Below are 46,284 nucleotides of genomic sequence, written 5' to 3' on the forward strand. Positions count from 1 at the left end.
TAACAAAGCAAGGAAAGGCCAAAACCATAAACACACAGACAATAAAGCGCCGCGCAGGCAAAAAAACCCTCACCCAACAGCCACCTCAACAGCGCGAACGCGCTCCTGATGCACCGCATCCTTAATCCCGCCAGGCGAGTCAGCAAGCCGCTTAGCCACCGCCCCAGCATCAACCCCGCGCGCCGCAACAAGCGCAACCCGCAGCCGCTCAGCCTGCGGATACTCCCGCATCTCAAACCCAAGCCGCCCGCGTGCATCCGCCTCGCAAGCCTGCAAAGCTTCAGCAAACCGCGCCGGTTTCCGGATCGCATCGCTGCGCTCAAGCAGCCTCACCAACGCGGCCGCTCCCATCTCCATCACGCGATGAATATTCCCATGCTCCCGCGCGACCAGCAGCGCCAGATCGCGGCATTCATTCGGTACCCGCAGCCGCTCGCACAAAGGTTTCAGCAAATCCACACTGCGCCCCTCGTGCCCGATATGCCGGGGCAACACGTCGTCCGGCGTCGTCGCTTTACCCAGGTCATGGGTGAGCGCCGCGAACCGGACCGGCAACGCGTACCCCTGCTGCGCGGCATGGTCGACCACCATCATCACATGCACGCCCGTATCCACTTCGGGGTGATAGTCCGCCCGTTGCGGCACGCCGAACAACGCATCGATTTCCGGCAGGATTCGCGCCAACGCGCCGCATTCCCGCAGCACCTCGAACATCCGGGACGGCTTCTTCTCCATCAAACCGCGTGACACCTCCTGCCACACGCGCTCAGCCACCAGCGCGTCCACCTCGCCGTCGCTCACCATCGCACGCATCAGCGCCATCGTCTCCGGCGCCACCGCGAAATCGACAAAGCGCGCCGCGAACCGCGCAATCCGCAAAATCCGCACGGGGTCTTCAAGAAACGCACCGCTGACGTGACGAAACAGCCGCGCCTGCAAATCGCCCCGCCCGTTGAACGGGTCGATCACCGGGCCGGTCAGTTCGCCGTCCGGGCGCATTTCGCGCGCCATTGCATTGATCGTCAAGTCGCGGCGAGCCAGATCCTCTTCGAGCGTGACGTCCGGCGCGTAGAAAAACTGAAAGCCGTGATAGCCCGCCGCGGTCTTGCGCTCGGTGCGTGCGAGCGCATATTCCTCGTGCGTTTTCGGGTGCAGGAACACCGGGAAATCCTTGCCCACCGGACGGTAGCCCTGAGCCACCATCTGCTCGGGGGTCGCGCCGACCACCACGTAATCGCGGTCCTGCACCGGCACGCCCAGTAACTCGTCGCGAATCGCGCCGCCGACCGCGTAAATGTTCATGGACATTCGTCTTGATTGGGAACGGTGTGCGTTTCGCGCAGCGCGTCGTCGATCCAGGCCTTCACCGCCGGCAGCGCCGTCACGCGACGCACATAAGCCGCCGCGGCTTCGGACAAGCTGGGTTGCCACGTGTTGAAACGCATCACCACCGGCGCGTACATCGCGTCAGCAATGCTGAACTCGCCGAACAGGAACGGGCCGCCGTAGGTCTCAATGCAGTGGCTCCAGACCGCGTCAATACGCGCGATATCGGCAAGGGCGCCCGGTGTGCGGTTCTTGCCGGGAAACGACGCGCGAATGTTCATCCACATATTCGAGCGCAATTCGCCAAAGCCCGAATGCATCTCGGCGCTCACACTGCGCGCGTGACTACGCGCTGCCGGGTCGCGCGGCCACAACGCATGCTGCGGGAAGCGCTCGGCCAGCGTCTCGGCGATCGCCAGCGAATCCCAGGTGGCCGATCCGTCTTCGCCGATCAAACACGGCACCTTGCCCGGCCCCGTCGGCGCATAAGCGAGAATCGCGGACTTCGTGCCGGATTCATTCAGATGAATCAGCACCTCCTCAAACGGGATGCCGAAATGTTTGACCAGCAGCCACGGACGCATCGACCACGACGAATAGTTCTTGTCACCGATAAGCAGCTTCATGCTCTGTCTTTGTATAAGTGAGTGGATAAAAGAATTCAGCGTCCCGCGCTGGCGCGAAACGTGTCGAAGCGCGAACGCGTCGACGCACCGGTCAGATACACGGGCGCGATAGTTTCGATGCTGACGGGCTCGATGCCGAGTTCAGGCGCAAGCGGTCCGCTCAGCACGTTGTCGACTTTCATCGAATCGAGATTGTCGCGCGAAATCACCGGTTCCCCAGGCGCCATTTCGAACGTCAACGCCTGCAGGCGCGCCAACGCTTCTGGCAGGCGAATAATCCGCGCGTGCCGGCCAATCACGTCGCCGCAATATTCGACAAGGTCTTCGAGGGTATAGACGGTCGGCCCACCCAGTTCGTAAGTATGGCCGCTCGCGGCATCGAGATCGAGCACGTTGCAAATCGCTTTCGCCACGTCGCCGACATACACCGGTTGGAATTTCGCGTCCGGCATGGCAAGTGGAATCGCCGGGAACATGCGCTGCAGGAAAGCGAACTTGTTGAGAAGCTGGTCTTCGGGACCAAACACCACGGACGGCCGGAAAATTGTCCACGCCAGATTCGCCGCATGCACGGCCTTTTCGCCGTCGCCCTTGGAGCGCGAGTACATGCTCGGCCCGTTCAGGTCGGCGCCGAGTGCGCTGATGTGAATCAAACGATGCACGCCCTTGCCTTCGCAAGCCGCCACGATCCGGGTCGGCAATTCGACGTGCATGCGCGCGAACTCCGGGCCATAAGGCTTGCCGCGTTTGCCATGCAACGTGGCAACGAGATTGACGACGCAATCGGCGCCTTCGACGAAACGCGCGAGTTGCACCGGATCGAACACGTCGGCTTCGACTACGTCGATGGGCAGCAGGGTCAGATGGCGGGCGTTGTAGCGGCGCCGGGTGGCGATGCGCACGTCTTTGCCCATTTCAACGAGGGCGTTGACGAGATAGCTGCCGATAAAACCGGAACCGCCGATGACCGCAATGGCTTGGTGTCGCATTTTCGACTCCCAGGTGGAAGCCGCGGCAACGGCTGGCGTGGCGCACCGCCGCGTCAGAGCGACACGGCGGCGGCACGGCGCTTACGGTTACGGTGCGATATAACCCAGACGCGCCTTCAGCGATTGCGGACGGCCTTCGAACAATGCCGCGTAGTAGACCGTGTTGGACAACACATTCTTGACGTAGTCGCGCGTTTCCTGGAACGGAATCGCCTCGGCAAAGATCGCGCCTTCAACCGGACGCTGCAACGATTGCCGCCAGTTGCGCGGACGGCCGGGACCGGCGTTATAACCGGCGGTGGCCAGCACGGCGGACCCGTCGAACTGATTGTAGATCATGGACAGGTAGTTCGTGCCGAGCAGGATATTGGTGTTGATATCGTTCATCTGCTCGCGCGAAATCGGGCCGAGGCCGATCTTCTTCGCCACCAGTTGCGCGGTGCCCGGCATCAACTGCATCAGACCGCTCGCGCCGACTTCCGAGCGCGCGTTCATGATGAAGCGCGATTCCTGGCGAATCAGCCCGTACGCCCATTCGACGTCGAGCCCATTCGACTGCGCGTCGCGCTCCACAATGTCCTTGAACGGCGACAGATAGCGCAGCGAGAAATCGTGCTCGCTCTTTGTGCGGTCCGCCGTGTTCACGGTGCGGTCATACAACTCGATGCGGCGCGCGTACTCGGCCACGGCGATCAGTTGCCGGTCGCTCATGTTGCGCAGCGGCCAGTTCCATTCGCGATTGCCCTCGAGCCGCAGATTCAGCGCATAGAAACGCTGCGCCAGATCGAAGCCCGGCGTGTTGCCGGCCTGCTGGATTTCGGCGTCGGTCACGGTGGTTTTCGGCGGCACAGTGATCTTCTGGCCGAGTTCTTCCGAAGCCAGTTGGCCGTAGAAGTTGAAGCCTTGCGAGATCGACCCGAATTCCTGATTGGCCGTGGCCGTGTCGCCGGCTTGCTTGAGCGCACGGGCATGCCAGTACACCCATGACGGCTGGTTGCGCAGTCCCGCCGGCATCTGTTCGATCGACCAGCGCACCATTGTCCAGTCGCCCGCGAGCAGCGCCGTGCGGGTGCGCCATTCATATGCCGGGGTCGACAGAGGCGCATTCACTGAGAGCCGGTACCAGTCGACCGCGCTCGGCATCTGCTTGACCGCGGCCTGATAGGCAATCGTGCCCCAGCCGATGGCGCGCTCGGGCGAGCTCAACGACGGCGCCACCGAGGCGAACGTAGCTGCTGCCATGGCGGGGTCGTTGCGCGCCATGCGCGTGATCGCGAGCAGCGCCAGTTGATGCGACTGCGTATCCGGACCGACACCGCGTGCCAGCAACAATGGTGGCGTACTTGTGGCCTGACCGAACAGCACGGGGTCGGGCGGCTGGTTGCTGAGCGCATCGACGAGCTTGCTGCCGGTGCTGGTGTAGTTCTGCTCATACGCGAGACGGATCTGTTGCCACACGTCGTCGGAGCTGAATTGCTGGTTGACTGCCAGCGCGGTAACCAGATCGACGCAGCCGTCGCCATACCACTTCGGATCGACCAGCAGCGCACGCGCCGCGTCGGCAACATTCTCGCCACGTGCGGCGCGCGATTCGAGCGCGTAGCACTTCACCTGCGTATCGTCGTTCAGCACGAAGCGCGCGTATTGCTGATCGAAATTACGCCAGTCGTGACGCGCGCCGAGCACCGTGAGGTAGTCGTTGCGCAGGCGGTCGGCAATGGCCTGGCCGTCGTATTTCTGCAGGAACGACAGCACCGGCGCATCTGGCGCGTCGATGCGCGCATGGCCGCCGGAATCGAACAGCTGCGGCTTGATCTGGAAGTACTCCAGATACGAAGGTGCCGGATAACTCGGGATCATGCTCGCCAGTTGCGCCGCACGCGCCGCGTCATTCGTGCGGGCGGCTTCGCGAAGCTGGACGAAGATCTGGTCGTCGTTCGTGAGTTGAGAAAGTGCAATGGGCTTGACAGCGGAGGCCGTGCTGCACGCGACCAGTGCCGCTGCGGCAAGCGCCAGACCGGCCGCGCGATATACTCGATAGAGGCGTTTTGACATCGTTGTTTCTGGAGCGCGAATTGAACCCAAGCATAGCATGCAACCCTGCCGCAGAATCGAAAAAGGCGCTGCGTCGAATGCTATTGGAAGCAAGGCTACAAGCGGCTTCCGAGCCGGCCCGCAATGCCGCGCTCAGCCGTCGCATTCTCGACACGTTGAAGCGCTATGGGGTGAGCAACGCCGGGTTCTACTGGCCGCTGGCGGGCGAGTTCGACGCACGCGCCGCGATCGCGATCTGGCTCGCGGCAGACGCGCAACGCGAGGCGAGCTTACCGGTCGTCAAGGAACGTGGCGCGCCGCTCGAATTTCACGCATGGACGCCGGATACGCCAATGAAGATCGGCCATCACAAGATCGCCGAGCCCACTTCGGGGCGCGTCGTCGTGCCCGATCTGTTGTTCGTGCCGTGTGTCGGCTTTGACGCCGATGGCTTCCGGCTCGGTTACGGCGGCGGCTACTACGATCGCACGCTCGCCACCTGGCCGGGGTCGACGAAACCGGTCACGGTCGGCATTGCGTATGAAGCGTGCCGGACCGACGCGTTGCAGCGCGAGGCCCACGACATCCCACTCGATCTGATCGTGACGGAAGCCGCCTGCTATCCCCACCCGGCGGATTAAGCGGTTGACGAGCCCGGTGCGGCGCGCGTCCTTCACTGCGGCCTCCGCCCAGCGCCGAGGCCGGGCCCCGTTATAAAGACGCCGCCGCCCGCGCGGCCGTGTCGTACAGTCCGGACGCATTGCGCATCAGTTGTGCCGCCTCGCCGATCTGCTCGTTGGTCAGGCCGCTTTCCTTCAGCGTCGAAATCAGGCAGCTCTCGCGCACCTCGCGGTACTTCAGGCAGAGTTCGCGACCCGCATCGGTGGCCGAGAAGAACACTTCCTTGCCGGTCTTTTCGCTTTTTACATACCCTCTAGCTACGAGCTTCTTCAACGCATAGGTGGCGACATGGGTGTCTTCGATGTTCAGCACGAAGCAGATGTCGGCCAGTTTCTTGCGCCGTTCGCGATGGCTGACGTGATGCAGCAACGAGACTTCGATCGCGGTCATGTCCTTTTCGCCGGCGGCCGACATACAGCGCACCATCCACCGGTTGAACGCGTTGCCAGCCATGATGAGCGCGTACTCCAGCTCGGACAGCTCCGCGCTTGTGTCAGACACGAGATGTTCCGAGGAGACGATCTTGGTGGGGTGGCGCGACATGGTGAAATTTCTCGAAAAACACGATGGAAAGGTGTCGGGAGTGTACGACGAGCAGCCCATTCCCGGCAGCCTGGCGAAAACGCTTATTGAGAATTTGTCGATATTTTATTGATAATGTACGCTCCAGACATCGCGGACCCCGTGCCGACCAACACTCATGGGGTCCGATATGCTCGACAATTCCGACTCGACCAGGGCCACTAAGCGATGAGCCAACCCAGAATCTTTCCATTCGGTGATGCCGCGCTGGTCTGCGAGGCGCCGCCGCCTGCCACGCTGGAATGTCAGCGGCGCGTATGGGCCACCGCCGAGGCCGCGCGCGACTGGCCGCATGTGCTGGAGGTCGTCCCGGGCATGAACAATCTGACGCTCGTTTTCGATTCGCTCGAAGCCGATCGCGACTTGCTGGTGAACCATCTGCAAGCGGCCTGGGACGCGGCGAGCGACGTGCCCGCAACCGGCCGTGAAGTCGAAATTCCGGTGCAATATGGTGGCGAATTCGGGCCCGACCTTAAAGCGGTCGCCGATCACACCGGCCTGAGCGTGCGCGAGGTCGTGCAACGCCATGCGGCGGGCGAGTACGTGGTGTTTTTTCTCGGCTTCCAACCGGGCTTTGCCTATATGGGCGGGCTCGACGAAGCGCTGCACACGCCGCGCCGCTCGTCGCCGCGGCTTGAAGTGCCGGCCGGTTCGGTCGGCATTGGCGGTGAGCAAACCGGCATCTATCCGGCCACCTCCCCCGGCGGCTGGCAGTTGATCGGCCGCACCGAACTGCCGCTGTTCGATCCGGCCCGGCGCCCGCCCACGCTGCTGCAACCGGGTGACCGGGTGCGCTTTACCATTGCGGGGATACACGCATGATCGATGTGATCCGCGCGGGTCTCCTGACTACGATTCAGGACCTCGGCCGTCACGGCTACCGGCACCTCGGCGTCGCGATGGGGGGCGCGCTCGACCGTTTGTCGCTCGAAGTCGGCAATCGGCTGGTTGGCAACCGGCCCGACGCGGCCGGCCTGGAAATTACCTTCGGTCCGACCGTGCTGCGCTTTCTGCGTGCCACACGCGTGGCCATCACCGGCACAGAATTCGGCGCGACGCTCGACGGCAAGCCGGTCTACTCATGGTGGAGCCTGCCGGTGCAGGCCGGCCAGGAGCTGGTTCTGCAAACAGCCAAGCGCGGCATGCGCGGCTATGTCTGTATCGCGGGCGGCATCGACGTTTTGCCGATGCTCGGCTCGCGCAGCACCGATCTCGCCGGCCAATTCGGCGGACTCGGCGGCCGGGCGCTGCGGGATGGCGATCGCCTGCCGGTCGGCGCGCCGCCGCAACGCGGCCACCTCGGCTTTACCCCCGAAGCGCCGGAGTTCGGCGTGAAAGCGCCCGCCTGGTGCAAGTTCGTGCTGGTTCACGAGCCGCTGCGGCGCGGCCGTCATCCGTCAGGCGTGCCATGGGCCGTGCCGATCCGCGTGCTGCAAGGCCCCGAGTACGACAGCTTCACTGAAGAAGCACACGCATCGTTCTGGTCCGACGAATGGCTGGTTACCCCAAACAGCAACCGCATGGGCTACCGTCTCGCCGGCACGCAACTGAAGCGTACCCAAAAAAGCGATCTGCTCTCGCACGCAGTGCTGCCCGGCACGATTCAGGTGCCGCCGAACGGCCAGCCGATCGTGCTGATGAGCGACGCGCAGACCACCGGCGGCTATCCGAAAATCGGCGCAGTGATCCAGGCCGACCTATGGAAGCTCGCCCAGGTTCGCCTGAACGCCGCCATCCGTTTCATCCCGACGACGCCCTATGAGGCGCGCCAGGCGCTACTGGAAGAACGCACCTATTTGCGGCAGATCGACGCCGCGATTGCCATGCACGAAGAACGCTGCGCGCGCCAGCCGGCGGTCGCGACGCTGTAACACTAAGTAGAGTAGAGGAACACCATGGAAATCGATTTGAACGCCGACCTCGGCGAAGGCTGCGGCTCCGACGAGGCGCTGCTCGACCTCGTCAGCTCCGCCAATATCGCGTGCGGCTGGCATGCGGGCGGCGCCAACGCAATGCGCGACTGCGTGCGATGGGCGGTGCAAAAAGGCGTGTCGATCGGCGCGCATCCAAGCTTTAACGATCCGGAAAATTTTGGCCGCAAGGAAATGGATCTGCCGGCCCACGAGATCTACGCGGGCGTGCTGTACCAACTCGGCGCACTGTCGGCGATCGCGCAAGCCGAGGGCGGGCGCATCGCGCACGTCAAGCCGCACGGCGCGCTTTACAACCAGGCCGCGCGCGACGCGAAGATCGCCGACGCGATCGTCTCGGCGGTCCATGATTTCGATCCGTCGGTCGCGGTGTTCGCGCTCGCCAACAGCGGACTCGTGAGCGCCGCCCGCGAAGCGGGTCTGATCGCCGTCGAAGAAGTATTCGCCGACCGCGGCTATCGCGCCGACGGCTCGCTGGTGCCGCGCAAGGAGCCGGGCGCACTGCTCGACGACGAAGAGGTGGTGCTGGAGCGCACGCTCGCCATGGTGCGTGAGCGCCGCGTGCAGGCCGTGGACGGACACTGGGTGCCACTCAACGCGCAAACCATCTGCCTGCACGGCGACGGCCCGCATGCACTGGCGTTCGCACGACGCATCCGCAGCGCGCTGGAAAGCGCCGGCATTGAAGTACACGCGGCAGGCGCCGCGCGCGTCTGATCCACACATCGGTTCACGCGAGCCGGTCAGCGCGAGCCACCCCATTGCCATGCCCTGAACGCCCCGCTCCTCGCGGGGCGTTTGCCAGGTGCAGGATGGTTTGCAGTACCCGGCGTGGAACAACGGCGGTAGAACAACCGCTGTAGAACAACAATAAGCAGCAGGTGCAGGTGTAGTCGAAGCAACGCGGCCAGCAAGAGCCGTGGCAGCAAGACGGCGCGTGGATCATCAGGCGCCGGCCCACGTTAGCCGCCATAAGCGGCGAGGTTGAAACCCTGTTTGGAGATCCAGATGCAGACAACAGTCAGTCTATGGCCGCTCATTGGCGTGGCCGTCATCATCGTCGGCTTTTTATTACGGTTCAATCCGATGTTGATCGTGGCGGTTGCCGCGATCGTCACGGGTCTGGCCGCGCACTTCCCGCCTGAAAAAATCCTTGCCGAAATCGGTACCGGCTTCATCAAGACCCGCAACATTCCACTGATCATCCTGCTGCCGCTGGCGGTGATCGGCCTACTGGAGCGGCATGGCCTGCGCGAGCGCGCGCAGACATGGATCGGCGGCATCAAGGCCGCGACCGCGGGACGTTTGCTGATCGTCTATCTGCTGGTGCGCGAGCTGACCGCCGCGGTCGGACTGACCGGGCTCGGCGGCCATCCGCAGATGGTGCGTCCGCTGATCGCACCGATGGCTGAAGGCGCGACTGAAACGCGCTTCGGCAAAATCAGCGACGCGGTTCGCTTCAAGTTGCGCGCCTTCTCCGCGGCGACCGACAACGTCGGCCTGTTCTTCGGTGAAGACATCTTCGTCGCGTTCGGCGCCATCGTGCTGATGACGACCTTCCTGAAAGAAGCCGGCATCGTCGTCGAGCCGATTCACGTGGCCGTCTGGGGCATCCCGACCGCGATCTGCGCATTCTTCATTCACGGCTTCCGGCTGTATCTGCTTGACCGCAGGCTCGAGCGCGAACTGCGCGGCAATGCCGCAGCGAACACCGCCTCCGTTTCGCCGACGCAACCCGCCGCAGGAGACAAAGCATGACTCTCACGATTACCTATCTTTTCTGGCTGCTGGGCGTGGTGCTGCTTGTCATCGGCGGCATGATCGTCACGGACAAGGAGCACCCGCGCCGTTTCACCGCTGGCGGCTTCTGGATTCTTTACGCGCTGATTTTCCTGATCGGCGACAAGCTGCCGGCCTCGGTGGTCGGCGTGCTGGTGATCGTGATGGCGCTGGCTGCGGGCTTCGGCGGTGTGACCGCGGCCAAACCGAAGCTGCTGTCGCTCGAGGCCCGCAAGGCCAGCGCCGCGCGTCTGGGCAACAAGCTGTTCGTGCCCGCGTTGACGATTCCGGTGGTCACCGTGGTCATTACGCTGTCGGCCAGCCATCTGATCTTCGGCGGCATGCCGTTGATCGAGAAGGCTAACGTCACGCTGATCGGCTTCGGCATTGGCTGTGTGATCGCGCTTGCGATTGCCTGCGTGATGACGCGCGATACCGTCGGCCAGTCGATGAAAGAGGCCCGCCGTCTGGTCGATGCGTTGTCATGGGCCGCGGTGCTGCCGCAGATGCTCGGCATGCTGGGCCTCGTGTTCTCGGACGCGGGAGTCGGCAAGGCGGTCGCTCACGTGACCACGGCCTACATCAGCCTCGACTACCGGTTTATCGCCGTGGCCGTGTACTGCATCGGCATGGCGCTCTTCACGATGGTGATGGGCAACGGCTTCGCCGCGTTCCCGGTGATGACAGGCGGCGTCGGCGTGCCGATTCTGGTCGGCGTGTTTCACGGCAATCCGGCGGTGATGGTCGCGATCGGCATGTTCTCGGGCTACTGCGGCACCCTGATGACACCGATGGCCGCGAACTTCAACATGGTGCCGGCGGCGCTGCTGGAGTTGCCGGACAAGAACGCGGTGATCAAAGTGCAAGTGCCGACCGCCTTGACCTTGCTGGTCGTGAACATCTTCCTGCTGAATTTCCTGATGTTCCTGTAGGATTGTTGAACTGGTCGCGTGCGAGAAAGCGGTAGCGCACGCGACCGGAGAGTTGCATAAGCCGTCGAGAACGAATGCCGCCGAATTAGGATGCGTCCGATCGTCAGCGTGAATACCTGAACCTAAGCTGGTGGATGGTCTCCCATCCACACGCGCCGGCGCACGCAATGCGCGCCGCCGGCGCTCTCCAGCAGGTTCTCATGGAACAACCCTCCCACCTTGACACCGCGAGCGCCGGCGCGCCGCCTTCCGCTTATCTCGCCTCTCTGATCGAGGCCGCGCTCGAAGCACACCAGGCCGGCCACCTCGACGACGCCGAGCCTTTTTACCGCGAAGCCCTCGCACTCGACCCAACGCATGCCGGGGCGCTGCACTACTTCGGCGTGCTGCAGCATCAGCGCGGCAACCATAGTTTCGCCGCGGAACTGATGAGCAACGCACTCAGGCTCGATCGCACCGATGCCGCCTGCTGGAGCAACCGCGGCCTCGTGGCCGCCGCGCTCGGCCATCCGCAGGAAGCCATGATCTGGTACGACCAGGCGTTGCAGTTGCAGCCGGATTTCGCCGACGCGCGCAACAATTTCGGCGTCGCGCTGCAGGCACAAGGCGCGTTCGACGAAGCGATCGGGCAATATCGGCTGGCGCTGGCGGCGAATCCGCTATTCATCGACGCGCTTCTGAATCTCGGCAGCGCGTTGAGCAAGCTCGACCGCTATGACGAAGCACTGGCGTGCTATAAGGACGCGCTGGCACTCGACCCGCAATCGGCGGAAGCGCACTTCAACGCGGGCAATGCGCACACCGCGCAGGGCAATCACGAGGCCGCCATCGCCAGTTTTCAGCACGCGCTGCTGCTGCGCCCCAACTACGCGGAAGCGCATGTCAACCTCGGCAGCCTGGTCGGCAAACGTGGCGACTACGCCGGCGCAGAAGCCCAATATCGGCAAGCGGTCGCACTCAAGCCGAACCCGACCAATCTGGTTTGCCTCGGCGCATCGCTTGGCTCGCAAGGCCGTCTCGACGAGGAGGAAGACTTCTATCGCCATGCGCTGGCACTCGATCCCAACTACGCGGACGCGCATCAGAATCTCGCGTGGCTGCTGCTCAAGCGCGGCGACTATAAGCAAGGCTGGGCGGAGTTTGCAAAGCGCTGGCGCAAGCACGATTACGAGACGATCGCCGTGCCGGATATTGCCGAGTGGCATGGCGAGCCGCTCGACGGGCGCAGTCTGTTGCTGGTCGGCGAACAGGGTTTCGGCGACCACTTCCAGTTTCTGCGCTATGCGCGTGAGCTCGAACAACGCGGCGCCACGGTTGACATCTGCGTACGCGAGCCGTTGCTGCCGCTGGCTGGACGCGTTCCGGGCGTGCGTCGCGCGTTCAGCGGCAAGCCTGACGGCGAGTACGACTTCTGGGTACCGATGATGAGCGTGCCGTCGTGCGTCGGCACCGAACTGTCGAGCATTCCCGCCGCCGTGCCGTATATGTTCGCCGACAAGGCGCAGATCAAGACATGGCGCAAGCGGGTGGACGCAGCCGGCAAATCGAAACGCAAAGTGGGGCTGGTGTGGGCCGGCAGTCCGACGTTCGGCAACGACCGCTATCGGTCAGTGGCTCTGGCCGACCTGGCCGCACTGAGCGAGGTAAAGAACGTCGCCTGGTACGCACTGCAGAAAGGCCCGGCGCACGATCAGTTGGCTGATGCGCCCGAAGTTTTCCGGGCCCACGATTTCAGCGCCGATCTGCACAACTTCAACGACACCGCCGCGCTGATCATGAATCTCGACCTGGTGATTGCCGTGGACACCGGCGTGGCCCATCTGGCTGCCGCGCTGGGAAAACCCGTCTGGGTACTGCTGCCTGCTAATTCGGATTGGCGCTGGCTCGAAGAGCGCAGCGATTCGCCGTGGTATCCGTCCATGAAGCTATTCCGGCAGACGGCCTTAGGCGATTGGACGCAGGTGGTCGAACGCGTGTCTGAAGAACTCGGTAAGAGCAGTCGATAAAACCGGGGCTGCGCGGATTTCAGGCGTTCACCCCAGCGCCTTCTCAACCCGTTCACGCGCAGACAGAATCCCGCTGCGGCGCGCCCTAAGGACGACGACGCTGCTGCGCCAGCATATAGGCGCGCAACAACTTGTTGATGCGCGTCTGATAGCCCGCTCCCTGCTCTTTGAACCAGCTCAATACGTCCGAATCCAGGCGCATTGTCACAGCCTGTTTCGGCGGAACGTGCAACTCGGCGCGATCGAAGAAATCGTCGCCCAATTCAGGCACGTCGCTCGTGTCGATTTGCGCGTCGTCCGCCTTTGCAAGTCGCTTCCAGTCGGTTCCTGATGTTTTACCCATAATTTCGCCTCTGCTCGTTTCCAGCCATTGCCAGCATGCAAGTCAATTCCAGACGCTGTGCTTGTAGCGTTTGACCTCGTGCTTTGTCGCCTTGCGGGCCGAAATGATACGAATCACATCCGTACTGCGCTCGACGTACACCACCACGCCCACGATGGCGGTCATCCAACCTAGCGCGATCCAGCGATCCTCACCATAGTCATCCCGCTGGTCTATCGCGGTCAGTACAGGATGATCGAATACGTCGACGGCATCTCTAACGTCGATGCCATGCTTACGGATGTTGATTTGATTCTTGACTTCGTCCCACTCAAAACGCACACGCCACCCGTATTGACGTTTGTACATACATCATAGCACGCATAGATAGCTATGCCCGAGTGCACCGCGAGCAGTTTGCGGCGCACGTCAACATCGGACTGATGGTTCAGATTTCCGGTTCCTGTCTCGGCCGAACGGCCTACCCCGGTTAGGACTGTGGTTGGTCACGACACCTATCCGGCGCAAAACCAGAACAACGTTTTACCCCGCATCGACCACGAACCCGTGCTGCCGCAATAGCTGCAGCACACCCTTGCGGCCGCCCAGATGCAATGCGCCGATCGCCACGAACACCGGCTTGTTCGGCCCGGCGATCAGCAGCATCCGCGACACGAAGCGCCGGTTGCGCTCGTACACGATCTTGTTGTCGATCGAATCGGAGATGCGCTTGTCGCGCGCCAGCTTTTCGGACTTCGCCGCCTGCCAGGCCGCAATCGCATCGGCGTCCCCTACTCGCCACAGCCGATGCAACGTCTTCACATCGTCGACATTTTCCTCGGGCGTCTGCACCAGGTCCTGCGCCAGCATTTCGCGCTGTTGCGCGAGCGTGAGCCCAGTGAATGCGCGCATCTGCTGATGCAGCGTCTCAAGGCCGACGATCTTGCCGCGCGTCCTGATATACACGTTTTGCAACTGCGCTTCCGTGCCGTACTCGGTCTGCAAACCGGCGCTCAGCGAATCGTAGGTTTCGACCACCAGGGACGCGAGCCAGGGCCGCATCTTCTTGATTTCATCCAGCGCCGCGGGATTGCCACGCAGGCGCGCGGCCAGCTTGCGCCACAAAGGCTCGGGCAGCAGGCCCGGCAGACAGTCGCGGCGGCATATGCCGTACTTCGATACGTCATCTTGCGAGACCAGCAGTTCGTCGGGCGAGAGTTCGAGCGCCAGCGTCGACGAGGCCGCCAATGCGCCGAGAATCGGCGCGCGGAACGGTTGCTGGGGCGGATAGTCGGCGGGATCGCCGACGTGCAACGTGCCGAGCACGTAGATGGTGGTGGTGCCGCGCGTCGCGACATAGAACGGCATGCGCGCCGGCTGCAGGCGCACCGGACCGCTCGCCGTGGTGCCTGGCGTGGCGGGCGGCGGATTGAAACCCGGCAAGGTGGCGCGCGGCGGCGCCTGCAGATTGGGCACCGGCATCGCCGGCCGCCCGGCCTGAGCGGGCGTATTGGCGGCCGCCCCGGCGGCATGCGCGACCCCGACTGGCGCCGCGCTTAAAAGAAAGACACAACAAACGCCGAGGAGCACGGCACCGGTCAGTGCACGCGCTCCCCAGCGCCGCGCGAAAGCCACGTGGCGGCCGTCATCACGCGAGCGGCGCGTAAGACGACGCGCCGCCACTGCATCAGGCATCCACGTCCCCCACCTCCTCGGCACGGTGACATGACACCTGACGGCCATCCACTTCACGCAACTTCGGTTCTTCGCTGCGGCACCGGTCGATCACGTACGGGCAGCGCTGATGGAACGTGCAACCCGACGGCGGATTCAGCGGCGACGGCATTTCACCTTGCAGCTTGATCTTGATGGTGCGATCCGCCTCGAAGATCGAAGGCGTGGCCGACATCAGCGCACGCGTGTACGGATGACGCGGGTTCGAGAAAATCCGCTTCTTGTCGCCAAGCTCCGCCACGCCACCGAAGTACATCACCATCACATCGTCGGCGATGTGCTCCACCACCGACAGGTTGTGCGAGATGAACACGTAGCTGGTTTTGAACTGCTCCTGCAGATCCATGAACAGATTGAGAATCTGCGCCTGGATCGACACGTCGAGCGCGGACACCGGTTCATCGGCGACCACGATCTGCGGGTCGAGGATCATCGCCCGCGCAATCGCCACGCGCTGACGCTGACCGCCCGAGAACATATGCGGATAGCGCTTCGCATGCTCCGGACGCAGGCCGACCGTGCGCATCATCTGCGCGATCCGTTCGGCGCGTTCGTTCGAGCTGAGTTGCGTGTTGATCGCGAGCGGTTCGCCGAGCGTCTGCTCGACGGTCTTGCGCGGATTCAGCGAAGCAAACGGATTCTGAAACACCATCTGCACGCGCCGCCGCAGCGCGGCGATCTTCGCGTGATCCGCACCGGCCACGTCCTCACCGTCGATCAGTAAGCGGCCCGCGCTGGGCGCTTCGATCATGGTCAGTTGCCGCGCGAGCGTCGATTTGCCGCAGCCGGATTCACCGACCACAGCCAGCGTCTTGCCGCGTTCAAGCGCAAACGACACGCCGTTCAACGCCTTCACCGTGCCCGAGCTAAACATCCCGCGCTTCACCGTGTAGTAACGCGCAAGCTTGTCGGCAACCAGCACGTGATCGCCCGCATGGCCCGACTGGCGCCGCGGTTCGAGTACTGCGTTCATCGTGCGCCTCCATGGGTATGAACGTTGGCGTCGCCGCTCAGGTTCAGGGGTTTGATGCAGCGCACCCGCGCCACCTCAGCGTGATCCTGCATCGGCGCCAATGCGGGACGTGCCTTCATGCAGTCGTCGACCACGTACTTGCAGCGCGGCGCGAACAGACATCCTTTGGGACGGTCGTCACGCCCCGGCACCATGCCCGGCAGCGCGGCGAGCCGCACCGCGCCGATATTGTGCTCGGGAATCGCCGCCAGCAACGCCTCCGTGTACGGATGATGGGGCGCCGCAAAGATATCCGGCACACGGTTGGTTTCGATCACTTCGCCAGCGTACATGACCGAGACGCGCTGCGCGACCTCGGACACCACGGCCAGATCGTGCGAGATCAGCACCAGCGCCATGCCGCGCTCCTTCTGCAGCTTGATCAGCAACTCCATGATCTGCGCCTGGATCGTCACGTCGAGCGCGGTGGTCGGTTCGTCGGCGATCAGCAGCTTCGGGTTGCAGGCGATCGCCATGGCGATCATCACGCGCTGGTTCATGCCGCCCGACATCTGATGCGGGAACGACGTGATGCGGCTCTTCGCGTCCGGAATGCCGACCTGGTCGAGCAACTCCAACGCGCGTTTGTCCAACGCGCTGCCGCGCAGGCCTTCGTGCAGCTTGAGCACTTCCTTGATCTGATAGCCGACCGTGTAGCTCGGATTCAGACTGGTGAGCGCGTCCTGGAACACCATCGCGATGTCTTTGCCGATGATCTTGCGGCGCTCTCGCGCGGACGCCTTCAGCAGATTCTTGCCGTTGAAGGTGACTTCGTCTGCGGTGACTTTGCCCGGCGCGTCGATCAGGCCCATCAGCGCCATCATCGTCACGCTCTTGCCCGAACCCGATTCGCCGACCACGCCGACCACTTCGCCCGGCGCGACGTCGAGGTTGATCCGATCGACGGCGGGCAGTCCGTTGAAATTCACCGCGAGATTGCGGATGGTCAATAGATTGTCAGCATGCGCACGGCCGCCCGAAGCGTGCTGACCCGCCCCCTCGGGGGGCAGCGAATGAAGTGAGCGTGGGGGTTGTTCCATTCAGGCCATCCGTTTCAGTTTGGGATCGAGTGCGTCGCGCAGCCCGTCGCCGAGCAGATTGATCGCGAGCACCGAGATCAGGATGGAAAGACCCGGCATCGTGACGATCCACCAGGCGCTGTCGATATAGTCTCGCGCCGAGGCCAGCATCGCGCCCCACTCCGCCGACGGCGGTTGCACGCCGAGGCCGAGAAAACCGAGCGCGGCGGCATCGAGAATCGCCGACGAAAAGCCGAGCGTCGCCTGCACGATCAACGGTGCGGTGCAGTTCGGCAGCACTTGCGAAAACATCAAACGCAACGTACTCGCGCCAGCCACGCGCGACGCCGTCACATACTCTTTCTGCAGTTCGCCTTGCGCCGAAGCACGCGTTAAGCGCACATAACCCGGCAATGCAACGATCGCAATAGCCAGCATGGTGTTGACGAGGCCCGGACCGATAATCGCGACCACCGCGACGGCGAGCAGCAGCGAGGGCAACGCGAGCAGCACGTCCATGATGCGCATGATCGGCGTATCGGCCCACTTCTCGAAAAACGCCGCGATCAGGCCGAGCACGATGCCCGGAATCAGCGCAAGCACCACCGAGACGAAGCCGATCCAGAACGACAGGCGCGCGCCGTACATCAGGCGCGAGAGGATGTCGCGGCCCGCTTCGTCGGTACCGAGAATGAACTTCCAGTTGCCGCCGTCGAGCCATGCGGGCGGAATCTTGACGGAGTCGCGATACTGCTCGATCGGGCTATGCGGTGCAATCAACGGCGCGAAAATCGCAATGAAGATCAACGCCAGCACGATAATGCCGGCGCCAACCGCGCCACGGTTACGTGAGAAATTCGCCCAGAATTCACGGACGGCGATGACGCGACCACTCGGGGGAGTGACGGCCTGGGGGGCTGTATTTTGAATGTCTGCCATTTTGGATTTACCTCGTATGGCGGATGCGTGGGTTCAGCACGCCGTACAACAGATCGACGACGAGGTTCACAACAATAACAAGCGTGGCGATCATCAGAATACCGCCCTGCACCACCGGATAGTCGCGCCGGCCGATCGCGTCGATCAGCCACTTGCCGATACCCGGCCACGAAAACAGCGTTTCGGTCAGCACCGCGCCTGCCAGCAATGTGCCGACCTGCAGGCCGATCACGGTCACGACCGGAATCAGTGCGTTACGCAAGGCATGCACGATGATCACGCGCGCGGGCGACAAACCCTTCGCACGCGCCGTGCGGATGTAATCCTCGCGCAGCACTTCGAGCATCGACGAACGCGTCATCCGCGCAACGACCGCCAGCGGAATCGTGCCGAGCACGATGGCCGGCAAGATCAGATGGCTGAGCGCGGATTTGAACGCGCCTTCGTCGGTGGACATGAACGCGTCGATCAACATGAAGCCGGTCACGTGCGGAATGTCGTATTCGACCGCGATGCGGCCCGACACCGGCGTCCAGCCGAGGTCCACGGAAAAGAACATGATGAGGATCAAGCCCCACCAGAAGATCGGCATCGAGTAGCCGGTCAGCGCCGTGCCCATCACGCCGTGATCGACCACCGTGCCACGCCTCAGGGCCGCGAACACGCCCGCCGGCAAGCCGACGATCAGCGCGAACAGCATCGCGCAGAACCCCAGTTCAACGGTGGCGGGAAAACGTGCGAGGAATTCGCCCATCACGCTGGTATTGGTGATGATCGAGGTGCCGAGGTCGCCGTGCGCGGCGCGGCCAACATAGTGGATGTACTGCATGGGCAAAGACTCGTCGAGCCCGAGGCGATGCAGCGCGGCGGCATGCATGGCGGGATCGACGCCGCGCTCGCCCATCATCACTTCGATGGGGTCGCCCGGTATCAGGTGAATCAGCGCGAACGCGAGGATCGTGATGCCGATGAAGGTCGGTATCACCATGCCGATGCGGCGCAAAACAAAGCGGAACATGGTTCGTCCCTATGGTCTTGATGAAGAAAAAACGCAACCGGCGACGAGGGCTTGTGACCCCGGTCGCCGGACCATTTCGACCAGTTTTCTAACCGTGCGAAAAGCTACTGCGTAAGCTTGACTGTATTACCTTTACTTGACGCTGACGCCGTCGAAGCGCGCATAACCGAGCGGCTCGATACGCATGTCGACCACCTTCTTGCTGACAGGCTGGTACACGGTCGAGTGAGCGATCGGCGAGAACGGCAGTTGCTGCGCGAAAATCTGCTGCGCCTGCATGTAGGCCGTCGTGCGTGCGCCCTGATCGGACGTGACGCGCCCCTTCTGGATCAGATCGTCGAACGGCTTGTAGCACCACTTCGAGAAGTTGTTGCCGTTCACCGCCTCACAACCAAGCAGCGTGCCGAGCCAATTGTCCGGATCGCCGTTGTCGCCGGTCCAGCCGATCAGCATCGTGTCGTCTTCGCCTGCGTGAGCGCGCTTGATGTACTCGCCCCACTCATACGTGACGATCTTCGCCTTCACGCCGATCTTGGCCCAGTCGGCCTGGATCATTTCCGCCATCAGACGGGCGTTCGGGTTGTACGCGCGTTGCACCGGCATCGCCCACAGCGTGATGTCGAAGCCGTTCGGATAACCGGCCTTCGCCAGCAGCGCTTTGGCCTTGTCCGTATCGTACGAGGCGCTCTTCAGGTTCTTGTCGTACGACCATTGGGTCGGCGGCATCGGGTTCGTAGCGGCCTGGCCCGCGCCTTGATACACCGACTCGATGATCGCCTTCTTGTTGATCGCCATGTCGAGCGCCTGACGCACTTCGACCTTGTCGACCGGCTTGTGCGTCACGTTGTAGGCGAGGTAGCCCAGGTTGAAGCCCGGCTGCGACGGCATGTCGATGTTCGCTTCAGCCTTCAGCGGCGCGATGTCGGCCGGGCGCGGATAGCTCATCACCTGGCATTCGTCGCGCTTGATCTTCTGCACGCGCACACCGGCGTCCGGCGTAATCGAGAAGATCAGCTTGGAAATCTTCACCGCGTTCGGCTTCCAGTAATCCGGATTGCCGTCGAAACGGATCGTCGCGTCTTTCGTGTAGCTGCGGAAGATGAACGGGCCCGTGCCGACCGGGAACTGGTTGATGTCGGCGGCCTTGCCGGCCTTCAGCAACTGATCGCCATACTCAGCCGACAGGATCGACGCGTATTCCATCGCCAGATTCTGGATGAACGGCGCGTTGACTTCCTTCAGCGTGAACTTGACCGTGTACGGATCGACCTTTTCGACGCCGGTGATCAGCTTGTCGAGGCCCATGTCCGTGAAGTACGGGAACTGGACCGGGTACGCCTTACGGAACGGCTGGTTCGTGTCGAGCATGCGCTGGAACGTGAACACGACGTCGTCCGCGTTGAATTCGCGGGTCGGCTTGAAGAACGAGGTGGTCTGGAACTTCACGCCGTGGCGCAGATGGAACGTGTAGGTCTTGCCGTCCGCGGAGACATCCCACTTTTCCGCCAGACCCGGCTCGACTTTCGTGCCGCCGCGTTCGAACTCGACGAGGCGGTTATAAACGGTGAACGTGTTGGCCGTGAAGTCGACACCAGTCGTGTACTGGGCCGGATCGAAACCCGCGGGACTGCCTTCTGAGCAGTAAACCAGGGTTTTATTCGGAATCTCGGCGCGCGCAACACTTGCGCCCACCATCGATGCCGCTGCGGCTGCGACGAGCGTCGTAACACGCGCGGCGCGCAACAGATTGTTTTGCTTCATGTTTCCTCCAAGTTCGAGGCCGGCTGACGCCAGCGTAGCGCGATATTACTTGAGCTTGGCTCGCACCAACAAGCGGAGGAAAATACCCCCGTTGACGATCGGAAACAGTTAAGGCATAAGGGCGGCCGCACGCCGGCGCTGGCCGGAACGTGCGGCGCTGAAGGCGGGCTCGGCGAAAAGCGGCCCACGGGGCGTTGCCGGCGGCTATTTCAGGCCGACGCCCATGAATTGCGTCGGACCGAACGGGTCGATCTTGAAGCCCGTGACGTCTTTGCTGATCGGCTGGTAGACCGTGGAGTGGGCAATCGGCGTGAACGGCACCTGCTGCTTGAAGATCTCCTGCGCTTCCACATAGTCTTTGGTGCGCTCGGCGACGTCGGTGGTGCCACGAGCCTTCCTGATCAGGTCGTCGAAAGGTTTGTAGCACCATTTGGCAAAATTGCTTCCTTTCACCGCATCGCAGCCCAGCAACACACCCAGCCAGTTGTCAGGATCGCCGTAGTCCCCCGTCCAGCCGATCAGGATTGCCTCGTGTTCGCCCGCGTGGGCGCGGCGGATGTACTCACCCCATTCGTACGTGGCGATCGTGGTCTTGACGCCGATCTTCGCCCAGTCGGCCTGCAGCATTTCGGCCATCAGGCGGGCGTTCGGGTTGTACGGCCGCTGCACCGGCATGGCCCACAGGGTCAGGTCGAAGCCGTCCGGGTAGCCCGCCTCCTTCAGCAAGGCCTTGGCCTTGTCGATGTCGTAAGGTGCATCCTTCAGGTTCTTGTCATAGCCCCACTGGGTCGGCGGCATGGGATTCGTCGCGATTTGCCCCGCGCCCTGATATACCGACTCGATAATCGCTTTCTTGTTGACCGACATATCCAGCGCGCGTCGCACCAGCACGTTATCGAGCGGTTTCTTCGTCGTGTTGTACCCGAGGATGCCCAGATTGAAGCCGACCTCGCTCGGCATCGCCAGTGACGGGTCGGTCTTGATCTGTGCAATATCCGCAGGACGCGGATAGCTCATCACCTGACATTCGCCGCGCTTCAGTTTCTGGAGCCGTACCGCGGGGTCCACGGTGATCGAGAAAATGAGCTTGCCGACCTTCACAATGCCCAGTTTCCAGTAGTCAGGATTACCGTCGAAGCGGATCGTGTCGTCCTTGGTGTAACTGCGGAAAATGAACGGCCCGGTGCCGACCGGGTATTGGTTGATATCGGCGGCCTTACCGGCTTTCAGCAGTTGGTCCGTGTACTCCGCCGACAGAATCGATGCGAACGGCATCGCGATCTGCTGCAGGAACGGTGCATCGACCTCTTTCAGCGTGAAACGCACCGTGTACGGGTCCAGCTTCTCGACCTTGGCGATGTTCTTTGCCAGTCCGAGATCGGCGAAATAGGGGAACGGAACCGGATATGCCTTACGGAACGGCTGGTCGGGGTCCAGCATCCGCTGATAGGTGAAAACTACGTCGTCGGCATTGAATTCGCGGGTCGGCTTGAAGAACGAGGTGGTCTGAAACTTCACCCCGTGCCGCAGGTAGAAGGTGTATTGCAGGCCGTCCTGCGACACCTCCCATTTCTCAGCGAGGCCCGGCTCGATGTCGGTACTGCCGCGCGCGAACTCGACAAGGCGGTTATAGACCGTGTACGAGGCGGCGGTGAATTCGACGCTGGTGGTGTACTGCGCGGAATCGAAACCCGCCGGGCTGCCTTCGGAGCAGAACACGAGGGTTTTGTCGGGCAAGGTGGCCGCGTCGGCTGCGGCGGGCGCGAGGCCGGCCGCGAGAACCGCGCAGGCGCTCAGGACTGGCAAGCAGGTATGGCGAACTGCAAACAGCAATCTGGATACTGTCATCACGTTCTCCGCACGGCAGCCAAGTCAGCTGCGCCACGATCATAGACAGCGCAAAAATCGGGTTCAATGCGGGCTTACACGACAGAGGGAAATGCCTGACAATGTATTTTTGCTGCAGCGCAACAATTAACATCGGAACGGGTTCGGAGCGGAAGATTCCGTTCGAGGCAACTGAGCAAGGTAACGGCGCGAGAGAGGTGCGCCAGACAGGTGCGCGAGATAGCTTTGCGAGCTGGCCGGGCAAGACTATCCATTCGAAAAAAAACCGCGCGGCCAGATTCACCGCGCGGTTTTTTACAACAATGCTGAGGCCGCCAGCGGCCGCTCGACCCTTAAGCGCCCAGCCGTTCGCAGATGGTCTTGGTCGCCGCGGCGCCATTGAGCGTGTAGAAATGCAGGCCCGGCACTTTCGCGTCGATAAGACGCTGACACAGGTCCGTCACCACATCCAGCCCGAACGCGCGAATCGACTCGCGGTCGTCGCCGAAGCTTTCCAGACGACGTGCGATCCAGCGCGGCACTTCCGCGCCGCACATCTCCGAGAAACGCATCAGTTGCGAGTAGTTCGTGATCGGCATGATGCCCGGCACGATCGGCACGTCGACGCCGAGCTTCCTCGCGTCGTCGACGAAACGGAAGTACGCGTCCGGGTTGAAGAAATACTGCGTGATCGCCGAATTGGCGCCGGCCTTCACCTTGTGAGCGAAGTTTTCCAGATCGCGACGCGGCGAGCGCGACTGCGGGTGGTACTCCGGATAGCCGGCCACCTCGATCCAGAACCAGTCGCCAAACTCAGCGCGGATAAAGCTCACCAGTTCCGACGCATAACGCAATTCGCCGACTTCGCCCATGCCCGACGGCAGATCGCCGCGCAGAGCGACGATATGGCGGATGCCATGCGCGCGATACTCGTTGAGGATCGCGCGCAGGCTCTCTTTCGACGAGCCGATGCACGACACGTGCGGCGCCGCCTCGAGCCCTTCCTTCGCCATATCGACGACGGTATCGAGCGTGCCTTGTTGCGTCGAGCCGCCGGCGCCGAACGTGACGGACACGAATTTGGGCTTGAGCGGCGCGAGCTGCGCGCGGGTGGCGCGCAGCTTGTCGACGCCTTCCTGCGTTTTCGGCGGGAAGAATTCGAATGAAAGTTCGATCGGGTTCATGATTCAGTAGCTCAACCGATACTGCGGTTGCCGAAAATAAGCGCGGACAGCAGCCACGAAACGATGCTGTACAGAATCGAGCCGAAGAACGCCGACCAGAAACCCGACACTTCGAATCCTTTCAGCAGCGACGCGCACAGCCAGAAGCACAGCGCATTGACCACCAGGATGAAGAGGCCGAGCGTGACGATCGTGACGGGCAGCGTCAGCAGGATCAGCACCGGTCGCAGGATCGTGTTGATCAACCCGAGCACCACCGCGACGATCAGGGCGGTGCCGAAACTGCGGATATGAATCGACGGTACGAGGTAGGTGATGATCAGCAGCGCAAGCGCGTTGATCAGCCAGGTCAGCAGCACGGTCATGTAGAGCTCCTTTCAGGCAGGATGTCCGTTTGAACGGAACGAGGCGGCCATGGCGAACAAAGCGGCGCCTTGCGCGCCGCCCTGTCGTCAAACTGTCATGCTTTGAAACCGCCCGCATACTTAATGTTACCTACAAGCGGTTACCGGGCCGCGACTTAGTAGCGGTAGTGGTTCGGCTTGAACGGACCGTTCTTGTCGACGCTGATGTAGTTTGCCTGATAGTCCGACAGCACCGTCAGTTCCGCGCCGATACGACCCAGATGCAGACGCGCGACCTTTTCATCAAGGTGCTTCGGCAACACATAGACCTTGTTTTCGTACTTGTCGCCGTGAACGAACAGCTCGATCTGAGCGATCGTCTGGTTCGTAAACGATGCCGACATCACGAACGACGGGTGCCCCGTTGCGCAACCCAGATTTACCAGACGCCCTTCAGCCAGCAGGATGACGCGCTTGCCGTCCGGGAAAATGATGTGGTCGACTTGCGGCTTGATGTTTTCCCACTGGTACTTGCGCGTCGAGGCAACGTCGATTTCCGAATCGAAGTGACCGATATTGCAGACAATCGCGTTGTTGCGCATGGCAGCCATATGATCGTGGCCGATCACGTGGAAATTGCCCGTTGCCGTCACGAAGATGTCGGCCTTGTCCGCCGCGTATTCCATCGTTACGACGCGATAGCCTTCCATCGCCGCTTGCAGTGCGCAGATCGGGTCGATTTCCGTGACCCACACCGTGGCGCCCAGACCGCGCAGCGATTGCGCGCAACCCTTGCCCACGTCGCCGTAGCCGGCCACGACCGCGATCTTGCCCGCGATCATCACGTCGGTCGCGCGCTTGATCCCGTCGACCAGCGATTCACGGCAGCCATACAGGTTGTCGAACTTCGACTTGGTGACCGAGTCGTTCACGTTGATGGCCGGGAACGGCAGGCGCCCTTCCTTTTCCATCTGATACAGACGATGCACACCGGTCGTGGTTTCTTCCGTCACGCCCTTGATGTGCGCGAGACGCGTGGAGTACCACACCGGATCGGCGTCCAGATGCTTGGCGATCGACTTGTACAGCGCCACTTCTTCTTCGTTTTCCGGCTTCGAGATCACCGAACGGTCTTTCTCGGCCTTCGAGCCGAGGATCAGCAGCAACGTGGCGTCGCCGCCGTCGTCGAGGATCATGTTGGCGAATTCGCCATTCGGCCATTCGAAAATGCGGTGCGAGAAGTCCCAGTATTCGTCGAGCGATTCGCCCTTGAATGCGAACACCGGCACGCCGCCTTCAGCAATCGCGGCGGCTGCGTGATCCTGCGTCGAGAAAATGTTGCACGATGCCCAACGCACGTCCGCACCCAGTGCCGTCAAGGTTTCGATCAGCACGCCGGTTTGAATCGTCATGTGCAGCGAACCCGCGACGCGCGCGCCCTTCAACGGCTGCGTGCTCTTGTATTCCTCGCGCGTCTGCATGAGACCGGGCATTTCGGTTTCAGCGATATTCAGTTCCTTGCGGCCCCAGGCTGCAAGCGACATATCGGCGACGACGGATTTCTGCTTGGTATTTGAATCGAGAACTGCGGCGTTCATCACGCCCTCCTTTCTAAGAAATTGACTAGAAATTTGACGTGAGCGCGGTTCGATGCGGTGGTTGGGAAAGCGCTATGCGCCTCCTGACCCTCCGATTGAAGCCTCCGAGCCTGGCGGGCGGCCGGCGAATGCTGATTCGCGGTACCCGTCGCAACGCTCCTCGAAGACGAACGGCGATTGTAGCAAATCAAGATGGCTTCGGGGTGGCGCCGGCTTGGCGCTTTTTGCGACGCTTTGGTATTGGGTCTTTGGCCGCGGGTAGCGATGAAACGGTGAAACGGCACGGCGGCCCCTGGTGCGGGTTGTCGTGCCGCTGCGGCGTCCGGAATCTACGCGGGGAGACTTGGGAGCGACGAGGCGGTTGCCTCGACCGCAAGGCTTGCCGTGCGCAATTGCTCGATGCCCGCGCGCGCGGTTTCGACGAACTGCCTCGAAAACCGGAATGCATCGGCCACGTCGGCGGGATCCGGTGTCTGCAAGCCAAGTGCGATGCGGAAATAACGTTCGGCGTGAATGCCCGCGTGGTAGTGCATGCGCACGCGCTTGGCGTCGTCCAGACGCCGGTTGCCGAAAATGTCGCGCAACGCCCACGAAAACGCACCGTCTTCGCCGCCGATGCGGCGGAACGCGTCGTCCATCGGAAAGCCGCCGAGTGCGGCATACACCGCGCGGCGGATGATCAGGCTACTCGGCACGGTGTTGCTAAGCGTTGCGGCGTGCTTGTCGAAATCGGGGTGACGGACAATGTCGCCCGGAAAATCCGTGTAGTCGACGTCGAGCCGCACGGATACTTCCCTGGGATTCTGCGTGAGAAATACGGATGCGGCGGCTAACGCGCCAGGCATGTATTCGTCGTCGGCGTCGAGAAAGGCGAGCAGACCGTGAGCCGCATGCATGGCGCCCCAGTTGCGCGCCCGAGCCGGACCACCGTTGTATGGCATCTGTAGCAGACACACGCGAGGATCGAGGCGACCGTAATGTGCGACGAGCTCGGTGGAGGCATCGGTCGAGCCGTCGTCCACCACGATGATCTGCGCGGCTTCCGGCTGGATCAGGCAACTTTGGAGTGCGCGGGCGAGCGTCGCGGAGCCGTTGTAGCAGGGAATGATGATCGAGATGGGGGTCATGAGCTGAAACGGGCGCTGCTGGCCGAGCGGTAGTGAACCGCGAATGGTAGCCCGCTTCCGGCGGTGCCCATCCCGGAAAAGCAACGAGAAGCGACGTGCGCAAGTTCGCCCAACAGCGTCGCTCACACTCCCGTCACGATCGCTATCAATGCGCCCTTCGGCGCGTAACTGTTGTTGAAGGGTTGTCGAAGGCGGCCTCGACTGGCGCCGAAATGAAGCGCGTCAAGTGCGCCATCAAGTGGTATTCGCAGCATAAATATAATGACTTACAATCATCCAGATCATTCCAAATTGGAATTCTGGAGCCTGAAATCGTGGAACTACGTGCGTTGCGGTACTTCGTCGAGGTAGTTCGTCAACAGAGTTTCACCGTCGCCGCCGAGCAGATGTTCGTCACGCAGCCAACCATCAGCAAGATGGTCAAGTCGCTGGAAGACGAAATCGGCTCGCCGCTGCTGTTGCGCGACGGGCGCCAGATGGTGCTGACCGACGCCGGCCGGATCGTCTACCAGCGCGGTCAGGACGTGCTGGCGGCGCACGCGCAGTTGCAAGCCGAACTGAACGATCTCGACACGCTCGGTCGCGGCGAGCTGACCATCGGCATCCCGCCGATGGGCGGCTCGCTGTTCACACCGGCCATCGCCGCGTTCCGCCAGCGTTATCCGAAAATCGAACTGAAGCTGTTCGAGCAGGGTTCGCGCGCAATCGAAACCGCGCTGATCCATGGCGAATTGGAATTGGGGGGCGTGCTGCAACCGGTCGACCCGGACAACATCGAAGTGCTGCCCATGACACGGCAATTGCTGTGGCTCGTCGCGCGCACCGGCTCGCGCTGGGACGACCTGCACGAGGTGCCGCTCGCTGCGCTCGCCAATGAGCCGTTTGTGTTCTACGGGGAGAGCCTCGCGCTCAACGACGTCGTATTGAATGCGTGCCGTACCGCCGGCTTTACGCCGACTATCGTCGGGCGCAGTGGGCACTGGGATTTCATGGCGGCGCTGGTACTGGCAGGCGTTGGTATTGCGCTGCTGCCGGCGCCGTACTGCCGGCGACTCGACGCGGCGCAGTTCACCTGCCGGCCGGTCGTGGAACCGGAGATTCCGTGGGAAATGGCAATCGGCTGGCGCCGCAATGGCTATCTGTCGCATGCGGCGCGCGCGTGGCTGGAAGTGGCCCGTGAGACGCTGCCTGGTCAGGCCGGCGACGATTTCATGCTGGGTCCGGGTGCGGGTCCTGGTGCGGGCATGACCGGCATCACGGCGCCGGTTCAGAAGCCATCGCCGCAAACGCCACCGTCCCAAACGCAGCCGCCGCAAGCGCGGCAGGCCAAATGACAACATGCCGCCCTGCAGACACCGGGCGACATGTTTTTAGGCTCACCTCAACGGCTTACCTTGAGCAATCAACAAGCGATCATTGAACGCTCACCGATTGCTGTGGTTATTGCTGCGCGACAAACTCGATGCGGCGATTGGCAAAACGGCCGCTCGCCGTGTCGTTGCTCGCGACCGGACGCACGTCGCCGTAACCTTGCGCGACGAGCAAGTCCGCCGGCACGCCGGTCTTCACGAGATACGCGCGAACCGCTTCGGCGCGCTTCTTCGACAGTTGCAGGTTGGCTTGCGCGCCGCCGACATTGTCCGAATAGCCTGCCACTTCGAGCTTGGCCGTCTTGCCGTTGCGTGCGCAGGCGTTCAACACTTGCGCCGACTGGTTCAGGTCTTCAATTGCCGAGGACGGCACGCGGGCGCTGGCGCTCGCGAAGTTGATCACCTGCAGGTTCAGCACTTTGACGACGTCTGCCGCCGCGCACGAGCTGTCCGGCGTGAGCAGGTTCCTGATCGCACCACGGAAGTTCTCGGTTGCGTTGGCGACGGCCTGGTCGACGTTAAATGAGCCGATCTGATACGACCCGCCGAATAGCGACTTCAGCTTGTCGAGCCAGCCGAGCTTGGCATTTGCCGCGCTACCGCTCAGTTCGATGTGCGCGCCGTCCATTTTCACTTCCGCACCCGGCAATGCCATCAGCGGCAGCAGACCGTCCAGATGCGCGAGCCAGTCGGCGGTTTTGGTGTCCTGGTCGACCGTGACGTTCGCGACGAAGTGATCTGCGCCGAAGCGCTTTGTCAGGGCGTCAAGGAGCTGGGTCTTTTCGGCTTCGCTGCCGACCGTCGCCGTGAGCGTCGGCTTGCCGGCGGCGTCGACCGTGAAGCTGAGCTGGCTGTCTTTGGTCGGCACGGGCGCGGCGGCGGGTTGCTGCGCTTCGCTGGCAGCGGATGCCGAAGCCGCGACATCGCTGGCCGCGGGCGTTGCAGCCGCCGCAGGCGATGCCTCGACCGGTGCGGACGCCGGCTGCACGGTGGCAGCGGCTTGCGCGCTGCTGCGCTCGCTGCTTTGTTCACCTCGTTGCTCATTGTGGCAACCGCGCAGGAACAGGAACGCCAGCACCGCGGCGATCGCCGCGAGCAGCCACCACAGCCCCTTGCGCGAACGGCGCTCTTCGCGCACCACCGCGTCGGCCGGCACCCGGATGCTCGACAGCGCCTCGGCCACCGGCTTGGCGGCCGGCGTCGGATGGTCGATATGCGCCGAGACCGCTTTCAGTTGCGACAGAATATTGCCGGTGAACGCACCGAGTCCGCTCAGGCCCAGACCGGCCATCAGACGGTCATTCAGGTACGGCGCGATCGCCGGCAGTTGATGACCCAGCAGCGTCGGCAACTGGCCGACGTTGCCCTGACCTTCGAGGAAATGCCGCTTCAGCAGACCCAGCAGCGTGGCGCCGACGACACCCGTCATGGCATGGGTTGCATGCGCCGGCACGCCGGTTTGGGTTGCGACTTCGTCACTGAGCGTATCGACGCGGCGATCGAGCACGCGCTCGAGCAACTGACGCCCCGCGCCTTCCAGCTGACTCACACCGGCGGTGGTGCCGAGCAGTTGCGGCAACTGCTCGGCGATGTGCCCGTTCACCTCAGGCGCGAGGATTGCAGCGAACAGCGAACGCGCGCCGTCGAGCGTCGCGCCCTTCTGCATCAGGCCGGCGACGAGCGCCGGGCCGGTTGTTGCAAGCACTTTCTGGGTCGCGTCCGGTGGCAGCCCAAAGCGGGCCGCCAGCTGTCGCACGACACCATCCGTCAACGCGGACTGGATCAGCTGAATCACATTGATACTCATCGCTTCGCTTCCTTGAGTTCCCGAACGCGCCACCTGACGCGCTCTTTTTCGCGGCGCGATTATAGGTTTGGGGAAATCTCATAAACGAAGTGACACAATTTATGACGAATTAACCGACGTTCGCCTAAATATTCTTATATTTGCAAGCCAGATTAGGATGATTGATGCGCAATCAAGCCGTCACGCCGGCGACTCCCGTCGACGCCACCGGAAGCGCCGTTTGCCCTTCGCGCCGGCTCGCCGCGATCAATTCTGCCGCGCGCTCGCCGATCATCACCGTCGGTGAATTCGTGTTGCCGCCGATCAGTGTCGGCATCACGGATGCATCGGCGATCCGCAGCCCCGTCACGCCGCGCACCCGTAGTTGCGGATCGACCACCGATTGCGCATCGCCGCCCATCCGGCAGGTTGCCACCGGGTGATAGATCGTGTCGGCGTGCTCGGCGATGGTCTGACGCAATGACTGCTCGGTCTGGCCGGAGTGCGTGTACAACTCCTTGCCGCCGTGCAACGCCAGCGAAGGCGCATCGAGAATGCGCCGCGCCATCTGCGCGCCTTCCACCAACAGGTCGAGATCGCGTGAATCGCTGAAGAATCGCGGATCGATCTCGGGCGCGGTGCGCGCGTCGGCGCTCGCCAGCGTCACCGTGCCGCGGCTATGCGGCCGCAACACGCACACGTGCAGCGAATAGCCGTGGCCCCAATGCATATGGCGGTTGTGGTCGTCGACAATCGCCGCGCAGAAGTGCAGTTGCAGATCCGGGCGCTCCAGCGTCGGCCGGCTCTTCAGAAAGCCGCCCGCTTCGGCGACGTTGCTCGACAGCATGCCCGTGCCGTGCCGCATGAAGGTCACAAACTGCGGCAGCATCCGCGCGATACCGCGAATCGAAAAGCCGGTCGGCTCGATCGACGACACCCGCTTATTGATCGTGAAATCGACGTGATCGATCAGGTTCTGGCCGACCTCGGGCGCATCGTGCAGCACGGCAATGCCAAGCGACTGCAGATGCGCTGCCGGTCCGATCCCCGAGCACATCAGCAGTTGCGGCGAATTGAACGCCCCTGCCGCCAGCACCACCTCGGCGCGCGCTTCCAGCGTTTCGGTGCGCCCGCCGCGCACGATCTCGATGCCGCTCGCGCGCTTGCCGTCGAAGGTGACGCGCAACACCGTCGCATCGGCGATGGTATGGAGATTGGGGCGCTCGCGATCGTAAATATAGGCGCGCGCAACGCTGCAGCGCCGCCCGTCGCGCTGCGTCACCTGATAGAAGCCGACGCCCTCCTGGTCCGCCCCGTTGAAGTCGCTATTCGGCTTGTAACCGGCTTCGATCGCGGCCTGCACGAAGCGCTTCGAAAACGGATTGCGATAGCGCAGATCGGACACCGTCAGCGGACCGTCAGCGCCGTGCCACGCATCGGCGCCGCGCTCGTTGCCCTCGGCGCGGCGGAAGTACGGCAGCACATCGGCCCACGACCAGCCTTCGCAACCGAGTTGCGCCCATTCGTCGTAATCGAGTGGATGGCCGCGCGTATAGATCATCGCGTTGATCGCGCTCGATCCGCCGAAGCCCCGCCCGCGCGGCTGATAGCCCTGGCGGCCGGCGAGGCCCGGTTGAGGCGTTGTCAGATAACCGTAGTTGGTCTTGAGCTTGTGCGGCACGATGGCCGCCACGCCCACCGGCATGTTCACGAACAGATTACGGTCCGTATGCGGGCCCGCTTCGATCAGGGCAATCGTGGCGTCCGGGCAGCTATCCGCCAGACGGCTCGCGAGCGAGCAGCCGCCCGAACCCGCACCGACGATGATGTAGTCGTATTGCATCCGCGCCTCCTTTTTGGGCCGCGTTGCTCGCAGGCCCTGTCTCTATCGGTCGGAGTTAGCGTGTCGACCCGAGCGGCGCTTTGGCGCGTACTCTGGTCCCATAGCGATTACTCCGATCCCTTGCAAGTGATTGCAGCACACTTGTGTACGTGTGTTTCATCGGCATTGTAGGGAGCGTTCCGGCGCGACGGCGGGTTGATGTCAGAGCGATCCCTCTAAACGAAAGACGGCCCGCGACCCTATGATGAAAGACGCGCATGCGCCCGCCCGGCCGCTGCGCACGGCATTCAAACACGGCGCCCCGCGCGCCGTCCTCTGAGCGTGCGGCACGACACGCCGCGATAAAACAGCACACCGTCGAAGCGCGACCGCGCGCATCCGGTGAACGGAGACAGCAGATGGAACGGCACAGCTTCGGCCACACCCATGACGTGACAAATCAGGTGCCTCCGCTCGCGGACTACAACCTGTTTTCCAGCGACGTGGCATTGTCCGCCGCCCTCGATCGCGACGGGGCCGCGTGGCATCGCGAGGCGTTGCAGCGGCACGGCGCGGCACTCGCCACGCCCGAGACACTCGCGCTTGCCGAACTGGCGAACCGTCACACGCCCGAACTTTTCACGCACGATCCGCGCGGTGAACGTATCGACGCGCTGGAGTTTCATCCTTCATGGCATACGCTGCTGTCGCTGTTACGCCGCGAAGGCCTCCACGCGTTGCCGTTTTCAGACCCTCAACGCGGTGCGATGGTGGCGCGTTGCGCCGGCTACTTCCTGCACGCGCAACTCGAATCCGGTTCCCTCTGCCCGCTGACGATGACCTTCGCGAGCATTCCGGTATTGCAACGCGAACCGGCGTTGTTCGAGACGCTGCGCGACAAGCTCTACACCCGCGAGCACGATCCCCGCGACGTGCCGCTCACGCAAAAAAACTCCGCGATGATCGGCATGGGGATGACCGAGAAACAAGGCGGCTCGGATGTGCGCAGTAACCAGACCCGTGCGTATGCCACCCGCGGCAGCGGCCGTGGCGCCGAATACCGCCTGGTCGGCCACAAGTGGTTTTTCTCCGCGCCGCAATGCGACGCGCATCTGGTACTCGCCCGCAGCGACGCTCACGAAGGCCTCTCATGCTTCTTCGTGCCGCGCTTCGCGCCGGACGGCAGCAAGAACGCCGTGCAGATCCAGCGTCTGAAAGACAAGCTCGGTAACCGTTCGAATGCCAGCAGCGAGGTCGAATTCTTCGACGCGTTCGGCATCATGATCGGCGACGAAGGCCGCGGCGTGCCGACCATCATCGAAATGGCGAACTACACGCGGCTCGATTGCGTGATCGGCAGCGCGGCGTTGATGCGCGCGGCGCTGGTGCAGGCGATCCACCATGCGCGGCATCGCAGCGCCTTCGGCCGCCATCTCGCCGATCAGCCGCTGATGCGCAATGTGCTCGCCGATCTGGCGCTGGAATCGGAAGCCGCGACGGTGCTGTTCATGCGGCTCGCGCGTGCGTTCGAGGCGTCGGCGGATGCAGCGTCGGCCGCGCCCGCCGAACGCGCATGGCGCCGGATCGTCACACCGGCCGCGAAGTACTGGGTCTGCAAGCGCGCGCTGGAATTCACCGGCGAAGCGATGGAAGTGTGGGGCGGCAACGGTTACGTCGAAACCGCTCCGATGGCACGGTTCTATCGTGAAGCGCCCGTGAATTCGATCTGGGAAGGCTCCGGCAATGTGATGTGCCTCGACGTGCTGCGCGCCATGGAGCGCGAACCCGACGCGGCGCAGGCCCTGTTCGCAGCATGGCAGGCAGATGCACACGGACACCCGGCTTTGAGCGCCGCACTTGGCAAGCTCGCCGCCACGCTCAACGGCCCCGCCGAACATCGCGAAGCCGCCGCCCGACGGATCGCGCAGCAGATCGTGTTGATCGCGCAGGCCAGCTTGCTGCTGAGGTACGCACCGCCGGAAGTCGCCGAGGCCTTCATCGCGACACGGCTCGGCGACGGCTGCGGCGAGAGCGGCCGTGTGTACGGCACGCTGCCGGTCACGTTCGACCACGCGGCAATCGTCGAAAGGGCATTTCCCGCCTGAAGCAAAGCGGGCGGATCGAAAACACACCAGCAACACACCAATAAGCGCGACTCAACGCGCACCGTCATCCATCAGGGAGTGGACATCCATGAAGAACGATTTGCCAGAGGTCGTCGCGCTCGAAGCGCTGCTGCGCGATCAACGCCACGCGTATTTGCAGGCACCGTACCCGTCGTGGGAAATCCGTGCCGGGCATCTGAAAGCGCTACGCAAAGTGATGCTCGACAATCGCGACGCACTCGCCGACGCAATGAGCGCCGACTTCGGCAATCGCGCGAAACAGGAAGTGCTGCTCGCCGAGTTCCTGCTGGTGAAAGAGGAGATCGATGCCGCGCTCAGACACGGCAAACGCTGGATGAGAACGCAGCGCCGCAGCACCAGCAAATGGCTGATGCCGGCGCGCGCGAAAGTCGTACCGCAGCCGCTCGGCGTGATCGGCATCATCGTGCCGTGGAACTATCCGGTGCTGCTCGCCGCCGGTCCGCTGATCAGCGCGCTGACGGCTGGCAACCGCGCCATTATCAAGATGTCCGAATTGACGCCGCGCACCTCGGCGCTGTTCGAGCAGCTGATCGGCCAGACCTTCGCCCGCGAACACGTTGCTGTGGTGAATGGCGACGCCGCCTTCGCCGCCGCGTTCAGCTCGCAACCGTTCGACCATCTGCTGTTCACCGGCTCGACCAAAATCGGTCACGAAGTGATGCGCGCCGCCGCCGACCATCTGACGCCCGTCACGCTGGAGCTCGGCGGCAAGTCGCCGGCCATCATCGGCCAGCACGCGCGCTTCGACAACGCGGTGGATAACCTCATCGCCGGCAAGACGCTCAACGCGGGTCAGACCTGCGTCGCGCCGGACTACGTGCTGGTGCCGCGCGGCAAGGAGCAGGCGTTCATCGAACGGGCGCGCGCGCGCATGGCGAAGGTGTACCCCGACTTTGCGCACAACCTCGATTACACGTCGATCATCTCCGAGCGGCACTTTGCGCGCCTGCAACGTCTTGCCGATGAAGCACAAGCCGCCGGCGCGCAACTGCACCGGCTCACCGACAGCACGCCGGACGAGGCAAGCCGCCGCTTTCCGCTGATCGCCGTCACGAATGCGCCGGATGAAAGCGCGCTGATGCAGGAGGAAATCTTCGGCCCGCTGCTGCCGATCGTCTCCTATGACACGCTCGACGACGCGATCGCGTGGGTCAATGCACGTCCGCGGCCGCTGGCGTTGTATCTCTACGCCGACGACACCGCGACCATCGAGCGCGTTACGCGCGACACCATTGCGGGCGGCATGGCGATCAACGAAACACTGATGCATCTGGCGTGCGAAAGCCTGCCGTTCGGCGGCGTCGGCGCGAGCGGCATGGGGGCCTATCACGGCTACGAAGGTTTCGTGAACTTCTCGAAGATGAAGCCGGTGCTGACGCAGGCGCGCCTGAACGCGCGCGGATGGATCTCGCCGCCGTACGGCAAACGGGTGAACGCGCTCTTGAAACTGATGCTGCGGTTTTGACGGGGCCGGCCATCCGGGCGCCGGGTTTCCGGGGGCCGGCCATTCGGGGGGCCGGCCATCGGGGGCCGGATAACCAGCGCCAGCCATCCTGCGCACGGCACAACGAAGCATCGCGCGCGATCGCCTCAGCGCCTGGACGCCCCGCCAGAACCATCCGCTATATCCGTCGCCACCACGTCTGTGACGTCATGCGCGGCGGCCGTCCCACTTTCGGGCTCCTTCTCGGCACCGCTTTCCAGCCGATGCAGCCACGCGAGCAACTCCGCCACCGCCTGATAAAGCTGCGGCGGAATCCGCGTATCGAGATCGACCTGCATCAGCAACGAGACCATCTCCGGCGCCTCGTGCACATACAGGCCGGCTTCCTTGGCGCGCTGCACGATCATTTCGGCCAGCATGCCGTAGCCTTTGGCGACCACGCGCGGCGCGGGATCTTTGCCTTGCGCGTCGTAGACGAGCGCAGCCGCGCTGCGGCGATGTCTGCGGCTCATCACATGTCCCAATCGAAATCGTCGAGCGGCGCGCCGGCCGGCCGGCCAACACCCGCCGTGCGGCGCCCCGCCGGCGTCTTGTCAGCCGCCGAGCGCGCATAGGCGGACGCCGCCGCCTGCCCTGCGGCCGCGGCACCCGCCGCGCCGGCCGTGGTAGCCGGTATGCCGCCGCCGATCTCGCGAATCGTCAATCCATGCAATTCGATCCCGGCCGCCGCGAGCCGTTGACGAAAGTCCTCACCCTGCATCGACAATCGCGCCGCGCCGACCGGGCTCGCCTGCACGCGTGCGATCAGCCGCGAGCCGGTCAGCGTCAGATCCGCGTCGACGGTGCCGAGCGTCGGCAGCGAGAGCGTCAGCCGCGTGCGCCACGGCTGATCGTCCTCACTCGCCATGCCGCCGCCGCTGCGATCCCATTCGTCGCCTTCCTGCTCGACGGTCCAATCGAGCTTGGCGCCCGGCCATGCTTCGCCGGTCCAGCGAAACTGCCCGGTGGCGAGCAGATCGAGTTGCTGACGCACCAACGGCACCGTCGCGGGATGAACCGCGGCCGCCATCGATTGTGAGTTTTGCGGCGACCCGCTGTCGTCCGCTTGCACGGCCGCGCCACGTAAGCTGGCGTGTGCCGGCTGGCCGTTCAGATCGGACAGGGAACTCGCCAGCACCTCGCCCGCTACGAAGCGCGCGGCCTGCGCGGTCTGGATCGACGGCATCCGGGCGGCCGCGTTGCCGTCCTGCGCGCCGTTGGCCGGACCGTTGGCCGCAGCGCCCATGCCCTGCCGGGACGACGCATTGGAGGAAGCCGCCTGATCGGCGTCGCTCGCCCAGTTGAGCGGCAATTGGGCGGCGGCGGCCACCAGCTTGTTTTGCGCCTCGCCGGCCAGGGCGGCGGGCGTGCTCTGGCCGGCCAGCCATTGCGCGAGATGGGATTCGTAAAACAGGCCGCTTTGGCCCACCGTCTGTTCGAGCGCGGCGGCGAGCGCCGCGACCGGCACCTGGGCCGCCGCCACATTGGCGGTGGCGGCAGTTCCGGCTGCAGCGGCAGTACCGGCGGGATTCGGATTCGCAGTGGAAGCCGCGGACGTGGCGGCCGTATCGAAAAGCGGCAGGCCGCCGGCCTCGATGTCGAGCGCCGGCGCGGCCGGCCAGATCGGCGCCTGGCCGAGCACGGCCGGCGTCGCCTCGCCGCCTGAGTTCACAATTGCATTGAGCGCCAGCGCGACGGCGGACAGCGCGGTTTGCGCGGAAGCCGCAGGAGGCGCGGGAGGCGCAACAGGCGTGGTATTGAGAACCTCAGTATCGACGCCCGCCGCGCCAGTCTGCGAAGCCGTCGCACTGCCCGGCGCGAGATTGAGCAGACTGTCGACCCGGTTCGCGAGCAACGAACTGACGACCGCGTCGATTCCGTTCATACCGATTCCTTGGTCGCATTGGCAGCGACACGCACAAATAGTGTCAGGCGGACTCAGGCAGCGTGGTGCCCGCGGACAGCCTCAGCGCGCCCCGTACAGTTCCTTGAGCACGCGAGTCGGCCGTCCGGCGAACAGCGCCGACAGATTGGCCATACGCGGATTCGCCAGATCGCGGATCGCAGCGTCGTCGGCAAGGATCTGACGGATCAGCGCGTACTTGCGCAGGCGCTCCGCATCGTCCAGCCTGACGCCGGTTTCCGCGTCTTTCAACGCGTCCACCAGATTCCGATATTCCTCCTGCAAGTGGGCCAGATCGCTCCACAAGGCGCGCCGGGCAATCATCAGCATGCGGCGGGAAATCGCTGCAATCGCCTCGTAGCGGGCGAAATATTCTGCGTTCGGTGTCATCTCATGCTTTCCGCGGCCGGCTGAGCTGCCATCCGCGCGATCTCCGGGGCGATCCCGATCCATGCCTCTTCGAGTGTCGCCAGCAGGCCATCGACCTCGACCAGCATCGCCTCGCTCTGATTTATATTGGCTTCGAGCAACCGGCGCGACATATAGGCATATAGCGCGTCCAACCGCTCTGCAATCTCGCCGCCCACCTCAAGGTTCAGCGATAACTGCAGCCCGCTTTCGACGATCTGAATCGCCTTGCCGATCGCCTCGCCGCGAGCCGGCACATTACCCTGCTGCACATGCATGCGCGCTTGCGCGATCGCCTGCCGGGCGCCCTGATACAACATCACGATCAGACGATGCGGACTCGCGCCCATCACCCCTGTCTCGACGCCGACGCGCGCGTACGCGTTGGCTCCAGAGTGTCCTGGGGAAAACATCGGCGCTCCTCCTTTATTGCACTGCGGTTGGTCGTGGCTCCCCATCCGGGCACGCTGCCGCGCCCAGGATTTCTGCCTATACCTGGTTATCGGATAGGCAGCGGGAAAGCTTTAGGCCGATGTAAGGAGGATTAAGGGGCCGATCGCGGCGATTGCGCGCCGAGCGCGGCAAGGCCGTCCGCCATGAAGCGCCGCGAGGGCGTCTGGCGGATCGTCCTGCCGTGCGAGCGCACAGCGTTGCATCCGGGCGCGTGCGTGCATCCATTCGGGCGGACGGAACAGCGCTGCCGCCGAATCGCACTCACACCGACATCTGCATGATGTCGTTGTAGGCCGTGACCAGTTTGTTGCGCACCTGCAGCCCGAACTGGAAGCCGACGTTGGCCTTCTGCATATCGACCATCACGTCGTTCAGCGAGACGTTGGACGCGCCGAGTTCGAACGCCTGCGATTCGCCGACCGCCTTGGTCTGATCGCCGCTGATCTTGTCCAGCGACGCCTTCAGCGCCGAGGCGAACCCACCGGCCGTAGCCGCGCCGGACTGGTCGACCACCGGGCTGCTGCTGCCGGTCGCTTGCGCCGCCATCGACTGCATCTGCTGCAGCGCCGACGTAAGCGGGTTTACGGGCAAAGTCATGTTCTCTCCAGGGAATGACGACCGGCATGCCGGAAACCGCACCGATCTGGACGAAAGCATAGCAGTGGGTCCTCAGGGAAAGCCCCGAAACTAGGGGGGAAACCCCGCTCTATTCAAGCAATCGGGTTGAGCCGCGCTGCGGATAATTTCAATGGTGAAAGTCTCTGTCCGCACGCCCGCCGACCCTCGGTGCGCTCAAGCGGCAGAACGCAAAGGCATCCCGGAGATACCCGACGCATGGATTCGTCAGCCAACTCTTTGATCAACCCCGACGCCCGCATGGGCCTCGCTGGCGCGCAGCCGGGCGCCGGTGCTGCCGGCGCCGGCCAGGCCGGCGGCGCAGCGGATCTCGGCGGCCTGGGGGGCAACCTGGGCGGCAATTTCGGCCAGCGTCTGTCGGGTCTCGCGCAAATGCGCGGCAACCCGCGCGCACCGCTGATTTTCGCGGTTGCGCTGCTGGTCGCCATCGTCGCGGGTCTGTTCCTGTGGTCGCGCGCGCCGGACTACAAGGTGCTCTACAGCAACCTGTCGGACCGCGACGGCGGCGCCATCATCACCGCGCTGCAGGCGGCCAACATCCCCTACAAGTTTTCCGACGCCGGTGGCGCGATCCTCGTGCCGTCCGATCAGGTGCATGAAATGCGTCTGCGGCTGGCTTCGCAAGGTCTGCCCAAGAGCGGCTCGGTCGGCTTCGAACTGATGGACAACCAGAAGTTCGGCATCAGCCAGTTTGCCGAACAGATCAACTACCAGCGCTCGCTGGAAGGTGAGCTGGAGCGCACCATCGAGTCGATTTCGTCGGTGAAGTCGGCGCGCGTGCATCTGGCCATTCCGAAGCCTTCGGTGTTCGTGCGCGACAAGGAAGCGCCGTCGGCCTCCGTGCTGGTCAACCTTTATCCGGGCCGCGCGCTCGACGAAGGCCAGGTGCTGGCGATCACCCATATGGTGTCGTCGGCGGTGCCGGACATGCCGGTGAAGGGCGTGACCATCCTCGATCAGGACGGCAACCTGCTGACACAGCCGTCCACCGGCAGCGGTCTGGACGCCTCGCAACTGAAGTACCGCCAGCAGATCGAGCGCAACACCCAGCAACGCATCGACGCGATCCTGTCGCCCCTGTTCGGCTCCGGCAACGCGCACTCGCAGGTCAGCGCCGATATCGACTTCTCGCGCAGCGAGCAGACCTCGGAAAACTACGGCCCGAACGGCACCCCGCAGCAGGCGGCGATCCGCAGCATGCAATCGAGCACCGCCACCGAAATGTCACAAGCCGGCGCCTCGGGCGTGCCGGGGGCGCTGTCGAACCAGCCGCCGCAGCCCGCTTCCGCGCCGATCACGGCGGGTAATGGCACACCGGGCGTCACCACGACGCCGGTCAGCGATCGCAAGGATTCGACCACCAACTACGAACTCAACAAGACCGTGCAGCATCTGGAGCAGCCGATGGGCGGCATCAAGCGTCTGTCGGTGGCGGTGGTGGTCAACTATCTGCGGGTGGTCGACGCCAAGGGCCACGCAACGATGCAACCGGTCACCGCCGACAAGCTCGCGCAGGTCAATCAACTGGTGAAGGACGCGATGGGCTTCGACCAGGCGCGCGGCGACTCGGTCAACGTGGTCAACAGCCCGTTCACCGCCGACATCGATCCGGATGCCGACCTGCCGTGGTGGCGCACGCCGGACATGATGGCGCTCGCCAAGCAGCTCGCGACCTACCTCGGCATCGGCGCAGTCGCCCTGTTCCTCTACTTCGTGATGGTGAAGCCGGCCCTGCGCCGCGCCTTCCCGCCGCCGGAGCCGGCCGTCGCCGCGGCACTGCCGTCGCCGGACGAACCGATCCTGCTGGACGGCATTCCGGCCGCCGAGCGCGTTACCGCCATCACGGAAATGGAAGGCGACAGCGAGCTGCTGGCATTCGAAAACGAGAAACACAAATACGAACGGAATCTGGAATTCGCGCGCAACATTGCCCGCCAGGATCCGAAGATCGTTGCAACCGTCGTGAAAAATTGGGTGTCCGATGAGCGCTGAAGGCGTAATGAAGAGCGCGCTCCTGCTGATGTCGATCGGTGAGGAAGAAGCCGCGCAGGTGTTCAAATTCCTCGGACCGCGTGAGGTCCAGAAGATCGGCGTGGCGATGGCCGCGTTGAAGAACATCACGCGCGAGCAGATCGACGAAGTCCTGCAGGAATTCGTGCGCGAGGCCGAGAAGCACACTGCGCTGTCGCTCGATTCGAGTGACTACATCCGTTCGGTGCTGACCAAGGCGCTCGGCGACGACAAGGCCGGCGCGATCATCGACCGGATTCTGCAGGGCAGCGATACCAGCGGGATCGAAGGCCTCAAGTGGATGGACTCCGCGGCGGTGGCCGAGCTCATCAAGAACGAACATCCGCAGATCATCGCGACCATCCTGGTTCACCTGGACCGCGATCAGGCCTCGGAAATCGTCGCCTGCTTCACTGAGCGTCTGCGCAACGACGTGCTGCTGCGGATCGCCACGCTCGACGGTATTCAGCCCGCCGCGCTGCGCGAACTCGACGACGTGCTCACCGGTCTTCTGTCCGGCAGCGACAACCTGAAGCGCAGCCCGATGGGCGGTATCCGCACGGCGGCCGAAATTCTCAACTTCATGTCGAGCAACCATGAAGAAGGCGTCATCGAGAATGTTCGCCAGTACGACGCGGAACTCGCGCAGAAGATCATCGATCAGATGTTCGTATTCGAGAACCTGCTCGATCTCGAGGATCGCGCGATCCAGTTGCTGCTGAAGGAAGTCGAGTCCGAGGCGTTGATCATCTCGCTGAAGGGCGCGCCGCCCGCGTTGCGCCAGAAGTTCCTGTCGAACATGTCGCAGCGTGCTGCCGAACTGCTCGCCGAAGACCTCGATTCGCGCGGCCCGGTGCGCGTCTCCGAAGTCGAGACGCAGCAGCGCCGCATCCTGCAAATCGTGCGTAATCTGGCGGAAAGCGGCCAGATCGCGCTAGGCGGCAAGGCGGAAGATGCCTATGTCTGATCAGAACTCCGCGGCGAAGGAAAGCCTCTCGGCCTACCAGCGCTGGGAGATGGCTTCGTTCGACCCGGTGCCGCCACCGCCGCCCGAACCCGAAGTCGACGACGGCGCGTTCGAAGCCGAACTCGAACGTGTGCGCGACGCCGCGCATGCGCAGGGCATCGCGACGGGGCACGTGGCCGGGCAGGCGCTCGGCTATCAGGCGGGTTACGAGCAGGGCCATGCTCAAGGTTTCGAGCAGGGTCAAAGCGAAGCGCGCGAAGAAGCGGCGCGTCTGGCGGCGCTGGCCGAGACCTTCAAGGCGGCGCTCGACGGTGCGCAAGGCGCGATCTCGGAAACGCTGGTCGCGTTGGCGCTGGACATCGCCCAACAGGTTGTGCGCCAGCATGTTCAGCACGATCCGACCGCGCTGATTGCCGCCGCCCGCGAGGTGCTGGCCACCGAACCGGCGCTGGTCGGTGCGCCGGCGTTGATCGTCAGCCCCGCCGACCTGCCGGTCGTCGAGGCCTATCTGATGGAAGAATTGCAAACGCGCGGCTGGACCGTGCGGACCGATCCGGCGGTCGAGCGCGGCGGCTGCCGCGCGCAGGCCGGCACCGGTGAGGTCGACGCCGGCATCGACACGCGCTGGGAGCGCGTCGCCGCCGCACTCGGCAAGGTGAGCACATGGTGAAGCCCACGCTCGAAGATATCCGCGCCAGCGATCTGACGCCGCTCGAGCGCGAGCTGGCGCTGGCGTCGTTCGGCGCCGAGGCGCTGGCGGATACGCCGCCTGCGCTTACGCCCGCGGCAGCCGCGGTCGCGGCTATCGACGCGGCGCTGCGGGAGCCCGGCCACGGTCAAGCTCGCGCCGTGTTGCCGGCGAAGGGCGCGGCGGCGAGCCGCGAATCCGCTGCCGCAGATGCCGCCTCACATGCCCCTTCTTCGAGTCCCGCTTCCCTCCCGCCCCTCGCCGCCCCGTACGACCCCGCGCTCGACAGCAACCCGCACATGCAAGCCTGGCGTGGCCGGCTCGGCGCGCTGCGCGAGCGCAACGCGATCGCCAAACCGATGCGGGCCTGCGGACGCTTGACCCGCGCCGCCGGCCTCGTGCTCGAAGCGGTCGGCTTGCGCCTGTCGGTGGGCGCCGAAGTGATGATCGAACTGCCGCGCGGCAGTTCTCTGGCGATGGCCGAAGCCGAAGTCGTCGGCTTCTCCGGCGACAAACTGTTTCTGATGCCGACCACCGAGGTGATCGGCCTGCTGCCCGGCGCGCGCGTGTACCCACTCGAAAGCGCGCCGATCGCCGATCCGATGGCGGGCGCAAAGCGCCTGCCGGTCGGCTGGGAACTGCTCGGGCGTGTGCTGGACGCGTCCGGCCGCCCGCTCGACGGGCTCGGCCCGCTCGGCGCGCAGGCCGATGCGCCCTTGTCCTCGCCGGTCATCAACCCGCTAAACCGTGAGCCGATTCACAAGGTGCTCGACGTCGGCGTACGCGCGATCAACGCGCTCCTGACTGTGGGCCGCGGCCAGCGCATGGGCCTGTTCGCCGGGTCGGGCGTCGGTAAATCGGTGCTGCTCGGCACGATGGCGCGCTACACCAGCGCCGAGGTAATCGTGATCGGCCTGATCGGCGAACGCGGCCGCGAAGTGAAGGAATTCATCGAGCAGATTCTCGGTGAGGAGGGTCTGGCGCGCTCGGTCGTGATCGCCGCGCCGGCCGACGTCTCGCCGCTCCTGCGGATGCAGGCCGCGTCGTACTCGACCTCGCTCGCCGAATATTTCCGCGATCAGGGCAAGCACGTGCTGCTGCTGATGGATTCGCTGACCCGCTACGCGATGGCTCAGCGCGAGATCGCGCTGGCCGTGGGCGAGCCGCCCGCCACCAAGGGCTATCCGCCTTCGGTGTTCGCCAAACTGCCGGCACTGGTCGAACGGACCGGCAACGGTCCGGCGGGCGGCGGTTCGATTACCGCGTTCTACACCGTGCTGACCGAAGGCGACGACCAGCAGGACCCGATCGCCGACTCCGCGCGCGCGATTCTCGACGGCCACATCGTGCTGTCGCGCTCGCTCGCCGAGGCCGGCCACTATCCGGCGATCGACATCGAAGCGTCGATTAGCCGGGCAATGACCGCGCTGATCGACGATAACCATCTCGAGAAAACGCGTATGTTCAAGCAGATGCTGTCGCGCTATCAGCGCAACCGCGATCTGATCAACGTCGGCGCCTATTCGAGCGGGCGCGACGCGCTGCTCGACCGCGCGATTGCGTTGTATCCGAGGATGGAAGCGTTTTTGCAGCAAGGTTTCCGCGAATGTGCGAACTTTGAACCGAGTCTCGAGATGCTTGACGCGCTGTTTGCCCAAGGAGGCTGACGATGGCGAAACACTTTCCGATCAAGACACTTATCGGCCTGGCGCAGGACGATGTGGATGCCGCCGCGCAACGTCTGGGCCGCGCGCAGCGCGAGCGCAACGACGTGCAGTCGCAGCTCGATTCGCTGGTGCAGTATCGGGACGAATATCACGCGCGTTTCACGGCGACCGCTCAGACTGGCATGCCGGCCGGCAACATGCGCAATTTCCAGGCGTTCATCGACACGCTCGACGCCGCCATCGAGCAGCAGCGCAACCTGCTGGTGACGGCCAATGCGCGCGTCGAGGCGGCCAAGCCCGACTGGCAGCGCCAGAAGCAGAAGCTCGGCTCGTATGAAGTGCTGCAGGCACGCGGCGCTGCCACCGAAGCGAAAACCGCGGCGCGGCGCGATCAGCGCGATGCCGACGAACACGCCGCCCGCATTCTGAGGATGCGTGCCGAGGGCGTTTGACGCGCCCGGGCGCCGCCTCGATGACCGAACACCCCGTTTGATGGATTGACAGGATTCCCTATGTCGCTTCTTTCACAGATCGGCTCGCTGCTCGGCTCCGCCGCCAGCACGTCGACCACTGCGGCCATGGCCGCTGCGGCGAACGCCACACCGTTCTCGCAAACCCTTCAGCAGAGCATCGACCTGCAGAACAACGCGGCCGCGCAGAGTGCGAGCAAGCCGCCGGCTCCGCCGCCCTCCTCGTCTTCGTCTCCGGCTGCTTCCTCGTCGTCTTCGGCCTCTTCGTCGAGCGTGCATGACGCGCCGCCGCCGCCCGATCCGTCGACGAAGAACCAGAATGCTTCGAGCAGCAACACGAACAACAGCAGCTCGGCGAATGGTTCTTCATCGAGTTCGTCGTCGGCTTCGTCGTCCGGTTCGTCAACCAGCTCGCAGCAGACTTCGAGCGGCACGGGGAACGCCACGCCGTCGAAGTCCGCCAACACCACCACGCAGACCGACGCGGGTGCAGCAGCCGCGGCAGCGGCAGCGGCGGCCGCCGCCGCCGCCGCGCAGGCTCAAGCCCAAGCTCAGGTCAACGCAAATAACGCCACCGATCCGGCAAGCGCCGACCCCGCCACGGCACTGACTGACGCCGCCACCACGCAGGCCGGCACGGACACTACGACGGACGGCGCCAAGGGCAAAAAGACGGCTTCCAGCGATTCGAAGTCGGTGCAGGATGCCTTGCAAGCAGCGCTGGCCGCGCTGGCGAGCGGCCAGGCCGTGGTTCCGGCACAGGCACTGGCAAGCGGCGCCGCGACGAACGCGACGGCGGCAGGCGGGTTGGGGGCTGGTGCGGGCAACGGGCTGAACGGATCGGCGGATGGCAAGACGCTTGCGGCCGGTTTGTTCGGCAACGGCAAGGGATCGAGCGCCGACAAGACTACCTTGACGGCGGCGCCCACGACGGCGGCCGATCCATCGGCGGCCTCGAAGGCCGCGGCTGATGCGCTGAGCGCGACGGCGGCCGGTGGTGCGCAGGCTGACGATCTGGCGTCCTTCAGGAGTGCCGCCGATGCCGCGACGGCGGCGCTGGCCGCCGGCCAGGTCGCGGCGAGCGCCGCGAGCACGACGACGGCAGTGCAAACAGCGGGTAACGCGGGTGCTGCGGCGGTGGCGAATGCGTTGTCGCCGCAGGTGGGCACGACGGACTGGGAAGATGCGTTGAGTCAGAAGGTGGTGTTTTTATCGAATGCGCATTCGCAGAGCGCCGAGCTGACTTTGAATCCGAAGGATCTGGGGCCATTGCAGGTGGTGTTGCAGGTTGCCGATAACCATGCCCATGCGTTGTTTGTTTCGCAGCATCAGCAGGTGCGGGAGGCTGTCGAGGCCGCATTGCCGAAGCTTCGCGAGGCGATGGAGGCGAATGGGATTGGGTTGGGGAGCGCTAGTGTTAGCGATGGGTTTGCCCGGCAGGGCGGGCAGCAGCAGAGTGCGGGGTCGGGCCGTTCCGGTGGGAGTGGCAGCGGGGCTGCGGGGGGTTTTGCTGGCGGTTCTGGTTCGGGGTCTGATTCTGTTGTGGCGGATGTTGCCGTGCGGCGGAGTGTGGGGTTGGTGGATACGTTTGCTTGAGGCTGGTTTTTTTGTCTTTCGTTGTTCTGGTTTTTTTGGCCTTTCCTTGTTTTGTTAGTGGTCTGCTTTGGCTGTGTGCTTACGGTGTTGGCCTTTCCTTGTTTTCT

41 protein-coding genes and 1 riboswitch are annotated in these 46,284 nt (G+C 63.8%); of the genes, 16 read left to right on the forward strand and 25 right to left on the reverse strand.

The genetic code is table 11. The annotated features are described in order from the left end of the window. Window positions 1-69: 69 nt before the first annotated feature. The 4 genes from PQR67_RS36245 to PQR67_RS36260 all read right to left on the reverse strand — a co-directional run bounded on the left by PQR67_RS36245 (window position 70) and on the right by PQR67_RS36260 (window position 4,996). Window positions 70-1,302 carry a multifunctional CCA addition/repair protein gene (locus PQR67_RS36245; RefSeq protein WP_408467605.1) on the reverse strand — a complete coding sequence of 411 codons (1,233 nt, stop codon included), beginning with the start codon at window positions 1,300-1,302 and terminating at the stop codon, window positions 70-72. Then, window positions 1,299-1,952: a glutathione S-transferase family protein gene (locus PQR67_RS36250; protein WP_408467606.1), complete on the reverse strand. Its 654-nt coding sequence runs from the start codon at window positions 1,950-1,952 to the stop codon at window positions 1,299-1,301. The genes PQR67_RS36245 and PQR67_RS36250 overlap by 4 nt, the downstream gene beginning before the upstream one ends. 35 nt (window positions 1,953-1,987) lie before the next feature. Then, window positions 1,988-2,941 carry a complex I NDUFA9 subunit family protein gene (locus PQR67_RS36255; protein WP_408467607.1) on the reverse strand — a complete coding sequence of 318 codons (954 nt, stop codon included), beginning with the start codon at window positions 2,939-2,941 and terminating at the stop codon, window positions 1,988-1,990. 87 nt (window positions 2,942-3,028) lie between these two features. After that, the gene (locus tag PQR67_RS36260; RefSeq protein ID WP_408467608.1) at window positions 3,029-4,996 is read right to left on the reverse strand and encodes a lytic transglycosylase domain-containing protein; all 1,968 of its coding nucleotides are present in this window, start codon (window positions 4,994-4,996) and stop codon (window positions 3,029-3,031) included. Window positions 4,997-5,073: 77 nt separating this feature from the next. Between PQR67_RS36260 and PQR67_RS36265 the strand changes: the two genes are divergently transcribed. After that, the gene (locus PQR67_RS36265) at window positions 5,074-5,616 is read left to right on the forward strand and encodes a 5-formyltetrahydrofolate cyclo-ligase (RefSeq protein ID WP_408467609.1); all 543 of its coding nucleotides are present in this window, start codon (window positions 5,074-5,076) and stop codon (window positions 5,614-5,616) included. Between the two features lie 70 nt (window positions 5,617-5,686). Here the strand turns inward: PQR67_RS36265 and PQR67_RS36270 are convergent, their stop codons facing one another. Then, window positions 5,687-6,199 carry a winged helix DNA-binding protein gene (locus PQR67_RS36270; RefSeq protein ID WP_054040851.1) on the reverse strand — a complete coding sequence of 171 codons (513 nt, stop codon included), beginning with the start codon at window positions 6,197-6,199 and terminating at the stop codon, window positions 5,687-5,689. Between the two features lie 207 nt (window positions 6,200-6,406). Here PQR67_RS36270 and pxpB point away from each other — a divergent pair, with 207 nt between their 5' ends. From pxpB to PQR67_RS36300, 6 genes are all read left to right on the forward strand, one after another. After that, window positions 6,407-7,060: a 5-oxoprolinase subunit PxpB gene (gene pxpB / locus PQR67_RS36275; protein ID WP_408467610.1), complete on the forward strand. Its 654-nt coding sequence runs from the start codon at window positions 6,407-6,409 to the stop codon at window positions 7,058-7,060. Then, window positions 7,057-8,109, forward strand: coding sequence for a 5-oxoprolinase subunit C family protein (locus tag PQR67_RS36280; RefSeq protein WP_408467611.1), 1,053 nt, complete (start codon window positions 7,057-7,059; stop codon window positions 8,107-8,109). The genes pxpB and PQR67_RS36280 overlap by 4 nt, the downstream gene beginning before the upstream one ends. Window positions 8,110-8,133: 24 nt before the next feature. Then, window positions 8,134-8,886, forward strand: coding sequence for a 5-oxoprolinase subunit PxpA (gene pxpA / locus PQR67_RS36285; protein WP_408467612.1), 753 nt, complete (start codon window positions 8,134-8,136; stop codon window positions 8,884-8,886). A 291-nt stretch (window positions 8,887-9,177) separates the two neighbouring features. Beyond that, window positions 9,178-9,927, forward strand: a complete 750-nt coding sequence (locus tag PQR67_RS36290) for a DUF969 domain-containing protein (RefSeq protein WP_408467613.1) — start codon at window positions 9,178-9,180, stop codon at window positions 9,925-9,927. Further along, entirely contained in the window at window positions 9,924-10,880 is a 957-nt protein-coding gene (locus tag PQR67_RS36295) for a DUF979 domain-containing protein (protein ID WP_408467614.1), read from the forward strand. The genes PQR67_RS36290 and PQR67_RS36295 overlap by 4 nt, the downstream gene beginning before the upstream one ends. A gap of 200 nt (window positions 10,881-11,080) precedes the next feature. Then, on the forward strand, window positions 11,081-12,886 hold the full coding sequence (locus tag PQR67_RS36300; RefSeq protein WP_408467615.1) for a tetratricopeptide repeat protein: 1,806 nt from the start codon (window positions 11,081-11,083) through the stop codon (window positions 12,884-12,886). Between the two features lie 85 nt (window positions 12,887-12,971). On the opposite strand, the gene PQR67_RS36305 is transcribed toward PQR67_RS36300, so the two are convergent. From PQR67_RS36305 to PQR67_RS36365, 13 genes are all read right to left on the reverse strand, one after another. After that, entirely contained in the window at window positions 12,972-13,229 is a 258-nt protein-coding gene (locus tag PQR67_RS36305; protein WP_408467616.1) for a BrnA antitoxin family protein, read from the reverse strand. Between the two features lie 42 nt (window positions 13,230-13,271). After that, window positions 13,272-13,577 carry a BrnT family toxin gene (locus tag PQR67_RS36310; RefSeq protein WP_408467617.1) on the reverse strand — a complete coding sequence of 102 codons (306 nt, stop codon included), beginning with the start codon at window positions 13,575-13,577 and terminating at the stop codon, window positions 13,272-13,274. 174 nt (window positions 13,578-13,751) lie between these two features. Next, entirely contained in the window at window positions 13,752-14,903 is a 1,152-nt protein-coding gene (locus PQR67_RS36315) for a TraB/GumN family protein (protein ID WP_408467618.1), read from the reverse strand. Beyond that, window positions 14,896-15,915: a peptide ABC transporter ATP-binding protein gene (locus tag PQR67_RS36320; protein WP_408467619.1), complete on the reverse strand. Its 1,020-nt coding sequence runs from the start codon at window positions 15,913-15,915 to the stop codon at window positions 14,896-14,898. The genes PQR67_RS36315 and PQR67_RS36320 overlap by 8 nt, the downstream gene beginning before the upstream one ends. Further along, complete coding sequence (locus PQR67_RS36325; RefSeq protein WP_408467642.1) at window positions 15,912-16,904, reverse strand: ABC transporter ATP-binding protein; 993 nt, start codon at window positions 16,902-16,904, stop codon at window positions 15,912-15,914. The genes PQR67_RS36320 and PQR67_RS36325 overlap by 4 nt, the downstream gene beginning before the upstream one ends. A 90-nt stretch (window positions 16,905-16,994) precedes the next feature. Continuing rightward, entirely contained in the window at window positions 16,995-17,912 is a 918-nt protein-coding gene (locus PQR67_RS36330; protein ID WP_408467620.1) for an ABC transporter permease subunit, read from the reverse strand. Between the two features lie 7 nt (window positions 17,913-17,919). After that, window positions 17,920-18,930 carry an ABC transporter permease subunit gene (locus PQR67_RS36335; protein ID WP_408467621.1) on the reverse strand — a complete coding sequence of 337 codons (1,011 nt, stop codon included), beginning with the start codon at window positions 18,928-18,930 and terminating at the stop codon, window positions 17,920-17,922. Window positions 18,931-19,062: 132 nt separating this feature from the next. Next, complete coding sequence (locus PQR67_RS36340; RefSeq protein WP_408467622.1) at window positions 19,063-20,691, reverse strand: ABC transporter substrate-binding protein; 1,629 nt, start codon at window positions 20,689-20,691, stop codon at window positions 19,063-19,065. 204 nt (window positions 20,692-20,895) lie between these two features. Then, window positions 20,896-22,539, reverse strand: coding sequence for an ABC transporter substrate-binding protein (locus tag PQR67_RS36345; protein ID WP_408467623.1), 1,644 nt, complete (start codon window positions 22,537-22,539; stop codon window positions 20,896-20,898). Between the two features lie 332 nt (window positions 22,540-22,871). Beyond that, window positions 22,872-23,702, reverse strand: coding sequence for a methylenetetrahydrofolate reductase [NAD(P)H] (gene metF / locus PQR67_RS36350; protein ID WP_408467624.1), 831 nt, complete (start codon window positions 23,700-23,702; stop codon window positions 22,872-22,874). Between the two features lie 11 nt (window positions 23,703-23,713). Then, window positions 23,714-24,067, reverse strand: coding sequence for a phage holin family protein (locus PQR67_RS36355; RefSeq protein WP_028198543.1), 354 nt, complete (start codon window positions 24,065-24,067; stop codon window positions 23,714-23,716). 155 nt (window positions 24,068-24,222) lie between these two features. Then, complete coding sequence (ahcY, locus tag PQR67_RS36360) at window positions 24,223-25,644, reverse strand: adenosylhomocysteinase (RefSeq protein WP_408467625.1); 1,422 nt, start codon at window positions 25,642-25,644, stop codon at window positions 24,223-24,225. Window positions 25,645-25,677: 33 nt separating this feature from the next. Continuing rightward, a riboswitch (S-adenosyl-L-homocysteine riboswitch) is annotated at window positions 25,678-25,812 on the reverse strand. 161 nt (window positions 25,813-25,973) lie between these two features. Beyond that, a complete protein-coding gene (locus PQR67_RS36365) occupies window positions 25,974-26,771 on the reverse strand; it encodes a glycosyltransferase family 2 protein (protein WP_408467626.1) in 798 nt (265 codons plus the stop codon). 314 nt (window positions 26,772-27,085) lie between these two features. Here PQR67_RS36365 and PQR67_RS36370 point away from each other — a divergent pair, with 314 nt between their 5' ends. Further along, window positions 27,086-28,105 (forward strand): LysR family transcriptional regulator, encoded by a 1,020-nt coding sequence (locus tag PQR67_RS36370; protein ID WP_408467627.1) that lies wholly within the window; start codon window positions 27,086-27,088, stop codon window positions 28,103-28,105. 106 nt (window positions 28,106-28,211) lie between these two features. Here PQR67_RS36370 and PQR67_RS36375 read toward each other — a convergent pair whose 3' ends face one another. Further along, on the reverse strand, window positions 28,212-29,948 hold the full coding sequence (locus PQR67_RS36375) for an OmpA family protein (RefSeq protein ID WP_408467628.1): 1,737 nt from the start codon (window positions 29,946-29,948) through the stop codon (window positions 28,212-28,214). A 172-nt stretch (window positions 29,949-30,120) separates the two neighbouring features. Then, on the reverse strand, window positions 30,121-31,770 hold the full coding sequence (locus PQR67_RS36380; protein WP_408467629.1) for a GMC family oxidoreductase: 1,650 nt from the start codon (window positions 31,768-31,770) through the stop codon (window positions 30,121-30,123). Between the two features lie 398 nt (window positions 31,771-32,168). On the opposite strand from PQR67_RS36380, the gene PQR67_RS36385 reads away from it, so the two are divergent. After that, complete coding sequence (locus tag PQR67_RS36385) at window positions 32,169-33,854, forward strand: isovaleryl-CoA dehydrogenase (RefSeq protein ID WP_408467630.1); 1,686 nt, start codon at window positions 32,169-32,171, stop codon at window positions 33,852-33,854. Between the two features lie 88 nt (window positions 33,855-33,942). Next, window positions 33,943-35,361: a coniferyl aldehyde dehydrogenase gene (locus PQR67_RS36390; RefSeq protein WP_408467631.1), complete on the forward strand. Its 1,419-nt coding sequence runs from the start codon at window positions 33,943-33,945 to the stop codon at window positions 35,359-35,361. Between the two features lie 125 nt (window positions 35,362-35,486). Here PQR67_RS36390 and PQR67_RS36395 read toward each other — a convergent pair whose 3' ends face one another. From PQR67_RS36395 to fliE, 5 genes are all read right to left on the reverse strand, one after another. Next, window positions 35,487-35,852: an EscU/YscU/HrcU family type III secretion system export apparatus switch protein gene (locus tag PQR67_RS36395; RefSeq protein WP_408467632.1), complete on the reverse strand. Its 366-nt coding sequence runs from the start codon at window positions 35,850-35,852 to the stop codon at window positions 35,487-35,489. Next, window positions 35,852-37,264: a flagellar hook-length control protein FliK gene (gene fliK, locus PQR67_RS36400; protein ID WP_408467633.1), complete on the reverse strand. Its 1,413-nt coding sequence runs from the start codon at window positions 37,262-37,264 to the stop codon at window positions 35,852-35,854. The genes PQR67_RS36395 and fliK overlap by 1 nt, the downstream gene beginning before the upstream one ends. Window positions 37,265-37,345: 81 nt before the next feature. Continuing rightward, a complete protein-coding gene (locus PQR67_RS36405; RefSeq protein ID WP_408467634.1) occupies window positions 37,346-37,672 on the reverse strand; it encodes a flagellar protein FliT in 327 nt (108 codons plus the stop codon). Next, window positions 37,669-38,103 (reverse strand): flagellar export chaperone FliS, encoded by a 435-nt coding sequence (gene fliS / locus PQR67_RS36410; protein WP_408467635.1) that lies wholly within the window; start codon window positions 38,101-38,103, stop codon window positions 37,669-37,671. Before fliS ends, PQR67_RS36405 begins: the two co-directional genes overlap by 4 nt. Window positions 38,104-38,404: 301 nt before the next feature. After that, the gene (fliE, locus tag PQR67_RS36415) at window positions 38,405-38,740 is read right to left on the reverse strand and encodes a flagellar hook-basal body complex protein FliE (protein ID WP_408467636.1); all 336 of its coding nucleotides are present in this window, start codon (window positions 38,738-38,740) and stop codon (window positions 38,405-38,407) included. Between the two features lie 237 nt (window positions 38,741-38,977). Between fliE and fliF the strand changes: the two genes are divergently transcribed. Genes fliF through PQR67_RS36445 form a run of 6 tightly spaced genes read left to right on the forward strand, consistent with a single transcriptional unit; the run spans window position 38,978 to window position 46,177 of the window. Next, window positions 38,978-40,771, forward strand: a complete 1,794-nt coding sequence (fliF, locus tag PQR67_RS36420; RefSeq protein ID WP_408467637.1) for a flagellar basal-body MS-ring/collar protein FliF — start codon at window positions 38,978-38,980, stop codon at window positions 40,769-40,771. Beyond that, complete coding sequence (fliG, locus tag PQR67_RS36425) at window positions 40,761-41,756, forward strand: flagellar motor switch protein FliG (protein ID WP_028198529.1); 996 nt, start codon at window positions 40,761-40,763, stop codon at window positions 41,754-41,756. Before fliF ends, fliG begins: the two co-directional genes overlap by 11 nt. After that, on the forward strand, window positions 41,743-42,426 hold the full coding sequence (gene fliH / locus PQR67_RS36430; RefSeq protein ID WP_408467638.1) for a flagellar assembly protein FliH: 684 nt from the start codon (window positions 41,743-41,745) through the stop codon (window positions 42,424-42,426). Before fliG ends, fliH begins: the two co-directional genes overlap by 14 nt. Continuing rightward, window positions 42,420-44,111 carry a flagellar protein export ATPase FliI gene (fliI, locus tag PQR67_RS36435; protein WP_408467639.1) on the forward strand — a complete coding sequence of 564 codons (1,692 nt, stop codon included), beginning with the start codon at window positions 42,420-42,422 and terminating at the stop codon, window positions 44,109-44,111. The genes fliH and fliI overlap by 7 nt, the downstream gene beginning before the upstream one ends. Window positions 44,112-44,113: 2 nt before the next feature. Further along, entirely contained in the window at window positions 44,114-44,563 is a 450-nt protein-coding gene (fliJ, locus tag PQR67_RS36440) for a flagellar export protein FliJ (protein ID WP_408467640.1), read from the forward strand. Between the two features lie 60 nt (window positions 44,564-44,623). Beyond that, on the forward strand, window positions 44,624-46,177 hold the full coding sequence (locus tag PQR67_RS36445; protein WP_408467641.1) for a flagellar hook-length control protein FliK: 1,554 nt from the start codon (window positions 44,624-44,626) through the stop codon (window positions 46,175-46,177). Window positions 46,178-46,284 lie beyond the last annotated feature (107 nt).

This window comes from Paraburkholderia fungorum, assembly GCF_046026025.1.
Classification (GTDB): domain Bacteria; phylum Pseudomonadota; class Gammaproteobacteria; order Burkholderiales; family Burkholderiaceae; genus Paraburkholderia; species Paraburkholderia fungorum_E.

Coding starts and splice junctions, on each gene's coding strand:
- PQR67_RS36245 (WP_408467605.1), bottom strand. CDS start 1,302: ATGAACATTTACGCGGTCGGCGGCGCGATTCGCGACGAGTTACTGGGC.
- PQR67_RS36250 (WP_408467606.1), bottom strand. CDS start 1,952: ATGAAGCTGCTTATCGGTGACAAGAACTATTCGTCGTGGTCGATGCGT.
- PQR67_RS36255 (WP_408467607.1), bottom strand. CDS start 2,941: ATGCGACACCAAGCCATTGCGGTCATCGGCGGTTCCGGTTTTATCGGC.
- PQR67_RS36260 (WP_408467608.1), bottom strand. CDS start 4,996: ATGTCAAAACGCCTCTATCGAGTATATCGCGCGGCCGGTCTGGCGCTT.
- PQR67_RS36265 (WP_408467609.1), top strand. CDS start 5,074: ATGCTATTGGAAGCAAGGCTACAAGCGGCTTCCGAGCCGGCCCGCAAT.
- PQR67_RS36270 (WP_054040851.1), bottom strand. CDS start 6,199: ATGTCGCGCCACCCCACCAAGATCGTCTCCTCGGAACATCTCGTGTCT.
- pxpB (WP_408467610.1), top strand. CDS start 6,407: ATGAGCCAACCCAGAATCTTTCCATTCGGTGATGCCGCGCTGGTCTGC.
- PQR67_RS36280 (WP_408467611.1), top strand. CDS start 7,057: ATGATCGATGTGATCCGCGCGGGTCTCCTGACTACGATTCAGGACCTC.
- pxpA (WP_408467612.1), top strand. CDS start 8,134: ATGGAAATCGATTTGAACGCCGACCTCGGCGAAGGCTGCGGCTCCGAC.
- PQR67_RS36290 (WP_408467613.1), top strand. CDS start 9,178: ATGCAGACAACAGTCAGTCTATGGCCGCTCATTGGCGTGGCCGTCATC.
- PQR67_RS36295 (WP_408467614.1), top strand. CDS start 9,924: ATGACTCTCACGATTACCTATCTTTTCTGGCTGCTGGGCGTGGTGCTG.
- PQR67_RS36300 (WP_408467615.1), top strand. CDS start 11,081: ATGGAACAACCCTCCCACCTTGACACCGCGAGCGCCGGCGCGCCGCCT.
- PQR67_RS36305 (WP_408467616.1), bottom strand. CDS start 13,229: ATGGGTAAAACATCAGGAACCGACTGGAAGCGACTTGCAAAGGCGGAC.
- PQR67_RS36310 (WP_408467617.1), bottom strand. CDS start 13,577: ATGTACAAACGTCAATACGGGTGGCGTGTGCGTTTTGAGTGGGACGAA.
- PQR67_RS36315 (WP_408467618.1), bottom strand. CDS start 14,903: ATGCCTGATGCAGTGGCGGCGCGTCGTCTTACGCGCCGCTCGCGTGAT.
- PQR67_RS36320 (WP_408467619.1), bottom strand. CDS start 15,915: ATGAACGCAGTACTCGAACCGCGGCGCCAGTCGGGCCATGCGGGCGAT.
- PQR67_RS36330 (WP_408467620.1), bottom strand. CDS start 17,912: ATGGCAGACATTCAAAATACAGCCCCCCAGGCCGTCACTCCCCCGAGT.
- PQR67_RS36335 (WP_408467621.1), bottom strand. CDS start 18,930: ATGTTCCGCTTTGTTTTGCGCCGCATCGGCATGGTGATACCGACCTTC.
- PQR67_RS36340 (WP_408467622.1), bottom strand. CDS start 20,691: ATGAAGCAAAACAATCTGTTGCGCGCCGCGCGTGTTACGACGCTCGTC.
- PQR67_RS36345 (WP_408467623.1), bottom strand. CDS start 22,539: ATGACAGTATCCAGATTGCTGTTTGCAGTTCGCCATACCTGCTTGCCA.
- metF (WP_408467624.1), bottom strand. CDS start 23,702: ATGAACCCGATCGAACTTTCATTCGAATTCTTCCCGCCGAAAACGCAG.
- PQR67_RS36355 (WP_028198543.1), bottom strand. CDS start 24,067: ATGACCGTGCTGCTGACCTGGCTGATCAACGCGCTTGCGCTGCTGATC.
- ahcY (WP_408467625.1), bottom strand. CDS start 25,644: ATGAACGCCGCAGTTCTCGATTCAAATACCAAGCAGAAATCCGTCGTC.
- PQR67_RS36365 (WP_408467626.1), bottom strand. CDS start 26,771: ATGACCCCCATCTCGATCATCATTCCCTGCTACAACGGCTCCGCGACG.
- PQR67_RS36375 (WP_408467628.1), bottom strand. CDS start 29,948: ATGAGTATCAATGTGATTCAGCTGATCCAGTCCGCGTTGACGGATGGT.
- PQR67_RS36380 (WP_408467629.1), bottom strand. CDS start 31,770: ATGCAATACGACTACATCATCGTCGGTGCGGGTTCGGGCGGCTGCTCG.
- PQR67_RS36385 (WP_408467630.1), top strand. CDS start 32,169: ATGGAACGGCACAGCTTCGGCCACACCCATGACGTGACAAATCAGGTG.
- PQR67_RS36390 (WP_408467631.1), top strand. CDS start 33,943: ATGAAGAACGATTTGCCAGAGGTCGTCGCGCTCGAAGCGCTGCTGCGC.
- PQR67_RS36395 (WP_408467632.1), bottom strand. CDS start 35,852: ATGAGCCGCAGACATCGCCGCAGCGCGGCTGCGCTCGTCTACGACGCG.
- fliK (WP_408467633.1), bottom strand. CDS start 37,264: ATGAACGGAATCGACGCGGTCGTCAGTTCGTTGCTCGCGAACCGGGTC.
- PQR67_RS36405 (WP_408467634.1), bottom strand. CDS start 37,672: ATGACACCGAACGCAGAATATTTCGCCCGCTACGAGGCGATTGCAGCG.
- fliS (WP_408467635.1), bottom strand. CDS start 38,103: ATGTTTTCCCCAGGACACTCTGGAGCCAACGCGTACGCGCGCGTCGGC.
- fliE (WP_408467636.1), bottom strand. CDS start 38,740: ATGACTTTGCCCGTAAACCCGCTTACGTCGGCGCTGCAGCAGATGCAG.
- fliF (WP_408467637.1), top strand. CDS start 38,978: ATGGATTCGTCAGCCAACTCTTTGATCAACCCCGACGCCCGCATGGGC.
- fliG (WP_028198529.1), top strand. CDS start 40,761: ATGAGCGCTGAAGGCGTAATGAAGAGCGCGCTCCTGCTGATGTCGATC.
- fliH (WP_408467638.1), top strand. CDS start 41,743: ATGCCTATGTCTGATCAGAACTCCGCGGCGAAGGAAAGCCTCTCGGCC.
- fliI (WP_408467639.1), top strand. CDS start 42,420: ATGGTGAAGCCCACGCTCGAAGATATCCGCGCCAGCGATCTGACGCCG.
- fliJ (WP_408467640.1), top strand. CDS start 44,114: ATGGCGAAACACTTTCCGATCAAGACACTTATCGGCCTGGCGCAGGAC.
- PQR67_RS36445 (WP_408467641.1), top strand. CDS start 44,624: ATGTCGCTTCTTTCACAGATCGGCTCGCTGCTCGGCTCCGCCGCCAGC.